The following is a 57,671-nucleotide window of genomic DNA, read 5'->3' as shown; positions in this document are numbered from 1 at the left end:
GCAACGTTATTCCGGCTTCGGCCTGCTCAAACACTCGCTCAGCCATAACGAAAACTGGCAGCGTATGTGGCGTAACCCCACGCCGAAACCGGTGTATGACGTGGTCATCGTCGGCGGTGGCGGCCATGGCCTGGCCACTGCTTACTATCTGGCCAAGGTCCACGGCATCAAGAATGTCGCGGTGGTCGAGAAGGGCTGGCTGGGCGGCGGTAACACCGCGCGCAACACCACTATCGTCCGTTCCAACTACCTGTGGGACGAGTCGGCGCGGATCTACGAGCACGCCATGAAACTGTGGGAAGGGCTGGCGCAAGACATCAACTACAACGTCATGTACTCGCCGCGCGGGGTGTTCAACCTCGGCCACTCGCTGCAGGACATGCGTGACATCGAGCGGCGGGTCAGCGCCAACCGCCTGAATGGCATCGACGGCGAAGTGCTCAACGCCAAAGAAGTCGAGTCGATGATCCCCTACCTGGATTGCTCGAAGAACACCCGTTATCCGGTGATGGGCGCCTCCCTGCAACGTCGCGGCGGCGTCGCCCGTCACGATGCCGTGGCCTGGGGTTTTGCCCGCGCCGCCGACGCCCTGGGTGTCGATCTGATTCAACAGACCGAGGTGACCGGCTTCCGCAAGGAGAATGGCGCGGTGATCGGCGTCGAAACCAACCGTGGTTTTATCGGCGGCAAGCGCGTTGGCGTGGTCACTGCCGGTAACTCTGGGCATATGGCCAAGCTCGCCGGCTTCCGCCTGCCGATCGAGTCGCACCCGCTGCAGGCGCTGGTGTCCGAGCCGATCAAGCCGATTATCGACAGCGTGATCATGTCCAACGCCGTGCATGGCTATATCAGCCAGTCGGACAAGGGCGACCTGGTGATCGGTGCCGGCATCGACGGTTATGTCGGTTACGGCCAGCGCGGTTCCTACCCGACCATCGAGCACACCCTGCAAGCCATAGTCGAGATGTTCCCGGTGCTCTCGCGCGTGCGCATGAACCGTCAGTGGGGCGGCATCGTCGACACCACGCCGGACGCCTGCCCGATCATCAGCAAGACCCCGGTGCCGAACCTGTTCTTCAACTGCGGTTGGGGCACCGGTGGCTTCAAGGCCACCCCGGGTTCCGGCCATGTGTTTGCCGCCAGCCTGGCCAAAGGCGAGATGCACGAAATAGCTAAACCCTTCGCCATGGACCGTTTCTATAACGGCGCCTTGATCGACGAGCACGGCGCCGCCGGCGTCGCCCACTAACAGGAGAAATCCGACATGCTGAACATCTTCTGTCCCCATTGTGGCGAGCTGCGCTCCGAAGAGGAATTTCACTCGGCCGGCCAGGCGCACATCCCGCGCCCGCTCGATCCGAATGCCTGCACCGATGAGGAGTGGGGCGATTACCTGTTCTTCCGCGACAACCCGCGCGGCGTGCACCACGAGCTGTGGATTCACGCGGCCGGCTGCCGGCAGTACTTCAACGCCACCCGTGACACGATCAGCTACGAAATTTTCGAAACCTACAAAATTGGCGAAAAGCCGAGCGTGACCGCTAAAGCCAAGAGCGCTCCGCTGACCAGCCGCGCGGCAGGAGGAAAGGCATGAGCCAGATCAATCGCCTGAGCAAAGGTGGGCGGATCAACCGCAACCAGCCTCTGACCTTCAGCTTCAACGGCGCGACCTACCAGGGCTATGCCGGTGACACCCTGGCCGCCGCGTTGCTGGCCAACGGCGTCGACATCATCGGCCGCAGCTTCAAATACTCGCGCCCACGCGGCATCTTCGCCGCCGGCGCCGAAGAGCCGAACGCGGTGCTGCAGATCGGCTCGCGCGAAGCCACCCAGATCCCCAACGTGCGCGCCACCCAGCAGGCGCTGTACAGCGGCCTGGTGGCCAACAGCTGCAACGGCTGGCCGAGCGTCAACAACGACCTGATGGGCATTCTCGGCAAGGTCGGCGGCGACATGATGGCGCCCGGTTTCTACTACAAGACCTTCATGTATCCGCAGTCGATGTGGATGACCTACGAGAAGTACATCCGCAAGGCCGCAGGCTTGGGCCGCGCGCCGAAAGAAAACGACCCGGATCGCTACGACTACCTGAATCAGCACTGCGATGTGCTGGTGGTCGGTGGCGGTGCTGCCGGCCTGGCCGCCGCCTTGGCCGCCGGTCGCGCCGGTTCGCGGGTGATTTTGGCGGACGAACAGGAAGAATTCGGCGGCCACCTGCTGGACAGCCGCGAGAGCCTCGACGGCAAGCCGGCCGCCGATTGGGTGGCCAAAGCCATCGCCGAACTCAAGGCCATGCCCGAGGTCGTGCTGTTGCCGCGCGCCACGGTGCACGGCTACCACGACCACAATTTCCTGACCATTCACGAGCGGCGCTTCGACCACCTCGGTGAAACCGCGCCGCTGGGCGCCTTCGGTCAACCAGAAGCGCGTCAACGCCTGCACCGCGTGCGGGCCAAGCGGGTGGTGCTGGCTGCCGGCGCCCACGAGCGGCCGTTGGTCTACGGCAACAACGATGTGCCCGGCAACATGCTGGCCGGCGCGGTATCGGCTTATGTGCGCCGTTATGGCGTGGCGCCGGGCAAGCAACTGCTGCTGTCGACCACCAACGATTACGCCTACCGCGTCGCCTTGGACTGGCTGGAAGCCGGCCTGAAAGTGGTCGCCATCGCCGATGCCCGCCCCAACCCGCGCGGTGCCTGGGTCGAGGAAGCGCGCGCCAAAGGCCTGCGGGTTCTCACTGGCAGCGCGGTCATCGAAACCCGTGGCAGCAAGCGCGTTAGCGCGGCGCGAGTGGCGGCGATCGATCCGCTGGCGCATAAAGTCACCAGCCCCGGCGAATGGCTGGAGTGCGACCTGGTCGCCACCTCCGGCGGCTACAGCCCGGTGGTGCACCTGGCTTCGCACCTCGGCGGCAAACCGACCTGGCGCGAAGACATCCTCGCCTTTGTGCCCGGTGAAGGCTTCCAGCAGCGCGTGTGCGCCGGTGCGATGAACGGTGTATTCGCCCTCGGTGACGTGCTCGCCGATGGTTTCGAGGCGGGCGTCAAAGCCGCCAGTGATGCTGGGTTCAGCCCGGTCAGCGCCGAGCTGCCGAAAGTCTTCGGCCGCCATGAGGAGGCCGGCCTGGCGCTGTTCCAGGTGCCGCACGAAAAACCGACGGCTCGCGGGCCGAAGCAATTCGTCGACCTGCAGAACGACGTCACCGCCGCCGGTATCGAACTGGCGACCCGCGAGGGCTTCGAGTCGGTTGAGCACGTCAAGCGCTACACCGCCCTGGGCTTCGGTACCGATCAGGGCAAGCTGGGCAACATCAACGGGCTGGCCATCGCCGCGCGTTCGATGGGCATCAGCATCCCGCAGATGGGCACCACCATGTTCCGCCCGAACTACACCCCGGTGACCTTCGGTGCGGTGGCCGGACGCAACTGCGACGCGCTGTTCGATCCGGTGCGCTACACCGCGCTGCACAACTGGCACCTGAAGAACGGCGCCGAGTTCGAAGATGTCGGGCAGTGGAAGCGGCCTTGGTACTTCCCGAAAAACGGTGAAGACCTGCACGCCGCGGTCGGCCGCGAATGCAAGGCAGTGCGCGACAGCGTCGGCATTCTCGATGCCTCGACCCTCGGCAAGATCGACATCCAGGGCGCGGATGCCCGTGAATTTCTCAACCGCGTGTACAGCAACGCCTGGACCAAGCTCGATGTGGGCAAGGCCCGCTACGGCCTGATGTGCAAGGAAGACGGCATGGTCTTCGACGACGGCGTGACCGCCTGCCTCGCCGACAACCACTTCCTGATGACCACCACCACCGGCGGTGCCGCGCGCGTCATGTCGTGGCTGGAGCTCTACCACCAGACCGAGTGGCCGGACCTCAAGGTGTATTTCACCTCGGTCACCGACCACTGGGCGACCATGACCCTGTCCGGGCCGAACAGCCGCAAACTGCTGGCCGAAGTGACGGACATCGATCTGGATAAGGATGGCTTCCCCTTCATGACCTGGAAGGAAGGTCTGGTCGGTGGCGTGCCGGCGCGGGTGTTCCGTATCTCCTTTACCGGTGAGCTGTCTTACGAAGTCAACGTGCAGGCCGACTACGCCATGGGCGTGCTGGAAAAGATCGTCGCCGCCGGCAAGCAGTACAACCTGACCCCGTACGGCACCGAGACCATGCACGTGCTGCGGGCCGAGAAGGGCTTCATCATCGTCGGCCAGGACACCGACGGCTCGGTGACCCCGGACGACCTGAACATGGGCTGGTGTGTCGGTCGCACTAAGCCGTTCTCCTGGATCGGCTGGCGCGGGATGAACCGCGAAGACTGCGTGAAGGACAATCGCAAGCAGCTGGTCGGCCTCAAGCCGGTCGATACCAACGCGGTGCTGCCGGAAGGCGCGCAGCTGGTGTTCGACAGCAAACAGCAGATCCCGATGACCATGGTCGGTCACGTCACTTCCAGCTACTACAGCACCAGCATGGGCTACAGCTTCGCCCTGGCCTTGGTCAAAGGCGGGCTGAAGCGCATGGGCGAGAAGGTCTTCGCCCCACTGGCGGATGGCCGCATGATCGAGGCCGAGATCGTTAGCTCGGTGTTCTTCGACCCGAAAGGGGATCAGCAGAATGTCTAACCGGCTGCCGATAGCACTCAGCTCCGAGCGGTGCGTGACCCACCCAGAACGCGCGATGCACAAGCAAGCGAGGCCTCTATGACTTCCGTAAACGTCTACAAACAGCGCCCGGATGCGGCTCACGCCGAGTCGCCGTTGTTCCACGCCGGTCTCCATGAGCTGGCGGGCAAGGGCAAGGCTAACGCCGGTATCCGCCTGCGCGAGAAGAAGTTGCTCGGGCACCTGACCATTCGTGGCGATGGCCATGACCCGGCGTTCGCCGGTGGCGTGCACAAGGCCACCGGGCTGGAACTGCCCGGCGCGCTGACCTTGGTCAGCCAGGGCGAAACCTCGTTGCAGTGGATGGGCCCGGATGAGTGGCTGCTGATCGTCCCGAGTGGCCAAGAGCTGGCCGCCGAGCAACGCCTGCGGGAAGCGCTGGCCGAGCAGCATCATCAGGTGGTCAACGTCAGTGGCGGGCAGACGATTCTCGAGCTGAGCGGGCCGAAGGTCCGCGAACTGCTGATGAAGTCCAGCAGCTATGACGTACACCCCCGCAATTTCCCGGTCGGTAAAGCGGTCGGCACGGTGTTTGCCAAGTCGCAACTGGTGATTCGCCGCACCGGCGAAGAGACCTGGGAACTGCTGGTACGCCGCAGCTTCTCCGACTACTACTGGCTGTGGCTGCAGGATGCCAGCGCCGAGTATGGGTTGGCGATCCAGGCGTAAGTCGCACATGCCCTCGCCCTTTAGGGAGAGGGTTAGGGAGAGGGGGCTGTGCCCAATCCCTCTCCCCCGGCCCCTCTCCCACAAGTGGGAGAGGGGAGACAACCATCGGAGTACGCATATGAGCCGCACACCCGATACCTGGATTCTCACCGCCGACTGCCCGAGCCTGTTGGGCACCGTGGATGCGGTGACGCGCTACCTGTTCGAACAGGGCTGCTATGTCACCGAGCACCATAGCTTCGATGATCGGCTGTCGAGTCGCTTCTTCATTCGCATCGAATTCCGCCAGCCGGATACCTTCGCCGAGCAGACATTCCGCGACGGCTTGGCCGAGCGCGTCGCGGCGTTCGATATGAACTTCGAGCTGTGCCCGCCGAACTACCGCAGCAAGGTGGTGATCATGGTCTCCAAGGCCGATCACTGTCTGAATGACCTGCTCTACCGCCAACGCATCGGCCAACTGCCGATGGACGTGGTGGCGGTGGTCTCCAATCACCCGGATCTTGAGCCGCTGGCGCGCTGGCATGGGATTGCCTATCACCACTTCGCCCTCGACCCGCACGACAAGGCCGGGCAGGAGCGCAAGGTCTGGCAGGTGATCGAGGAGTCCGGCGCCGAGCTGGTGATTCTCGCCCGCTATATGCAGGTGCTGTCGCCTGAGCTGTGCCGCAAGCTGGATGGCTGGGCGATCAATATCCACCACTCGTTGCTACCCGGTTTCAAGGGCGCCAAGCCCTATCACCAGGCTTATCAGAAGGGCGTCAAGCTGGTCGGCGCGACGGCGCACTACATCAATAACGACCTGGATGAAGGCCCGATCATCGCCCAGGGCGTCGAGCCGGTAGACCACACCGACTACCCCGAAGACCTGATCGCCAAGGGCCGCGACATCGAGTGCCTGACCCTGGCCAAGGCCATCGGCTTCCATATCGAGCGGCGGGTGTTCCTCAACGCCAATCGCACCGTGGTGTTGTAACCGCGCCCAACAGAGGCTCGCCGGGCGAATGAATTCGTCCCTACACAACCCTTGAGTGGTCGTCCTGCCAATCGGCGATCCTCAAGGCGCAAGACCTATACCGCTGCACTGTAAGGCCGCGCGACCCTTCGCAGTCCCAAGGGCCGTGCTCTCACAACAACAAAAGCGAGGTGAAAGCATGTCTGGTAATCGTGGTGTCGTGTATCTCGGCGCAGGCAAGGTCGAGGTGCAGACCATTCCCTATCCGAAAATGGAAGACCCGCGCGGCAAGCGCATCGACCACGGCGTGATCCTGCGCGTGGTTTCGACCAATATCTGCGGCTCCGATCAGCACATGGTGCGTGGTCGGACCACGGCCCAGGTCGGGCTGGTGCTCGGTCACGAGATCACCGGTGAGGTGATCGAGAAGGGCCGTGACGTGGAGAACCTGAAGATCGGTGACCTGGTCTCGGTGCCGTTCAACGTCGCCTGCGGCCGTTGCCGCAGCTGTAAGGAACAGAACACCGGCGTCTGCCTGACGGTTAACCCGGCGCGCCCCGGCGGTGCCTATGGCTACGTCGACATGGGCGACTGGGTCGGCGGCCAGGCCGAATACGTGCTGGTGCCCTATGCCGACTTCAACCTGCTGAAGCTGCCGGACCGCGACAAGGCGATGGAGAAGATCCGCGACTTGACCTGCCTCTCCGACATCCTGCCGACCGGCTACCACGGCGCGGTGACCGCCGGTGTCGGCCCTGGCAGCACGGTGTATATCGCCGGTGCTGGCCCGGTCGGCCTGGCCGCTGCCGCCTCCGCCCGCCTGCTGGGCGCGGCGGTGGTGATAGTCGGCGACGTCAACCCGCTGCGTCTGGCGCATGCCAAGGCCCAGGGCTTCGAGATCGCCGACCTGACCCAGGACACCCCGCTGCACGAGCAAATCGCCAACCTGCTCGGTGAGCCGGAAGTCGATTGCGCGGTCGATGCGGTGGGCTTCGAAGCCCGCGGCCACGGCCATGACGGCGCGCAGCATGAGGCCCCGGCCGACGTGCTCAACGCGCTGATGGGCGTGGTGCGGGTGGCCGGCAATATCGGCATCCCCGGCCTGTATGTCACCGAAGACCCGGGTGCGGTGAATAAAGCCGCCAAGCATGGCAGCCTGAACATCCGCTTCGGCCTCGGCTGGGCCAAGTCCCACAGCTTCCACACCGGCCAGACCCCGACGATGAAGTACAACCGCCAGCTGATGCAGGCGATCATGTGGGACCGGATCAACATTGCCGAGGTCGTCGGCGTGCAGGTGATCAGCCTGGACGACGCGCCGCGTGGTTACCACGAGTTCGATGCCGGGGTGCCGAAGAAATTCGTCATGGATCCGCACAAGCTGTTTAGTGCGGCCTGATGTGGCTTAAGTAACAGGTTGGGAAAAAGGGCAGCGTTGAGCTGCCCTTTTTTATGGGCGCGAGACGTATAGGGATTAGTCGTAGGGTGGATAGCGTTCTTTTATCCACCAATCAAGCAGCCTGGATACCCCATGGTTCAAAACCGCTTTGCGGATTTTCCACCCTACGCCGCTTCCCACCCGTCGCCTGCCGCGGTCGGGCAACGGATAATCTTGCGCCAGACGGGAACATCGTCTGCACCGGCCCAGTCAAACCGGTGGCTCATTTACCTGCCGGCGGCATCGCCTTGGCAGGACTTTCCCCGAAGAGGTTTTACCGATGAATGCTCCACGTAGCCTTGCCCTGGTTGCAGTTCTTACCCTGGCGGCTTGCCCGGCCTTTGCTTTCAGCTTGAGCGACGCCGCCAATGTGCTGTCGGCCGCCACAGGCGACAACGGCAACGACAGCGGCAGTGACACGGCAAGCCTGCTGGGCAACCCGCAGAACCTTGAGCTGCTACAGACGCTAAGCAGCCTCAAGTTGACGCCGCAACAGGCGGTGGGTGGTACGGGGGCTTTGCTCGGGCTGGCGAAAAATCAGCTGCCTGGCGCCGAGTACAGCCAACTGACCCAGACCGTTCCAGGTCTGGAAAAACTCGAGGGTAACAATGGCCTGAGCCAGTTGAGCGCCCTCAGTGGCCTGCTCGGCCAGTCGGCGGGAACCCCGGTGAGCGGCGAGGCCAATGCCGCGCTGGCGAATGTAAGCAGCCTGCAGGATCTGAATCAGGCGTTCAGCGCCCTGGGCATGGACAGCGGGATGATCGGCCAGTTTGCCCCGCTGCTGCTGCAGTACCTCGGCCAGCAGGGCGTTGCGGGTTCGCTGCTGGGCAATCTGGGCAGTCTCTGGGGTGTCGGCGGCGCCTGAGTCCGGCGCCGTGGCGGGCCGCCGTGCTCGGGCTCGTCTCGCTGGCGGAACGAATTTTTCACCGGCGCTGGGTTAAAAAGCCCGATCAGCGACCTACACTCCCATCCCCGTCGTCGAGGAAGCCTACGCGTGAGAGCCGTTTTTGCCCTGTTGACCCTGGTCGCGCTGCCGACCCTGGCCGCCGAGCCGACCATTTATGGTCGCTACGAATACATCAAGCTGCCGGAAATCAGGCAGACCTTCAAAGCCAAGATGGACACCGGCGCGCTGACCGCCTCGCTGTCGGCCAAGGATATCGAGCGTTTCCAGCGCGATGGCGAAGAGTGGGTGCGCTTCCGCCTGGCGACCAAGGGCGCGGACGACACCGTCTACGAGCATCGCCTGGCGCGCATCAGCAAGATCAAAAGCCGCGCCGATGAGGAGGATGGCGAGGAAGAGCCCGAGGCGGTGAAGCGCCCGGTGGTCGATCTGCAGATGTGCCTGGCTGGCGTGACACGCACCATCGAGGTCAACCTGACCGACCGCAGCAGCTTCAACTATCCGCTGTTGATCGGCGCCAAGGCCTTGCGCGAGTTCGACGCGGCGGTCAACCCGGCGCGCCGCTTCACCGCCGGCAAGCCCAAGTGCTGAGTGCAGCGGGCATGCGCCTGGCCTAGCGGTTGACCCTCGGCGCCGGTTTCGGCACCGTGCGGCTATCGTGTTGCTGCCGGATTGCTTGCTTATGCCACTGATTCTGATCGTTGAAGATGAAGCCGCGATCGCCGACACCCTGATCTATGCCCTGCACAGTGAGGGGTTTAGTACCCACTGGGTGACGCTGGCCGGCGCGGCGCTGGCGTTTCAGCAGGCGACGCCGGCGGATCTGCTGATTTTCGATGTCGGCCTGCCGGACATGAGCGGCTTCGAGGCGTGCAAGGCGCTGCGGCGTTTCTCCGAGGTGCCGGTGCTGTTCCTCACCGCGCGCAATGCCGAAATCGACCGGGTGGTGGGCCTGGAGATCGGCGCCGACGATTACGTGACCAAACCGTTCAGCCCGCGCGAGGTGGCAGCCCGGGTCAAGGCCATCCTCAAGCGTGTGCAACCACGCCCGGCGGAGCCTGCTCCGTTGAGCCAGGCCGGGCCGTTCCGCCTCGACCTGGCGCGCTACCAGATCCACTACCACGGCCAACTGCTCGGCCTGACCCGCCACGAGTTCTGTCTGTTGCAGGCCCTGTTCGGTCAGCCGGAGCGGGTGTTTTCCCGCGAGCAACTGCTGGATGCCACCGGCGTGGCCAGCGACGTCGGCTACGAGCGCAGCGTGGACAGCCATATCAAGAGCCTGCGCGCCAAGCTGCGCCAGGTGGCGCCGGACGCCGAGCCGATCCAGACCCATCGTGGCCTGGGTTACAGCCTGAGGCTCGTCTGAGAAGCCACCCTCAAAGTTGTTGCGCTCGGTGATGCTGCGTTGGAAACCTGCTAAAAATGCTCATTTACCCAACGTAAACTCCGCTTTTTCACAGGTTTCCGCCTTGCCTGACCTTCGCTCACGACACTTCGAGGATGGCTTCTGATGCCGCTGGGTATCCGCATCTTCCTGGTCTACTTTCTGTTCGTCGGGCTGTCCGGCTGGTTTGTGTTGAGCACGGTGATGGACGAGATTCGTCCGGGCGTGCGCCAGACCACCGAGGAAACCCTGGTGGACACCGCCAATCTCTTGGCCGAGTTGCTGCGCGATGACCTGCGTGCCGGGCGCCTGACCCAGAGCCGCTGGCAGGAGCTGTTCCAGGCCTATGGTTTACGCCAGCCGCAGGCGCAGATCTGGGACGTGACCAAGACGGCGGTGAGCCACCGCATCTACGTCACCGACGCGCAGGGCGTGGTCCTGCTGGACTCCAGCAGCCAGGCGGTGGGCCAGGATTACTCGCGCTGGAACGATGTCTACCTGACCCTGCGCGGTCAGTACGGGGCCCGCTCGACCCGCGAGACCGCGGACGACCCCGACTCCTCGGTGATGTACGTGGCGGCGCCGATCAATGACCACGGGCGGATCATCGGCGTGGTCTCGGTGAGCAAGCCGAGCCGCACCCTGCAGCCCTATATCGAACGCTCGCAGCGGCGCCTGGCCTGGTTCGGCGCAGGGCTGATCGCCCTCGGCCTGCTGGTCGGCGGCCTGCTGTCCTGGTGGCTGAGCGGCTCGCTGCGGCGCCTGACCCGCTATGCCCAGGCGGTCTCGGCCGGTGAGCGCGGGGAATTACCCAAACTGCGTGGCGGCGAGCTGGCGCAACTGGCCGAGGCGCTTGAGCACATGCGCCGCGAGCTGGAGGGCAAGGCCTATGTCGAGCGCTATGTGCACACCCTGACCCACGAATTGAAGAGCCCGCTGGCGGCCATCCGCGGTGCCGCCGAACTGCTCGAAGGCGAGATGCCGGCCGCGCAGCGCCAGCGCTTCGTCGGCAATATCCAGAACGAGAGCGCGCGCCTGCAGCAACTGATCGAGCGGCTGCTGAACCTGGCCCTGGTGGAGCAGCGCCAGGGCCTGGAGGAGCGCATCGCGCTGCCGCTGCGGGCGCTGCTGGACGAGCAGCTACAGGCCCAGGCCGCGCGTATCGAGGGCGCGCAACTGCGCGTCGAGAATCGGGTGGCGGAGGGCGTGCAGCTACTGGGCGAGCGCTTCCTGCTCCAGCAGGCACTGGCCAATCTGCTCGACAACGCGCTGGACTTCACCCCAACCGGCGGGCTGCTGCGCTTCAGCGCTGAGCCGCGTGCGGGCTATGTTGAGCTGAGCCTGTTCAATCAAGGCGAACCTATCCCCGATTACGCCTTGCCGCGCCTGACCGAACGCTTCTACTCCCTGCCGCGCCCGCTCAGTGGCTGCAAGAGCACCGGGCTGGGGTTGAATTTCGTGCAGGAAGTGGCCAGCCTGCATGGCGGTGCTATAACAGTGGGCAACGTGTCGGGCGGGGTCGCGGTGCGGTTGACGCTGCCGCGGCTTGAATAGGCAGGGTCGCCAGCGGGATAACCCACAGTGGATGCTCAGACATTGTTGGGTTCCCCGCCCGAGAGTTTGGTTGGCGTTGGCAGAAGTCGTGCTGGTCGCAAAGCTCTGCTACAAGAAATACAAGCCCCCCAGGAGTAGCTGCATGAAAACAGTTGCCGAAATCCTCAAGTCCAAGTCGCATTCAACGATCTTCAGCGTCAGCCCCACGACCTCGGTTCTAGATGCCGTCACCCTGATGGCCGAGAAGGGCATCGGGGCACTGGTGGTGCTGGAGGGCGAGCAACTGGTTGGGATCGTCAGTGAGCGTGACTATGCACGCAAGGTCGCTCTGCTGGAGCGCTCGTCGTTTACTGCGCAAGTCAGCGAAATCATGACGGCGAAGGTCATCACGGTGAGTCCGAAACAGGGTAACCGGCACTGCATGGAGATAATGACCGAAGGTCACCTGCGCCATCTGCCGGTGATGGACGACGGCAAGCTGATCGGCCTGCTGTCCATCGGCGATCTGGTCAAGGACATCATCTCCGAGCAGGAAAGCCTGATTCATCATCTGGAGCAGTACATCCGCGGCGAGTAGCGTCCCGCGACCCGGTTCCGATGCGGGAGGATGTAGGGTGGGTTAGCCGCAAAGCGGCGTAACCCACCGGAGCTTATAGGTCGGTGGCGGCCTCTGGCCTAACCCACCCTACGGTTGCGCACATTCGCCACACAGTCTCCATCCGCCCTGCACACAGCCTCCACTCGGCCTACCCAGACTCTCCCCATCGGCCATCCGGCCACCCACAGGGAGAGATGACGATGAACCGAAACCTGGGCCTCAAGCTGGGCGTGATAGCCCTGCTGATTGTGCTGCTGATGATTCCACTGTTGCTGATTGGCGGGCTGGTCAGTGAGCGGCAGACGCTGCGTGATGGAGTGTTGGCGGACATTGCGCGCAGCTCCAGCGCGCAGCAGCAAGTCACCGGGCCGATTCTGGTGGTGCCCTACCGCAAGACGCTGCGGGAATGGAAAACCCATCAGAAGAGCGGCGCGCGCTACCTCGAAGAGCGCGAATACCGTGGGCGCCTGTACTTCCTGCCAGAGCGTTTCGAACTCAACGGCACGGTCGCCACCGAGGAGCGCAGCCGCGGCATCTACCAGGCTCGCCTGTACCACAGCGACAACCAGATCAGCGGCCACTTCAGGTTGCCGGCGCAGTACGGCATTCGCGAGGACTATGCCGATTACCGCTTCGAGCCCGCCTTCCTCAGTGTCGGCATCAGTGACATCCGCGGCATCGAGAACGACCTCAAGTTGCGCCTCAATGGCGCGGAGTTACCCTTTGCCGCCGGCAGTGCCGACCGCCTGCTGGCCAACGGCGTGCATGCGCCACTGCCGGCGCTGGACAGCGTCAACGGCCAGCGCCTGGACTTCGCCTTCAGTCTCAAACTGCAAGGCACCGCGCAGTTGGCGGTGACCCCGGTCGGCCGCGACACCCAGGTGCAGTTGCGGTCCGATTGGCCACACCCGAGCTTCGTCGGCGAATTTCTGCCGGTGCAGCGGGAAGTGGCGGCCAGCGGTTTTACCGCGCACTGGCAGACCAGCTTCTTCGCCACCAATTTCGAGGAAGTGCTGGATGACTGCGTCAGCGACCGCGACTGCCAGGCCTTCAACAACCGCAACTTCGGCGTGAGTTTCGTCGACCCGGTGGACCAGTACCTGAAGACCGACCGTGCGATCAAATACGCGTTGCTGTTCCTCGCCCTGACCTTCGCCGGTTTCTTCCTCTTCGAGGTGCTCAAGCGCCTGGCGGTGCACCCGGTGCAGTACGGCCTGGTCGGCCTGGCCTTGGCGCTGTTCTACCTGCTACTGCTGTCGCTGTCCGAGCACCTGCCCTTCGCTACGGCCTACGGGGTGGCCGCCACGGCCTGCGTGCTGCTGCTCGGCCTGTACCTCTCTGCGGTGCTGCAGAGCGTGCTGCGCGGAGCCGGTTTCGGCGCTGCCCTGGCCGCGCTCTACGGGCTGCTCTACGGCTTGCTCAGCGCCGAGGACTACGCACTGCTGATGGGCTCGCTGCTGGTCTTCGGCCTGCTGGCCGGCGTGATGGTGCTGACCCGCAAGCTGGACTGGTATGGCCTGGGCAAGGCGCAAGCTTCTGCCGGCAACCACTCGGCCTGATTGAGCATGGCGCGGCCTGTTGCGCCGCGCCTTCAGGGAGGATTCGACGATGAGAATGGTGCTGCAATTTTCCGCCTGCTTGGCGCTCGGCGTGTTTATCGCGCTGTTGATTCTGCTCGGCCTGATGTTTAGCAAAGCGTTCGGTGCGATCGACGGGCTGCTGCTGACCGGCAAGCCGTTGGCCAGCCTGGGCCTGACGCTGTTGCCGGATAGCTTTTGGAACGCTCTGACTGGTGTGCGAGGCGCTGCGCAGAACGGCGCCGTGCAGTCCTTCCTGCAGTTCTGTGCGGCGCTGGGGCAGCTCGCCCTGTTGCTGGGGGCGGGGCTGTTTCGCTGGTGTTGCTGGCGATGAGCGGGTATCTGGGGTTGCGCGAGGATGCGCAAGTGCGCGCGGTCTTGGCCGCGCGCATTGCCAAGCTATTCCCCGCCTACCGGAGCGGTTTGACAAGCGCAGACGGAGTCGAGTCGCAGGCGCGGGTTGATCCGCGCTGCGTCGTTCAGGCCGGCGGCTGGGTGGCCAGCAACGACGGCCGCTGACTGACCTCGGCATACCAGCCGGCCAGTTTCGGATAGCGGCTGCGCCAGTCCAGCTCGGGTTGGCGGAAGTCCAGGTAGCCCAGAGCGCAGGCGACACCGATGGCGGCGACATCGAAATGACTGGCCAGCTCGGCGATGGCTTGCTCTTCGAACTGGCTGAGGGCGCGGCTGATCTTGTCCTGTTGTGCGGCCAGCCAAAGGTCCCAGTGCTTTTCCGCCGGGCGCAGAAAGGTCTCGTAGCGGATCAGCACGGCGGCATCGAGAATCGCATCGGCCAGCGAGGCCAGGGTCAGGCGCCGCCAGCGTGCAGGGCCTTCGCGGGGGATCAGCGGTTCGCCGACATGTTGCTGGTCGAGGTACTCGAAGATCACCCGGCTGTCGTGCAACAGGTTGCCATCGGCCAGGCGCAGGGCGGGAATCTTGCCGGCCGGGTTGCCGGCATTCACTTCCGGGCTCGGGCTGACCGGGCTCAGCGTCACGTTGTGCAAGGCCACGCGCTCAAGTTGGCCGGTCTCATGCAGTAGCACCATCACCTTGCGCACGAAGGGGGAGGCGGGGCTGTGGAGCAGGGTCATCGACGTCATGCGTGTCACTCCGTAGGAAAACGCGGATGCAGGGTTGGCAAGTCTCTTAGTGTCTCGGTAAAACCTGCACTGCTGTCAAATGGCTATGGGCCAAGAGCTGGTAGCAAGGAGGCGTGATGTGGATATTCAATCGCTACAGCCGATGCCGGCCCGCTGAGTCCCGGTTCGACCGTGAAAGCCCGCCGCCGGCGGGCTTTTTTCTACCGGTTCAGTAACGGATCACCACCAGGCGGTCGGTGCCGGACTCGGCGCCCCAGACTTCGCCGACGCGGCCCAGCAGTTGGCGCACGTTGGCGTTCGGTCGGTCACTGGGGAAGGCCTCGAAACTTTGCCGGTCGGGATCGAAGAGCAATATGGCGTTGGCGCCGAAGTCGCTCACCCAGACGCGGTCCTGTTCATCCACGTAGACCGCATAGGCGTGGGGGGCTTCCCCCGGCAAGCGCCAAGCCTGCCATTGCCCTTTGCTGGGGTCGTACTGGCTGAGCTGGCCGCTGTGCCACTCGCTGACCCACAGCTTGCCCTGGGCATCGCTCCAGATGCGCCGCGCGCCCTGGTTCGGGGTGGGGGGCTGGATGACGGTGGCGGCCCCGGAAAGCGGGTCGATCCGGGCGATATGGTTGCCGGCCAGGCTGGCGTACCAGACCTCGCCGTCGGGCGTGACGGTGATGCCGTAGGGGCCTCTGCCGTGCGGCGCCGGCCAGACCTCGACCTTGCGGCTGGACGGGTCGAGGCGGCCGTAAATGCCGTTCTGCCCGGTGAACCAGAGGCGGCCGTCGTCATCGAACGCGGCGGTGTTGAGGTTGGCCTTGGCGCCTGCCTTGGGCAGCGGGAACAATTGCACGCCGAGGCGCTCGGGATCGATCCGGACGATGGCGTTGAGGCCGCTGTCGGTGACCCAGGCGGCGCCGTCCGGGCCAATTATCACCCCATGCGGGGCGGAGCCGGCGCCCAGTGGCACCTGCTCGGTGTGCCCGCTCTTGGGGTCGAGCCGGCCCAATGCCCCCTGGCGCTGGGCGGTGTACCAGATGCGGCCGTCCGGCGCGGGAGCCACGTCATGCGGGCCGCTGCCGCGGGGCAACGGGTAGTACTGCACTTGAGCGGCGAACAGGGGCGTGCTGAGCAACAGGCCGAGCACGGCGGCCAAGGCTGAACGAGGCATGGGCGATCTCCGGTCAGTGGACACTCAGTATGGACTGCCGGAAACTGGCGAGGGTTCGGTGGCAGCTGGTCGTATGCCGAGCCGTGCCCTCAGCCAAAACCAAGGAGAAGCTGCATGAGCGCGCCCCTACTGATCGTTGGTTCCTATCTGTCTCCCTATGTGCGCAAGGTGCTGGTCTGCCTGGAGAGCAAGGGCGTGGCCTATGAAGTCGACCCGATAGTGCCGTTCTTCGGCAACGACGACTTCGGCCGCCTCAGCCCGCTGCGCCAGGTGCCGGTGCTGGTGGACGGCGAGCTGGTGCTGAACGACTCCACGGTGATCTGCCAGTACCTGGAGGAGCGTTACCCCACGCCTGCGCTTTATCCGGCGGATATCGCCCAACGCGCGCGGGCCCGCTGGCTGGAGGAGTACGCCGACACGCGGATGGGCCAGGTGATCATCTGGCAGCTGTTCAACCAGTTGGTGATCCGTCGTGCGGTGTGGGGCAAGGAGCCGGATCAGGCGCTGCTGGAGCGCACCTATAACGAGGACCTGCCGGCCATCTTCGACTACCTCGAGGGTCAGTTGCCGGCACAGGGTTGGTTGTTCGGCACGCCGTCGATCGGCGAGATCAGCCTCGCCTGCTTCATGCGCAACGCCCAATTCGCCCGCTATCAACTGGATGCCGCACGCTGGCCGCGGCTGGCGGCCTGCATGGACACGACCCTGAAGCTGCCGGCGTTCAGCAAGTTGGCGGCCTTCGAGGCGATCTGCGCGCGCACGCCGATTGCCCAGCAACGTGAGGCCCTGCGCACGGCCGGCGCACCCATCAGTGCGCAGACCCATGGCCGCACCGAGCCGGTTCGCGGGGTGATGAGCCGCGGCTAAAGCGCCGGGGCCTGCTGTCGGCGGCGCCAGCGGGCACCGGCGTCGGCCAGTCCGGCGGGGCTGTCGAGGCCCTGCTGGCGCGCGCGGCTGAACAGGATCAAGGCCAGTTCGGCGGTGACCAGCGCATCGGCGCTGGCGTGGTGGCGTTGTTGCACCTGCAGGCCGAAGTGCTGGGTCCAGTCGTCCAGCCCGCCGTGGCGGATGGCGGCGTGCGGGCAGAGCAGCGGCGCCAGCTCGGCGACGTCGAAGAAGGGGTGCTGCAGCCGATAGCCGAGCGTCTCTTTCAGTGCCTGGCCGAGCATGCGTTGGTCGAAGCTGGCATGGAACGCCAGCAGCGGACTGTCACCGAGAAACTCCATAAAGCTCAGTAGCGCCTCGGCTGGTTCGCTCCCCGCGGCAATGGCACTGGGTGCCAGGCCGTGGATCAGCACGCTGGCGCTGAGCTTGTGCGTGGCCCGTCGCAAGGTGCATTCGAACTGCTGGCCGAGGTCGATGGCGCCGTCCTCGATCACCACCGCGCCGATCGACAGCACCTGATCGCGGCTCATGTTCAGCCCACTGGTTTCCAGGTCAAGTACGACGAAGCGCTGTTCGCGCAGCGGTCGCTGGTTCAGCGCGGCGGCGGCCGGCAGGCGCTCGCGGCGTTGCAGTTGGTGTGGGCATAACGCCGGGTCCGGCCGGCGCAGCCAGGGAAAGCCATTCATAGCTGGTAGCGCAGCGCCAGGCTGCTCTGCAGGCGCTGGGCCTGCCGGAAGGATTCGCGCAGGATGCGCCGATCCAGATGGTTGAGGCTGTCCGGGTCCAGGCGATTGGAATACGGCAGTTGCTGCCGCGCCTGGTGCTGGTGCTGTTGCATGCGGGTTTGCTGGATGAAGTGGTAGGCCTCTGCATAGGCGGCGCCATCCAGCGGATCGATCAGCGCTTGGGCGGTCAGCTCGCGCAGGCGCTGCAAGGTGTTGCCGGCGGCGATGCCGTGGGCCAGGGCGAGCAGCCGGGCGCCATCGACGAAGGGGCTCAGGCCCTGCACCTTGAGGTCCAGGGTGTGTTTCTCGGCGCCTTTGCGGCTCACCACGAAGTCGTGAAAACGCCCGACCGGCGGCCGTTGGCGCAGGGCGTTAGCGGCCAGCAGGCGTTGGAAGATCCGGTTGTCGGCGACGTCGATCAGCAACTGCTGGCGCAACTGTTCACAGCCGTCTTCCGGCCCCCAGACGGCCCGCAGGTCGAAGTAGATGCTGGAACTCAGCAGGTTCTCCGGCGTGGCCTCGCGAATAAAACCGCTGAACCGCCGTGACCATTCGGCCCGCGATAGGCACAGCTCGGGGTTGCCGGCCATGATGTTGCCTCGGCACAGGCTAAAGCCGCAGCGCGCCAGACTCTGGTTGATCCGCGCCGCCAGCGGCAGCAAACGCCCGCGAATCTGCGCGGCCTCCGGCGCATCCGCGGCGTCGAACAATATGCCGTTGTCCTGATCGGTATGCAGCGTCTGCTCGCGCCGGCCCTCGCTGCCGAAGCACAGCCAGGTGAAGGGCACGCCGGGGTCGCCGAGTTCTTCCAGGCTCAGCTCGATCACCCGGCAGACGCAGTGGTCGTTGAGCAGGGTGATGATCTGGGTGATCTGCGTCGAGGAGGCGCCGTGGGCGAGCATGCGGTCGACCAGTTGGCGGATGTCGCTGCGCAGTGCCATCAGGGTGTCGAGCTTGCCGGCGTGGCGAATGGTGCGCGCCAGATGCACCAGGTCGACCCGTTGCAGGGAGAACAGATCGCGTTCGGAAACCACCCCACAGAGTTGGCCGTCCTGCACCAGGCAGACGTGGGCGATATGCCGCTCGGTCATGGCGATGGCGGCGTCGAAGGCGCTGGCTTCTGGCGCCAGATGGAAGGGCGCCGGAGTCATCAGTCGCTCGATCGCTTGGCCGAGGTCGCCGCTGCCGGCGGCCACCACGCGGCGCAAATCGCGCAGGGTGAAAATCCCCAGCGGCCGCCGCCGTGGATCGACGATGACGATGCTGCCGACCTGCTGCTCGTGCATCAGCCTGACCGCCTCGCACAGTGGCGTGCCCGGTACGCAGACCACCGGCTGGCGCATGGCCAGCTCGCCCAGGCGGGTGTCCAGCGAATACTGCGCGCCGAGGGTCTCCACCGCACGCAGCTGCACCTGCTGGTTGACCTGATCGAGCAGGCTGCTGACCCCGCGCAGGGCGAAGTCGCGGAACGCGTTGGAGAGGGCGAACAGCTTGATAAAGGCCGGCTTGCTCAGCAGTAGGCAGAAGCTGTCTTCGGCGGCCAGGTGCTCGGTGCGGGTGGCGCGTTCGCCGAGTAGCGCCGCCAGCGGAAAGCACTCGCCAGTGCTGATCTCGAAGGTCGTCTCGCTGCCGCGCTTGGCCGAGTGCGGCCGTTCGCCGACTACCCGGCCCTGCTTGACGATATAGAAGTGCTCTACCGGCCCGGCGCTGGGTTTCAGGATGCTCTCGCCGGCGGCATAGAAGCGCAACTGACAGTGCTCCAGCAGATAGGCCAGGTGGGCGCCTTCCATCAGGTTGAACGGCGGGAATTTTTGCAGGAACTCCATCAAGCCATGGATGTTCTGCTGCACCGCAACCTTGCCCGCCTGGGCGAAGTCATCCGCTTTGCTCATGCCGCGCGTCCGGATTGATCGATAAGGCGCATGTTCGGCCGCATGGGCCTCGGCGCCCATTGGACCTAAGTCTAAAAGGCGGGTTTTGCCGTGCTCCTGACCTCAGAACCTGTTCATGATCTGCGTAGCTGTCAGCGAAGGCGGAACATGCCCCCGTGGAGTACGAATAAATCGACCCGAACACTCCATGTTTGCCGCTTTAGTTTCGACTCCGCGGGTGCGCTTGCGCTCGATAACGACTACTCAGGGCTCTCTTTAAACGGCTTTTCCTTGACGGTTGGTGGATACAACGGGGAGGTGCCGACGGCGCATCAAGCGGTAGGCCGCCGGAATGACGAACAGGGAAAGCAAGGGCGCGGTGACCATGCCACCGACCATGGGCGCGGCGATGCGGCTCATCACCTCGCTGCCGGTACCGGTGTCCAAGAGGATCGGCAGCAGGCCGGCGATGATCACCGCCACCGTCATCGCCTTGGGCCGCACGCGCTGCACGGCGCCTTCACGAATCGCGGCGACCAGCCCACGCTCACTGTTGTCACCGGTGTCTTCACGTTCGGCCCAGGCGTTCTTCAGGTAGAGCAGCATGATCACGCCGAACTCGGCCGCCACCCCGGCCAGGGCGATGAAACCGACGCCGGTGGCCACCGACAGGTTGAAGTCCAGCCAGTAGAGGAACCAGGCCCCGCCAGTGAGGGCGAAGGGCAGGGTGGCCATGATCAACAGCGCCTCGTCGAAGCGGGCGAAGGTCAGGTAGAGCAGCACGAAGATGATCAGCAGGGTGGCCGGCACCACCAGCTTGAGGCGGGCGTTGGCCCGTTCGAGAAACTCGAACTGCCCCGAGTAGCTCAGGCTCATCCCTGGCTGCAGCTTGACCTGCTCGCCGACGACCCGACGCAGGTCGGCGACCACCGAGGCGATATCCCGGCCACGCACGTCGATATACACCCAGCCGGAAGGCCGAGCGTTCTCGCTCTTCAACATCGGCGGCCCATCGCTGACCTTGATCTTCGCCACAGTGCCCAGGGTGATCTGGCCGCCCTGCGGGGTGTAGATCGGCAGTTGCTCCAGGCCACCGAGCGAGTCGCGCCACTCCCGCGGATAGCGCACGTTGATCGGGAAGCGCGCCAGCCCTTCGATGGTTTCTCCGACGTTCTCGCCACCGATGGCACTGGCCACGATCGACTGCACATCGGCGATATTCAGTCCGTAACGCGCGGCAGCCTGTCGGTCGATGTCCACATCGATATAGCGCCCGCCAGTCAGGCGCTCGGCCAGGGCCGAACTCACGCCCGGAACGGTCTTGGCCGCGCGCTCGACTGCCTGGGTGACTTGGTCGATCTCCGTCAGGTTGGTACCGGCGACCTTCACCCCGATCGGGCTCTTGATCCCGGTGGCGAGCATGTCGATGCGGTTGCGGATCGGTGGTATCCAGATATTGGTCAACCCTGGCACCCGCACCACCCGATCCAGCTCCTCCACCAGCTGCTCCTGGGTCAGGCCGGGGCGCCATTGCTCGCGCGGTTTGAACTGAATGGTGGTCTCGAACATCTCCAGCGGCGCCGGGTCTGTAGCGGTTTCGGCACGTCCGGCCTTGCCGAACACATGCTCGACTTCCGGTACCGTCTTGATCAGCCGGTCGCTCTGCTGCAACAGCTGCGCGGCCTTCTGCGCCGACAAACCCGGCAGGGCGGAGGGCATGTAGAGCAGGTCGCCCTCATCCAGAGGCGGCAGGAATTCGCCACCCAGCTGGGAGATTGGCCACAGCGCACTGAGAAAGACCAACATTGCCACCAGCAGGGTGACCTTGGGGCGACGCAGCACCGCATCGAGGGCCGGTTGGTAGAGCCTGATCAACCAACGGTTCAGCGGGTTCTGTTCTTCATTGGGAATCCGTCCGCGAATCCAGTAGCCCATCAGCACCGGCACCAGGGTCACCGACAGCCCGGCCGCCGCCGCCATGGCATAGGTCTTGGTGAAGGCCAGCGGCCCGAACAGCCGGCCCTCCTGGGCTTCCAGGGTGAACACCGGAATGAACGACAGGGTGATGATCAGCAGGCAGAAGAACAGCGCCGGACCAACCTCAGCCGCGGCTTCGGTCATCACATGCCAGTGGTGCTCGCCCTCCAACTCTTCCCCAGGGTGGACCGCGTGCCAGGCCTCGACCTTCTTGTGGGCGTTCTCGATCATCACCACCGCCGCATCGACCATGGCGCCGATGGCGATGGCGATTCCGCCGAGGGACATGATGTTGGCGTTGATCCCTTGATAGCGCATGACGATGAACGCGATGAGTATGCCAACCGGCAGCGAGATGATCGCCACCAGGGACGAACGCAAATGCCAGAGGAATACCGCGCAGACCAGGGCGACGACGATGAACTCCTCGAGCAGCTTGTGGCTGAGGTTTTCCACGGCGCGGTCGATCAGCTTGCTGCGGTCGTAGGTGGTGACGATTTCCACCCCGGCCGGCAGGCTGCTCTTCAGTTCGTCGAGCTTGGCCTTGACCGCGGCAATGGTTTCGCGGGCGTTCTTACCGCTGCGCAGAATCACCACGCCGCCGACCGTCTCGCCTTCGCCGTCGAGCTCGGTGATCCCGCGGCGCATCTCCGGTCCCCGCTGGATAGTCGCCACGTCGCCGAGGGTCACCGGCACGCCGCCGGCACCGAGCTTGAGGGGAATCGCGCGGAAGTCATTCAACGTCTTCAGGTAGCCGGAAGCGCGCACCATGAACTCGGCCTCGGCCATCTCCAGCACGGCACCACCGGTTTCCTGATTGGCCCGGCCTATGGCCTCGATCACCTCGGCCTGGGTGATGCCCAGGCTCGCCAGCCTGAGCGGATCGAGCAGCACCTGGTACTGCTTGACCATGCCGCCGACGGTCGCCACTTCCGCGACGTTCGCCAGGGTCTTCAACTCGAACTTGAGGAACCAGTCCTGCAGCGCGCGCAGCTGCGCCAAGTCGTGTCCGCCGCCGCGATCCACCAGGGCGTACTGGTAGATCCAGCCCACCCCGGTGGCGTCCGGCCCGAGGGCGGGCTTGGCGCTGGGCGGCAGGCGACTCTGGATCTGGCTCAGGTACTCCAGCACCCGCGAGCGGGCCCAGTACAGGTCGGTGCCATCCTCGAAGATGACGTAGACGAAGCTGTCGCCGAAGAAGGAGTAGCCGCGCACCGTCTTCGCCCCCGGCACCGAGAGCATGGTGGTGGCCAGCGGATAGGTGACCTGGTTCTCTACGATCTGCGGCGCCTGGCCGGGGTAGGGGGTGCGGATGATCACCTGCACGTCGGAGAGGTCCGGCAGCGCATCGATGGGGGTGCTCTGCACCGACCAGACGCCCCAGACCGTTACGAACAGCGTGGCCAGCAGCACCAGGAAGCGGTTGGCCACCGACCAGCGAATCAGGGCGGCGATCATGGCTGGCCCCCGAGTTTTTCCAGGTGCTCGACCAACAGCCCAGCGTCGGTTTGACGCACCGCCACACGGACCTTGTCACCCACCTTGAGCCCCAGCATCAGGGCGGGGTCGGCCAGTGGGAAGGTCATGGTCATGCCGGGCATGCCCAGGGTCTTGAACGGGCCATGGGCGAGGGTCACGCCCTGGTCATTGATCTCGACGATTTGCCCTTCGGCCTCATGCAAGGCGGGCGTTGCCTCAGGCATCGGTATGTCTAGGGTATTCGCGACTATGCCCTTGAGGCTGGCCTCGGAGTCGAGCAGGAATTGCCCGGAGGCGACCACCTGCTGGCCTTCCTCGAGCCCTTGCAGCACCACCGTCTTGCCTGCGGTTTCCCGGCCTAGCTGCACCTCGACCGGGCGGTAGCGCCCAGCGTCTTCGGCGAGCATCACCAGGGCACGGCGGCCGGTGCGGATGACCGCCTCGCTGGGTATCCACAGCAGGCTTTGCTCAGCCGAGCGGCTCAGGCGCACCTGCGCCGTCAATCCCGGCCTGAGGCGGCCGTCGGGGTTGGGCAGTTCGACCCGCACGCGTACCGTGCGGCTATCCAGATTCGCCTCGGGCAGAATGGCGCTGACCGTGCCGCCGAGCACTGCCCCTGGGAAGGCCGGCAGGCGTGCCTCGACCGCCTGGCCAACGGCAATGGTCCCAGCCTCGGCCTCGGGAACGGCCACCGCGAGCCAGACGCTACTCAAGCCGTTGACGCGGGCCAGGGTGTCGCCGGCCGCGACGGTCATGCCCGCACGCACATTCAGCTCCTGCAACACACCGCCAATCGGGCTGCTGAGGGTCAGCAGCGGCTGGATCTTGCCGCTGCGTTCCACCTGGGTAATCAGCGCCGCCGGCATACCCGTGAGGCGCAGGCGTTGGCGTGCCGCCGCCAGCAAGCCGGCGTCGCCATTGCGCTTGAGTGCGAGGAACTCCTCCTGGGCAGCGGCCCATTCCGGCACCAACAGGTCGGCCAGCGCTGCATTGGCCTTGAGCACATCGCCTGGCGCGCGGGCATAGACGCGCTCGACAAAGCCAGCGGTACGCGCCTGGACCACTGCGATATCCCGTTCGTTGAACGCCAATACGCCGACCACCTCCAGGTTGCTGGCGAGGGCTCCGCGAGTGACAGTCGCCAGGCGCAGGCCGAGGTTCTGGGTCAGGCTGGGGTCGATGCTGACAACTGCGCTGTCCGCCGCTGCATCGGCGTATTGAGGCACCAGTTGCATGTCCATGAAGGGCGATTTGCCCGGCTTGTCGAACTTCTGCTGCGGGTACATGGGGTCGTACCAATAGAGCACCGGGCGCTGGTCTTGTGTGGTGGCACCTTGTTCGGCGGCCGAGTTGGGCATTCCGTTCAGGCGCTGCTGAGCGAACCAGTAACCGCCGGCAACCCCCAGGGCTACCGACAGGCCTGCCAACAAAGCTCCCGTCCAGATTCGAGCAGTCATTGGCTGACCTCCCCGTAAGTGAAATACAGGCGGGCGCTGGTCAGGGCCCGCTGCTCTTCGAAGTCGATCTGTTTGAGGCGTGCCTCGATCAATTCGCGACGGGCGGCGATGACGGCCGCCAGGTCGCCGTTGTCGGCGCGGTAGCTGGCCATGCTCAGCTCCACCTTTTCCCGGGCCAGGGGCAGTAGGCTGTCCTGGCTGCGGCGCACGGCGCGGTTCAGGCGCTGGTATTCGGCCAGGTCATCTTCCAGTTGCTGGGCATGCTCGCGGGCGAGAACTTCGCGCTCGGCCTCCAGCTGGTTTAGCTCGGCATGCTTGGCGGCGATCTTGGGGTTTTGCCGGGAACCGGGGAATAGCGGTAGATCGAAGCTGAATTGCACGCTCATCATGTCGCCGAACTCACGGCCGCGGCGCTGGTAGTCGAGTTCCCAGCTCCAGTCGGAGGTCTTTTCCGCCACGGCCTCGCGCACCTTGGCCTGCGCCTCGCGGGTCATCGGCGCGAAGGCCAGCAGTGCGGGGTGATGTTGCAGCTTATGGGCATACCCTGAGGCATCGATGGGCCACTGCGGCAAGCTGCCGGCCAGCGGCTCATCGGCGGCCGGGCCGATCCAGCGCCTGAGTGCGGCGCGGGCCTGCGTGCGCAGCCTGATCAATTCGTCCTGTTGCTCATCCAGTAGGGCCGCCTCCTGTTTCGGCGTCACGGCATCGGCGGCCTGCGCACGGCCGCCGGCGATCTGCGCGCGCACGCTATCGGCCAGCAGACGATTCTCGCGGAAGAAATCCTCGAACAATGCCTGTTTACGCTCCACCGAGTAGCTGCTGATCCAGGCTAGAGCGGTGGCCTGACGGACGTTCAGACGCTCGACCCGGCTTTCGGCTGTGGCTCGGTCGACGGCCGCCTCGGCCACCTCGATGCGCGCCCGGCGCTTGTCGCGGTTGGGCACCTCCTGCATGACTCCGACCATCTGCATGGTCATGAAGTCCTGGTCGATACTCCAGCGATCGGGACCGCCAACGGGATAGTTCTGCACGCCCAGCAGTAACTTCGGGTCGGGTAGTTCGCCGGCCGGGATGGCGGCGCTGCTGGCGGCTTGCAGTTTGGCCGCCTGGGCGGTCAGCGAAGGGGCATGGTCTTCGCTCAAGCGCAAGGCTTCATCGAGTGTCAGGGGGGCGGCCAGGCTCGGCAATGCCAGCACGGTTACCGCCAGGGCAGCCGCGACGGGCCACCCGGTGCAATAGCGTTTGGAGTTCATGTTCTGGATTCCTGTGATCATTCGCTGCGCGCAACGCGGACGCGCGCGCAGGCCAGCCCTCCCGCCGAGGCGCGAAGGACATCAGTGTCGAACAGGAATCAAACGCGGGGAGGTCGCCATACCCCGGACGGGGCCTGGGCAGGCAGGAAGTCGCTGGAGAGGGACAGCACGATGGGGCTGGCGAGCCTGACAGGATGCTTCACGATCGACACTTGCAGCAGGCTGCCGGTCTTGCATTCCTGGCCGGGCTTGCAGGGTTTGCCGTGATCGGAGGAACTGCCCATACCCTGGCAACAGTCCTGGCCCGCATCCGTACTGGTTTCAGGCGCCATCTTAGCCATACCCGCAGATTTCATCGGGCAAGGTTCGGTCGCTGCTGCGAGGCCCGCCATCCCGCTCAGGGGCAGCGCCAGGCTAATCAGGGCGATGAGGCAAAACCGCAGGTAGCGTTTCATGCTCGCCAGTCTAGCCGGGGATGCAGCGCCCAACAATGTAATGAGTCGGATGATTTGGAAAAGCTTTCGAGCGCAACTGCGACGCCAACTTTTTGTATTACCAGCCTGGAGGGATTGCATGCTGGTGCCGTCCTCCTGCAATCACACGCGGATGAGGCTCAACGTGCCTCCGGCCGAATCGCAAACCCACCCTTGTTCTCACTGACGATTCGGAAATGCTGGCTCTCGCCTTCCTTCAGCTGAACGGCCAGTTCGCGGCGCAGGCGGCCCTTGCCGCAGAGTGTGTCGTCCTGTTCATCGATGCCGATGCCGACGATGCGGGCGCCCGCTGGCACGTGGAAGTTGGCCGCCTCACCGATGCCGATACGCGCGGCCACCTGGCGGTCGATCAGGAAGGCCACGTAGCAACCACCGCCGAGCATGCCGAGGTCGCGGTTCACCACGATCTGACCACCGCCTTCGATAGGCTGCTGATAGGCCAGCAGGCGGTCATCGGGGACCTGGGTCACTTGCTCGGGGGCGGCGTGAAAGGATGAACAACCGGCCAGCGCCAGTAGGGGTAGTGCTGCACAGATCAGTCGCATTGGGGCCCTCCTTGGGCGGATGAGCGCTGGGGATGCTGCAGGAACTGTAGCTGAATCGCCCCTAGTGTCGTCGGCACTTCCGACTGGCAGCCTTTGGCCGGATCCGGGGGTTCCTGAACTTCGCTGTTTTCAAACCTTCAAGCATGCTTTCAAGCCGAATGCGGCCAAGCGCTCGAGTCGAAGTCCAGGTCATTAGCGGGCGACCTAGATCGGGCCGAGGTTTTGCCAGCACCCATAAAAAACCGCCCCGAAGGGCGGTTCTTGAGTCGCAGTGCGAATTACAGGCCGTTCTTGGCCTTGAATTCGCGGCGGCGGCGGTGCAGCACCGGCTCGGTGTAACCGTTCGGTTGCTTAGTGCCTTCGATCACCAGTTCGACGGCCGCCTGGAAGGCGATGTTGTCGTCGAAGTTCGGTGCCAGCGGGCGGTACAGCGGGTCGTTGGCGTTCTGCCGGTCGACCACCGGCGCCATGCGCTTGAGGCTGGCCAGCACCTGCTCTGCGCTGACGATGCCGTGGCGCAGCCAGTTGCTCAGCAGCTGGCTGGAGATGCGCAGGGTGGCGCGGTCTTCCATCAGGCCGACGTCGTTGATGTCCGGCACCTTGGAGCAGCCGACGCCCTGGTCGATCCAGCGCACCACGTAACCGAGGATGCCCTGGGAGTTGTTGTCCAGTTCGTTCTGGATTTCCTCGGCCGACCAGTTGGTATTGGTCGCCAGCGGGATGCTGAGGATGTCGTCCAGCGACGCGCGTTCACGCTTGGCCAGCTCGGCCTGACGGGCGAACACGTCGACCTTGTGGTAGTGCAGGGCGTGCAGTGCAGCCGCGGTCGGCGACGGCACCCAGGCGGTGTTGGCGCCGGCCAACGGGTGGGCGATTTTCTGCTCGAGCATGGCGGCCATCAGGTCGGGCATGGCCCACATACCTTTGCCGATCTGCGCGCGACCTTGCAGGCCGGTAGCCAGGCCGATATCGACGTTCCAGTTTTCGTAGGCGGCGATCCACTTCTCGGACTTCATGGCGGCTTTACGCACCATGGCGCCGGCTTCCATGGAGGTGTGCAGCTCGTCGCCGGTACGGTCGAGGAAACCGGTGTTGATAAACACCACGCGCTCGCTGGCGGCCTTGATGCAGGCCTTGAGGTTGACGGTGGTGCGCCGCTCCTCGTCCATGATGCCGACTTTCAGGGTGTTGCGCGGCAGGTTCAGGACGTCTTCGATGCGGCCGAACAGCTCGTTGGTGAACGCGGCTTCTTCCGGACCATGCATCTTCGGCTTGACGATGTACATCGAGCCGGTACGGCTGTTCTTGCGGCTGCTGCTGCCGTTCAGGTTGTGCACGGCGATCAGCGCGGTGACCAGGCCGTCCATGATGCCTTCCGGCACTTCGTGGCCTTTGCCGTCGACGATGGCGTCGATGGTCATCAGGTGGCCGACGTTGCGCACGAACAGCAGGGAGCGGCCGTGCAGGCTCAGCTCGCCGCCGTTGGCCGCGCTGTAGACGCGGTCCGGGTTCATGGTGCGGGTGAAGGAGCTGCCGCCTTTCGCCACTTCCTCGGCCAAGTCGCCTTTCATCAGGCCTAGCCAGTTGCGGTAGACCACCACTTTGTCGTCGGCATCGACTGCGGCGACCGAGTCTTCGCAGTCCATGATGGTGGTCAGCGCCGCTTCCATCAGCAGGTCTTTGACACCGGCTGCATCGGTCTGGCCGATCGGGCTGCTGGCGTCGATCTGGATTTCGAAGTGCAGGCCGTTGTTTTTCAGCAGCACGGCTGTCGGTGCCGCGGCGTCGCCTTGGAAGCCGATGAACTGGGCGGCGTTTTTCAGGCCGCTGCTGCTGCCGTCTTTCAGGCTGACGGCCAGCGTGCCGCTCTTCACTACATAGGCCGTGGCGTCGACGTGGGAGCCGTTTTCCAGCGCCGCGGAGTCATCCAGGAAGGCACGGGCGAAGGCGATCACCTGGTCGCCGCGAACCTTGTTGTAACCCTTGCCTTTCTCGGCGCCGCCTTCTTCGCTGATCACATCGGTGCCGTACAGGGCATCGTACAGCGAGCCCCAGCGGGCGTTGGAGGCGTTCAGGGCGAAGCGCGCGTTCATCACCGGGACGACCAGCTGCGGGCCGGCCATGCGGGCGATTTCTTCATCGACGTTCTGGGTGGTGGCTTGGAAATCTGCGACTTCTGGCAGCAGGTAACCAATCTCTTGCAGGAAGGCTTTGTAAGCCACGGCGTCATGCGCCTGGCCAGCACGCGACTGGTGCCAGGCATCGATCTTGGCCTGGAAGTCGTCGCGCTTGGCGAGCAGGGCTTGGTTCTTCGGCGCCAGGTCATTAATGACGCTTTCGGCACCGGCCCAGAACTGCTCGGCAGAAATCCCGGTACCGGGGATGGCTTCGTTATTTACGAAGTCGAACAGGACTTTGGCGACCTGCAGGCCACCGACTTGAACGCGCTCAGTCATCACTTGCCTCACTCTGCTCAGCTCTTCAGCTCTACTCAATAGCCCACAACGGACCCGACGTTGACCGTCTTGTAGTCCGAGGCGCGGCATACTACATCAAGATGTTGTGAAAATCAGTGGGCACGCGTCGCTCTGCGACCGGAGCGTGCCTTGCAGTCACAGCGGGGGCGCGGATGTTCTCAAAAATGCTACAGATTGTTCCAGATAAATCTTCAAACAGTACACGATTAGTTCGTTAGTGCACCTGCGACAGGCAGTCGCGGCGGCCATGAACAGCGCTCAATAAGTTCTGCCTATACTCGGGCAACCCCCGTTGGAGCCTAGCGAATGCCTATCCATGCTGCCGCCCCCGAAGACCTCGACGACCTGGTGCGGCTGTTTGCCGGCTACCTCGAGTTCTACCAAGTACCCAAGCCGCTAGCGGTCATCCGCAGCTTTCTTGCGGCACGTATGGAGCGAGGCGATTCAACGCTGCTGCTCGCCCGGGATGTTGCCGGTGCGGCGCTGGGTTTCGTCCAGCTTTACCCGTTTTTCTCCTCCTTGGCGCTCGAGCCCGCGTGGTTGCTGAGCGATCTGTATGTGTCGGCGCAGGCCCGCCGTCAGGGCGTTGGCGAGGCGCTGATGAATGCGGCGCGCGCGCATGCACAGGCGAGCGGCGCTTGTGGCCTGCAACTGGAAACGGCGAAGACTAATTTGGCCGGGCAGGCGCTGTATGAGCGCCTAGGCTATGTAAGAGATGAGGTTTTTTATACCTATTGGCTGAGCCTGGTGCGTAGCTGAATCGGGTTCGCCTGGCTTTAGAAAAGGAGTCGCGTGTGAATCATCTGGTACTAACTATCATCGCCCAGGACAAGCCTGGCCTGGTGGAACACATTGCCGAGTGCATCGCCGAGCACGGTGGCAACTGGCTGGAAAGTCGCATGTCGCGGATGGCCGGGCAGTTCGCCGGCATCCTCCGGGTCGGGGTGCCGGCGGAGGCCTACGATGAGCTGGTCGACGCCCTGCAAGGGTTGAACAGCCAGGGCATTCGCGTGTTGTTGGCGGAAAGCGGCATCGAGCCGTCCTGCACCTGGAAGCCGATCCTGCTCGATCTGGTGGGCAACGACCGGCCGGGCATCGTCCGCGATATCACGCGGTTGCTGACCGAGCACGGGATCAACGTGGAGAGTCTGACCACCGAGGTGATGCCGGCGCCGATGAGCAGCGAGCCGTTGTTCCATGCCAAGGCGGTGCTGGCGGTGCCGCTGACGCTGTCGCTGGAGCTGCTGCAGACCCGCCTGGAAGCCCTGGCCGATGAAATGATGGTGGAACTCAACCTGCGCAGCGAGGCGTAGGTTGGCCGGGCCGCGCCTCGAAGCCCGTTGAACCGCGTAGGGCGGACTTCGGAGCGCAGCGAACAGTCCTCCGTGTGTCTGGCGTACTGCTTCGCGAGTATGCCCTACGCTGCGCGGCGCAGATTGAACCAGGTATCGATGCTGTACAGCAGCAACCCTGCCCAGATAAAACCGAAGGCCGCCAGCGTGCTGGGCGCCAGGTGCTCGTCGAACAGGAACAGCGCCTGCAGCAGCACCAAGGTCGGTGCCAGGTACTGCAGAAAACCCAGGGTGGTGTAGGGCAGGTGGCGGGCGGCGGCATTGAAGCAAACCAGCGGCACCAGGGTGATCGGCCCCGCCGCGGCGAGCCAGAGCGCCTGCGAGGTGGTCCAGAAGTTCGCCTGACTGCTCGCCGCGGTGGGGTTCAGCAGCAGCCAGCCGAGGGCCAGCGGTACCAGCATCCAGGTCTCCACGACCAAGCCCGGCAGTGCCGCGACCGGCGCCTGTTTGCGAATCAGCCCGTAGAACCCGAAAGAAAAGGCCAGCACCAGCGAGACCCAGGGCAGGCTGCCGACCTGCCAGACCTGCTGCGCCACCCCGATCACGGCGAGGGCGACGGCCAGCCACTGCAGCGGGCGCAGGCGCTCGCGCAGCAGCACCAGGCCCAGCAGTACGTTGATCAATGGGTTGATGTAGTAGCCGAGGCTGGCTTCCAGCATGCGGCCGTTATTCACCGCCCAGACATAGGTCAACCAGTTCACGGCGATCAGCGTGCCACTGGCGGCCAGCACGGCGAAGCGCCGCGGGTGGTTGCGCAACTCGGCGAGCCAGCCTGGATGCTTCCAGACCAGCAACAGCAAAGCTCCGCAGAGCGCCGACCAGAGCACGCGATGGACGATGATCTCGAGCGCCGGCACCTGGTCGATGGCTTTGAAATAGAGCGGGAATAGGCCCCAGATGCTATAGGCGCTGAGGCCGAGGATGTACCCGCGGCGCGGGTTGGCGGCGTGCATGCTGAATCCTTGCTTAGGCAGCTAACGAGTTCGTTGGCCATTCTAAGGGCCGCGTGGCCGGCCTGTCTGTCAGTTCAGGGTTTTCTACGTTGGCTAAAACACGCCAAGCGTAAGATTTGCTTTACGGCGGAGGTTGGCTGTGCGGCGAGCAGTTCTTTTTATGGTTCTTCAAGGGGTGCTGGGAGCATGGAGGGTTAACGGTGGATAGGCCATCCGGCGTTGGCCTCTATGGCACCCCCCGCTCGACCTGATGTATCCAATCCGCCAGGCGGCAGAGGCTTGTAGGAGCGAATTTATTCGCGATGGGATAGCACCGAGTCGCCCTTGTTCGCGGATAAATCCGCTCCTACACAAACGTATGTGGCCACAAAGGTTTCGACTACCGTTCAGAACAGTCGCAGCGGCTCTTCGTCGAGGGCCGACAACTGTTCGCGCAGCACCAGCACCTGCTCGCCCCAATAGCGCTCGCTGCCGAACCAGGGGAAGCTGTGGGGGAAGGCCGGGTCGTCCCAGCGCCGCGCCAGCCAGGCGCTGTAGTGCATCAGCCGGAGGGCGCGCAGGCCTTCGATCAGCGGCAGCTCGCGGGGATTGAAATCGTGGAATTCCTGGTAGCCATCCATCAGCTCGGAGAGTTGGCTCAGGCGTTCCTGGCGCTCACCGGCGAGCATCATCCACAGATCCTGTACCGCCGGCCCCATGCGACAGTCGTCGAGGTCGACGATATGGAAGACCTCGTCGCGGCACATCATGTTGCCGGGGTGGCAGTCGCCGTGCATGCGGATCGTCTGATAGGGCGTCGCGGCATATAACTCTTCGACGCGCTTGAGCAGGTCGCGGGCGACCGACTCATAGGCCGGCAACAGGCTGCGCGGGACGAAGTTGCCTTCCAGTAGTGTGGTCAGCGAGTCATGGCCAAAGTTCTGCACCGCCAGTTCTTCGCGGTGTTCGAATGGCTTGGTCGCGCCGACCGCATGCAGGCGGCCGAGTAGCTGACCGAGGCGGTAGAGTTGATCGAGATTGCCCGGCTCCGGCGCGCGGCCGCCGCGGCGGGGGAACAGGGTGAAGCGAAAACCGGCGTGCTCGAACAGTGTCTGGTCATTGTGCTTGAGCGGCGCCACCACCGGCACGTCGCACTCGGCCAGTTCGAAGGTGAAGCTGTGCTCTTCGAGGATCGCCGCATCGCTCCAGCGCGCCGGCCGGTAGAACTTGGCGATCAGCGGTTCGCCGTCCTCGATACCCACCTGATACACGCGGTTCTCGTAGCTGTTCAGCGCCAGCACGCGGGCGTCGCTGATAAAGCCAATGCTCTCGACGGCATCGAGCACGAGGTCGGGAGTGAGCGCGGCGAAAGGGTGGGTCATGGGGCAATCCAAACGGCGGGGCGTATCAGTGTACGCCCACAAGCCAAGTGGGCGCCGATTGTGGGTGCAGTCACGGCTAGAAAACCGGAGCACTAAATTGGGTAAAGCCGTTTTGGGGTGAAATCCGCTCTACCCATCGCCGGGTTTTGGCGTGCGCGCCAGGCAATACACGTCGACTCGCGCGGCCCCGGCTTTTTTCAACAGGCGGGCGAGGCTTTCGGCGGTGGCGCCGGTAGTCAGCACATCGTCGACCAGCGCCAGATGGCGACCTTCGATCGTGGCGTGATCGGCCAGGGCAAAGGCGTGGCGCAGATTGCGTTTGCGCGCGGCGGCGTCGAGCTGCTGCTGGGCCGGGGTATCGTGCGGGCGCAGCAGCCAGCCTTCCGCCAGGGGCAGTTGCAGGCTCTGGCTGAGCCAGCGGGCCAGCAGCGCCGCCTGATTGAAGCCGCGCTGGCGCAAGCGCCGATTGGCCAGCGGCACCGGCAGCAGGGCGTCCGGCCGAGGTAGGCCGTGATCGAACGAGTCGAGCAGATGCTGTGACAACAGCTCGGCCAGCAGGCGTCCCAATGGCCACTTGGCCTGATGTTTGAAGCGCGTGATCAGGGTGTCGACCGGGAACGCATAGCGCCAGGGCACTTCGACGCGGCTAAAGGTCGGCGGGCGCTTCAGGCACGCGCCGCAAACCAGGCCGGAGGTCGGCAACGGCAGCGCGCAGACCAGGCAGTGCCCGCCGAGCCAGGGCAGTTCCGTCTCGCAACTGCTGCACAGCGGCACTGAGGCGTCCGCGGGCTCGTCACACAGTAGGCAGGATTGTTTGTTTTTTAACCAGATGTAAACCGGTTTGTTGCTACCTGGTTGACAGCGCATATCGCTTCCTTAACTATGCCGAGCATCCGTGTCGCGCCTGTGGACTTTAGAGCCTGTTCAAGGTCGTCGCGAGCGCAGGTCAGGCAAGGCGACAACAGGCGAGGATGCGGAGTTTACGAGCTGTAAATGAGCAGTCCGAGCCGGTTTTCAACGCCGCATGGCCAAGCGCAGCAGACATTGAACAGGCTCTTAGCAGGTGCAAGCTATTAAATAAGGAACACCGAATGAGCGCCACCACTACCCCTAACCTGCGTCACGACTGGTCCCTCGCCGAGGTTAAGGCGCTCTTCGAGCAGCCGTTCAACGACCTGTTATTCCAAGCACAGACCGTGCACCGCGCGCATTTCGATGCCAATCGCGTGCAAGTCTCCACCTTGCTGTCGATCAAAACCGGCGCCTGCCCGGAAGACTGCAAGTACTGCCCGCAGTCCGGCCACTACAACACCGGGCTGGAAAAAGAAAAACTGCTGGAAGTGCAGAAGGTCCTGCAAGCTGCCGCCGAGGCCAAGGCCATCGGCTCGACGCGCTTCTGCATGGGCGCCGCCTGGAAGCATCCCTCGGCGAAAGACATGCCCTACGTGCTGCAGATGGTCAAAGGCGTGAAGGCCCTGGGCCTGGAGACCTGCATGACCCTCGGTCGCCTGGATCAGGAGCAGACCGCGGCCCTGGCCAGCGCCGGCCTCGACTACTACAACCACAACCTGGACACCTCGCCGGAGTTCTACGGCAGCATCATCACCACCCGCACCTACGGCGAGCGCCTGCAAACCCTGGCCTACGTGCGCGATGCGGGGATGAAGATCTGTTCCGGCGGCATCCTCGGCATGGGCGAGTCGCTGGACGACCGCGCCGGCCTGCTGATTCAGCTGGCTAACCTGCCGGAGCATCCGGAGTCGGTGCCGATCAACATGCTGGTGAAGGTCCAGGGCACGCCGCTGGAGAATGCCGAGGAGGTCGATCCGTTCGACTTCATTCGCATGCTCGCCGTGGCCCGCATCCTCATGCCTCTGTCGCACGTGCGCCTGTCCGCCGGCCGTGAGGCGATGAACGAGCAGATGCAGGCCCTGGCCTTCTTCGCCGGCGCCAACTCGATTTTCTACGGCGAGAAACTGCTGACCACCGCCAACCCGCAGGCGGACAAGGACATGCTGCTGTTCAGCCGTCTGGGGATCAAACCGGAAGCGCGCGAAGAGCATTCCGACGAGGTGCACCAGGCCGCGATCGAACAGGCCCTGGTCGAGCAGAAGAGCAGCGAGCTGTTCTACGACGCCGCGTCGGCCTGAGTCTGGTTTGGTGGATAGATAAAGCGCTATCCACCCTACGCTGGCCTCGACCTTTTCGTAGGGTGGATAAACCGCAGCGCGGTTATCCACCTTTTCTCAATACCGCATCCGAGCTGCCATGAGCTTCGATCTTGCCGCCCGCCTCGCCGCCCGCCAGGCAGATAATCTGTATCGCCAGCGGCCACTGCTGGAAAGCCCGCAAGGCCCGGAAGTTATTGTCGATGGCCGGCCCATGCTGGCGTTCTGCAGCAACGATTACCTGGGCTTGGCCAATCACCCCGAGGTGATCGCCGCCTGGCGGGCCGGTGCCGAGCGCTGGGGCGTCGGTGGCGGCGCTTCGCACCTGGTGATCGGCCACAGCAGGCCGCACCACGAGCTGGAGGAAGCCTTGGCCGAGTTCAGCGGGCGGCCCAAGGCACTGCTGTTTTCCACCGGCTATATGGCCAACCTCGGCGCCGTTACGGCGCTGGTCGGGCAGGGCGATACGGTGCTGGAAGACCGCCTCAATCACGCCTCGTTATTGGATGCCGGTCTGCTCAGCGGCGCGCGTTTCTCGCGCTATCTGCACAACGATGCGGCGAGCCTCGCCAGCCGGTTGGAGAAAGCCAGCGGCAACACCCTGGTGGTGACCGACGGCGTGTTTAGCATGGACGGCGATCTGGCCGATCTGCCGGCGCTGGCTGCCGCGGCAAAAGCTCGAGGCGCCTGGTTGCTGGTCGATGATGCCCACGGCTTTGGCCCGCTGGGCGCCAACGGCGGCGGCATCGTCGAGCACTTCGGCCTCGGGCTGGAGGATGTGCAGGTGCTGGTCGGCACCCTCGGCAAGGCCTTCGGCACTGCGGGCGCGTTCGTCACCGGTAGCGAGGAGTTGATCGAAACCCTGATCCAGTTCGCTCGGCCCTACATCTACACCACCAGCCAGCCGCCGGCGCTGGCCTGTGCCACGCTGAAAAGCCTCGAGCTGCTGCGCAGCGAAAGTTGGCGGCGGGTGCATCTGGCCACGCTGATCCAGCGCTTTCGCGCCGGCGCGCAGAGCATCGGCCTGCAACTGATGGACAGCTTCACGCCGATCCAGCCGATCCTGATCGGCGACAGCGGCCGTGCGCTGCGCCTGTCGCAGATGCTCCGCGAGCGGGGTTTGCTGGTCACCGCAATCCGCCCGCCAACGGTGCCGGCCGGCAGCGCGCGCCTGCGGGTAACCCTTTCCGCCGCCCATAGCGAGGCGCAGCTGCAGCTATTGTTAGAGGCACTGGCCGAATGCTGGCCGCGCTTAGAGCCTGCGGAGGCTGCCAATGCGTAATCGTCTGATTCTCTTACCCGGCTGGGGCCTGGGTAGCGCACCGCTGGAGCCCTTGGCGGCGGCCCTGCAAGGCTTGGATGAGCGCTTGCGGGTGCAGATCGAACCGCTGCCGACGCCAAATTCCAGTGATCCGGCCGACTGGCTGGATGAGCTGGATGCCAACCTGCCGGAGGACGTTTGGCTCGGCGGCTGGTCATTCGGCGGCATGCTCGCCGCCGAATTGGCCGCGCGCCGCGCCGAGCGCTGCTGTGGCCTGCTGACCCTGGCGAGCAACGCCTGTTTCGTCGCCCGCGGCGATTGGCCGAGCGCCATGTCCAAGGCCAACTTCGGCGCCTTCCGCGAGGGCTGTGCGGTCGATGCGGACACCACGCTGAAACGCTTCAGCCTGCTCAGCGCCCAGGGCGCGGCAGAGGCTCGCAGCCTGGCGCGGCTACTCGCCGGTGGGGCTCCGCACACGGCTGCCGCGGCCCTGCTGCAGGGCTTGGACGTGCTCGCCGCACTGGATACCCGTGCCGCCTTGCAAGCCTTCCGTGGCCCGCAGCTGCACCTGTTTGCCGGCGCCGATGCGCTGGTACCGGCCGAGGCGGCCGGCGCGTTACTGGCGTTGCTACCGGATATCGAAATCGGCTTGATCGAGCAGGCCAGCCACGCGTTTGTCGTCGAACGCCCGCATGAAGTGGCGGCGGCCATCCAGGCGTTTCTGCACGAGTCGGGCGATGACTGATCTCGCCCATTCCTCCGTGCTTGGCGGGCTACCGGACAAACGCCAGGTCGCGGCCTCCTTCTCCCGCGCAGCGGAGAGCTACGACAGTGTGGCGGAGTTGCAGCGCGCGGTCGGCGCGCAGCTGTTGGCGCGTCTGCCGCTTGAACTGCCGGCGCACGCCTGGCTGGATCTGGGCTGCGGGACCGGGCATTTCAGCCGGGCGTTGGCGCAGCGGTTTCCGTATGCGCATGGCGCGGCGTTGGATATCGCCGAGGGGATGCTCCGGCATGCGCGGCCCTTGGGGGGCGCCCAGCAGTTCATCGTCGGCGATGCCGAGCGCTTGCCGCTCCAGGCGCAGAGCCGCGACCTGCTGTTCTCCAGCCTGGCGGTGCAATGGTGCGCGGATTTCGCCGCGGTATTAGCCGAAGCCGAGCGGGTGTTACAGCCGGGCGGCCTGTTTGCCTTCAGCAGCCTATGCGTCGGCACGCTGCAGGAATTGCGCGCTAGCTGGCAGGCGGTGGATGGCCTGGTCCACGTCAATCGCTTCCGCCAGTTCGCCGATTACCAGCGCTTGTGTGCCGCCAGCGGTCTGCGCGTGCTGAGCCTGGAGACCCGGCCGGAAGTTCTGCATTACCCGGATGTGCGCAGCCTGACCCATGAGCTGAAAGCCTTGGGCGCGCACAACCTGAACCCCGGTCGCCCCGGTGGCCTGACGGGGCGTGCACGGATTCTCGCGCTGGTCGACGCCTATGAAGGTTTTCGTCAGCCCCGGGGCCTGCCGGCCACCTACCAAGTGGTCTATGCCGTCTTGCAGAAGAAGCACTGAGATGACAGCGGCTTTTTTCATTGCCGGCACCGATACCGAAGTCGGCAAGACCACCATCGCCGCCGGTTTGTTGCACGCGGCGCGGCTGGCCGGGCTGAGTACGGCGGCGGCCAAGCCGGTGGCGTCCGGCTGTAGCGCCAGCAGCGAGGGCCTGCGCAACGAGGATGCGCTGGCGCTGCTCGGCGAATGTTCGCTGCCGTTGAGTTACGCCGAGGTCAATCCTTGGGCCTTCGCTCCCGCTATCGCCCCGCATCTGGCGGCGCGCGAGGCAGGGGTGACGTTGAGCGTCGAGGCGTTGCGCGGACCGGTGCAGCATATTCTCGCCAAAGGTGCGGATTTCACCTTGGTGGAAGGCGCGGGTGGCTGGCGAGTGCCCTTGGCCGGGCAGGCATCGCTGTCGGATCTGCCGATTGCCCTCGAGTTGCCGGTGATTCTGGTGGTCGGTGTCCGCCTGGGCTGTATCAATCATGCGCTGTTGACCGTGGAAGCCATACTGCGGGACGGCCTGCGCCTGGCCGGTTGGGTGGCGAATATCGTCGATCCGGCCACCTCGCGCCTGGAAGAGAATCTCGCGACACTCAGCGAGCGCCTGCCGGCGCCGTGCCTGGGGCGGGTGCCACGTCTGGCCAGCGCCACGCCGGCGGCGGTGGCCGAGCACCTGAATCTGGCGTTATTGGGGTTGGCGCTATAAACCCTTGGCTATAGTCTTTTGTGGGTACTTTTTCTGCGCGTTACCGGCTGCAATTACCTCCAGTGAATCATTCCCCGCCGTCCGCACTGCCGGCCCGCTTCGGCTGATCTGAGGTTTTCCCCGACCCTGTTCGCGCCTGCCAGGCGTCGCTGCCGCGTGCCTGGCCAGCACGCCGGGTCGCGGACACCTAAACTGAATCTATAGCGGTTGCTGCTGAGAGGCCGTGCCCGCTGGGTGAGTTGCTTGCGCGACCGGCGACCGGCGACCGGAGCTTGACAAGGGTTGGGCGTAAACGTATGTTTCAAACGCCTGTTTGATTGCTGGGCCGCATCCTAGCGGCGGGCAATCGGGAGCGATCCCGTAAGCGACCGAAAATCCGGTCACCCAATCTCGGAACCCATCGTAGAGGTTTACCGCTATGCCTGATTACAAGGCCCCCTTGCGTGATATCCGTTTCGTACGTGACGAGCTGCTCGGCTACGAAGCGCATTATCAGAGCCTGCCGGCTTGCCAAGACGCTACCCCGGACATGGTCAACGCCATTCTCGAGGAAGGCGCCAAGTTTTGTGAGCAGGTACTGGCCCCGCTGAACCGTGTGGGTGACATCGAAGGTTGCACCTGGAGCGAGTCCGGCGTTAAGACCCCGACTGGCTTCAAGGAAGCCTACCAACAGTACGTCGAAGGCGGCTGGCCGAGCCTGGCGCACGACGTCGCTCACGGCGGCCAAGGCCTGCCGGAATCCCTCGGCCTGGTGCTGAGCGAAATGGTCGGCGAGTCCAACTGGTCCTGGGGCATGTACCCGGGCCTGTCCCACGGTGCGATGAACACTATCGCCGAGCACGGCACCGCGGATCAGCAGCACACCTACCTGACCAAGCTGGTTTCCGGCGAGTGGACCGGCACCATGTGCCTGACCGAGCCGCATTGCGGCACCGACCTGGGCATGCTGCGCACCAAGGCCGAGCCTCAGGCCGACGGTTCCTACAAGGTCTCCGGCACCAAGATCTTCATCTCCGCCGGTGAGCACGACATGGCCGATAACATCGTGCACATCGTCCTGGCTCGCCTGCCCGATGCGCCGCAAGGCACCAAAGGCATCTCGCTGTTCATCGTGCCGAAGTTCCTGCCGAACGCCGATGGCAGCGCCGGTGCGCACAACGCCGTGTCCTGTGGTTCGATCGAGCACAAGATGGGCATCCACGGTAACGCCACCTGCGTGATGAACTTCGACGGCGCCACCGGCTACCTGATCGGCCCGGCGAACAAAGGCCTGAACTGCATGTTCACCTTTATGAATACCGCGCGTCTGGGTACCGCACTGCAGGGTCTGGCCCACGCCGAGATCGGCTTCCAGGGCGGCCTGAAATACGCTCGCGAGCGTCTGCAGATGCGTTCGCTGACTGGCCCGAAAGCGCCGGACAAAGCGGCTGACCCGATCATCGTGCATCCGGACGTGCGCCGTATGCTGCTGACCATGAAGGCCTTCGCCGAAGGCAACCGGGCGATGGTGTACTTCACCGCCAAGCAGGTCGACATCGTCAAGTACAGCCAGGACGAAGAGCAGAAGAAGCAAGCCGACGCCCTGCTGGCGTTCCTGACGCCGATCGCCAAGGCGTTCATGACCGAAGTCGGCTTCGAAGCCGCCAACCACGGCGTACAGATCTATGGCGGCCACGGCTTCATCGCCGAGTGGGGCATGGAGCAGAACGTGCGCGACAGCCGTATCTCCATGCTGTACGAGGGCACTACCGGCATCCAGGCCCTCGACCTGCTCGGTCGCAAGGTGCTGCAGACTCAAGGCGAAGCGCTGAAAGGCTTCACCAAGATCGTCCACAAGTTCTGCCAGAACAACGAAGCCAACGCGGCGGTCGCCGAGTTCGTGGCACCCTTGGCCAAGCTGAACAAGGAGTGGGGCGAGCTGACCATGAAGGTCGGTATGGCGGCGATGAAAGACCGCGAAGAAGTCGGTGCCGCTTCGGTGGATTACCTGATGTATTCCGGTTACACCTGCCTGGCCTACTTCTGGGCGGACATGGCCCGTCTGGCGGCCGAGAAACTGGCCGCGGGCACTGCGGAAGAGGCCTTCTACAAGGCTAAGCTGCAGACCGCGCGCTTCTACTTCCAGCGCATTCTGCCGCGTACCCGTGCGCACGTAGAGGCGATGCTGTCCGGCGCCAACAACCTGATGGCCATGGACGAAGAGCACTTCGACCTGGGTTACTAAGTTCTAGCCTGACCTGCGCGTTGGAAAAAACCGCTCACCTTCACCGGTGAGCGGTTTTTTTTGCGCGGTGCTGACACGGGGAGGGCGGAGAGTGGACTCAGGAGTGAGGCGAACAGCCCGCCGTTCGAGACCCCAGGCGTACTGCTTCGCGAGTACGCCCTACCTCGCGGAGTCGCAACCTGTGCGGTCGCGTTATTGATGAATGTGCGACCTGATCCCGTGCCGAATCCGGCGCAAGCAGGCAAAATGCCAGCTACGATCTGTCCAGTCCGTCAGCCTCTGGAATTTCGTCGTGTCTCGGTTCAAAGCGCTGCGTCTCAGTCATTTTTTGCCGTCGTCGCTGCTGCTGTGCGCGGGCATAGCGGCGGCCAGCCTGAATACGCTGAACGAGTTTTTCACTTCGTTGTTCAACGTGTTGCCGACCCTGTTGCTGACCCTGGGCGGGGCTTTCTGCCTGATCTATGCGCGCCAGCGGGAGTTGTTCCTGCTGCTGGTGGTGTACCTCGCGTACTGCTTGCTCGATACCCAGACCGATTACTACCGGGCACAGGGCCGGGCCCGGTCTGACGCGGCGCTGGTCTTCCAGCTCTGCAGCCTGCTGCTGCCCTTGCTCTATGGCCTGTATGCGGCGTGGCTGGAGCGGACTCACCTGCTGCGCGGCCTGGTTGCCCGCGCGGCCGTGCTGTTGGCGGTCGGCGGTGTCGCGCTGGCGCTGGCGCGGCGTTATCCCGATGGTGTGCTGGCGTGGCTGGCGCAAATCCGCTGGCCGGCCCTGCAGGCCGACTGGATGAGCATGATTCAGCCGGCCTATCCGCTCTTCCTGTTCGCCTTCGCGGTGCTGCTGGTGCAGTACCTGCGCCAGCCGCGGCCGCTGCATGCGGCGCAACTGGTGGGGTTGCTCGGGCTGTGCTGGATGCTGCCGAAAACCTTCCTCCTGGCGCATGGGCTGAACCTGATGAGCAGCCAGGTGATGCTGATCCTGGTCGCGGCGGTGGCCCACGAGGCCTATCAGATGGCCTTTCGCGATGAGCTGACCGGCCTGCCTGGGCGTCGCGCGCTGAACGAGCGCCTGCCACGGCTGGGGCGCAACTACGTGATCGCCATGGCGGACATCGATCATTTCAAGCAATTCAACGACACCCACGGCCACGATGTCGGCGACCAGGTGCTGCGCGTGGTCGCCAGCCAACTGCGCAAGGTTGGCGGGGGCGGCACGGCGTTCCGTTTCGGTGGCGAGGAGTTCACCCTGGTCTTCTCGGGCAAGAGCCTGGAGGAGTGCCGGCCACACCTGGAGACGGTGCGCCAGGCGATTGAAGCCTACAGCGTGCAGCTGCGCGACCAAGGCCGCCGGCCGCAGGATGATCGGCGCGGCCGGCAAAGGCGCGCTGGCGTCGCGGTGAGCCGTGTCTCGGTGACTGTGAGTATCGGGGTGGCGGAGAAAGAGAGCGCTCGGTGCAGCCCGGAAGAGGTGATCAAGGCCGCCGACCAGGCGCTCTATACGGCCAAGGGCGCTGGCCGTAACTGCGTGAGGGTGCACGGGCAGAACTGCCGTGGGGCGGTGCGTGTCGCGACCACCAGCGACTGAGCCGCCGGGCGCTTATGGCGGCGCATTCAGCGCCTGCACGGTGATTGTTCTCGGCTAGCGGTCGGCAGTAGCGTGATCGACTCGATTACGCCTCCTGCGTACCTGCTGACGGAGAACTGCCATGCCCGACTACAAGGCTCCCCTGCGCGACATGCGCTTTCTGCTCGACGAAGTCTTCGATTTTCACGCTAGTTACGCCGCGCTGGGTGCGAGCGACGCGACCCCGGATATGGTCAGCGCCATCCTCGAAGAGGGCGCCAAGTTCTGCGAGCAGGTGCTGGCGCCGCTGAATCGCTCCGGCGATGAGGAAGAATGCCAATTCAACCACGGCGTGGTGACCACCCCGAAAGGCTTCAAAGAGGCCTTCGCCCAGTATGCCGAAGGCGGCTGGATGAGCCTGGCTGCCGACCCGAACTACGGCGGCCAAGGCTTGCCGCATTCGCTGGGTCTGCTGATCAGCGAAATGGTCGGCGCCAGCAACACCTCCTGGGGCATGTACCCGGGGCTGACGCAGGGCGCGATGGCGGCGATCCATGCCCACGGCACGGAGGAGCAGAAACAGGCCTACCTGACGCGCATGACCGCCGGCCGCTGGACCGGCACCATGTGCCTGACCGAAGCGCATTGCGGTACCGATCTGGGCATCATCAAGACCCGTGCCGTGCCCCAGGCGGACGGCAGCTATGCCATCTCCGGCAGCAAGATCTTCATCTCTGCCGGCGAGCACGACATGAGCGCGAACATCGTCCATCTGGTGCTGGCCAAGTTGCCCGACGCGCCGGCCGGCACCAAGGGTATTTCGCTGTTTATCGTGCCGAAGTTCTTGCCCGATGCCCAGGGCGAGGCGGGCGTACGCAATGCCGTGTCCTGCGGCTCGATCGAGCACAAGATGGGCATCAAGGCCTCGGCCACCTGCGTGATCAACTTCGATAACGCCAAGGGCTTCCTGATCGGCGAGGCCAATAAAGGCCTCAACTGCATGTTCACCATGATGAACCACGCGCGCCTGGGCACCGGTATGCAGGGGCTTTGCCTGGGTGAGGCGAGCTTCCAGGGCGCGATCAAGTACGCCAACGAACGCCTGCAGATGCGCGCGCTGACCGGGCCGAAGGCGCCGGACAAAGCGGCCGACCCGATCATCGTGCATCCCGATGTCCGGCGCATGCTGCTGACCATGAAGGCCTTCAACGAAGGCAACCGGGCGCTGGCCTACTTCACCGCGCAGTTGCTGGATATCGCCCACGGCGGTGACAACGCCGAACAACGCCAGGAGGCCGAGGACCTGCTGGCCTTCCTCACGCCGATCTGCAAGGCCTTTATGACCGAGACCGGCCTGGAGGTGACCAACCTTGGCATGCAGGTGTTCGGTGGCCATGGGTTTATCCGCGAATGGGGCATGGAGCAGCTGGTGCGCGACTGCCGTATCGCGCCGATCTACGAGGGCACCAATGGCATCCAGGCCCTCGACTTGCTCGGCCGCAAGGTGCTCGGTAGCCAAGGCAAGCTGCTGCGCGGCTTTACCAAGCGGGTGCATCAGTTCTGCGCGGCGAATGCCGAACACCCGCAGTTGCAGGCCTATTTCGCCCAGTTGGCCAAGCTCAACCAGGAGTGGGGCGAGCTGACCCAGAGGGTCGGGATGGCGGCAATGAAAAACCCGGACGAAGTCGGCGCCGCCGCCCTGGATTACCTGATGTACTCCGGCTACATCATCCTCGGCTATTTCTGGCTGCGGATGGCCGTGGTCGCCCAGGGCCGGCTCAGCGCTGGCGGCGGCGAAGCGGCGTATTACCAAGCCAAGCTGGCGACCTGCGAGTTCTACTTCAAACGCCTGCTGCCGCGGACTGCCGCGCATCAGGCTGCGGTAGAGGCGGGTAGTGATTGCCTGATGCAGTTGCCGGCCGAGCAGTTCGCCCTCTGACCGACGGTCGCCAGGCGTAAGAGGCCCGCTAAAGAGCGGGCCTTTTTGCCAGCGCGGCACTGCGAGCCGTAAGTGACTTTTTGGTCACAACGCGACCCTATGTGTCTGAAAAGTTGTTCGGGTAAACTCTTAAGCCTGCGTCATAACGGCCATCAGGCCGCTCCGTTGGATCGTTCGAGGATCGCCACATGGCTGACTACAAAGCACCCCTGCGCGATATGCGCTTCGTCCTCAATGAAGTATTCGAGGTCGCCAAGCTCTGGGCCGAATTGCCGGCCCTGGCGGAAATCGTCGATGCCGATACCGCCGAGGCGATCCTCGAAGAGGCCGGCAAGGTCACCGCGAAAACCATCGCCCCGCTGAATCGCAGCGGCGACGAAGAAGGTTGCCGCTGGAACAACACCGCAGTCAGCACCCCGACCGGTTTCCCCGCGGCTTACACAATCTACGGCGAAGGTGGCTGGGTCGGGGTGGGCGGTGACCCGAACTACGGTGGCATGGGCATGCCGAAAGCCCTCGGCGCGCAAGTGGAAGAAATGCTCAACTCGGCCAACCTGTCGTTTGGCCTGTACCCGATGCTGACCGCCGGCGCCTGCCTGTCGATCAACGCGCACGCCAGCGAAGAGCTCAAGCAAGCCTATCTGCCGAACATGTATGCCGGGGTCTGGGCCGGCTCCATGTGTCTGACCGAGCCGCATTCCGGCACCGATCTGGGCATCATCCGCACCAAGGCCGAGCCGCAGGCGGACGGTTCCTACAAGGTCAGCGGCACCAAGATCTTCATCACCGGTGGCGAGCACGACCTGACCGAGAACATCATCCACCTGGTGCTGGCCAAGCTGCCGGATGCACCGGCTGGCTCGAAAGGCATCTCGCTGTTCCTGGTGCCGAAATTCATGGTCAATGCCGATGGCAGCCTGGGCGAGCGCAATACCGTTACCTGCGGCTCGATCGAACACAAGATGGGCATCCAGGGCTCCGCGACCTGCGTGATGAACTTCGACGGCGCCACCGGTTACATCATCGATGGGCCGAACAAGGGCCTGGCGGCGATGTTCACCATGATGAACTACGAGCGTCTGGGCGTCGGTATCCAAGGTTTGGCGGCGGGTGAGCGTTCCTACCAGAACGCCATCGAATACGCCCGCGATCGCCTGCAAAGTCGCGCGCCGACCGGCCCGGTGGCGAAAGACAAGGTCGCCGACCCGATCATCGTGCATCCGGACGTGCGCCGCATGCTGCTGACCATGAAGGCCTGCAACGAAGGCGGCCGTGCCTTCTCCACTTACGTCGCCATGCAGCTGGACACCGCCAAGTTCAGCGAAGACCCGACGACCCGCAAGCGTGCGGAAGAACTGGTGGCGCTGCTGACGCCGATTGCCAAGGCCTTCCTCACCGACCTCGGCCTGGAAACCACCGTGCACGGCCAGCAAGTATTCGGCGGTCACGGCTTTATCCGCGAGTGGGGCCAGGAGCAACTGGTGCGCGACGTGCGCATCACCCAGATCTACGAAGGCACCAACGGTATTCAGGCGCTCGATCTGGTCGGTCGCAAGATCGTCGGCAGCGGTGGCGCGTTCTACAAGCACTTCGCGGACGAGATCAGGGCTTTCGCCGCTAGCGCCGGCGCTGAACTGGCCGAGTTCGTCGAGCCGCTGCAAGCCGCCGTGGCGAACCTCGACGATTTGACCGCTTGGCTGCTGCACAGCGCCAAAGGCAATCCGAACGAGATCGGCGCGGCCTCGGTCGAGTACCTGCACGTGTTCGGCTACACCGCTTACGCCTATATGTGGGCACTGATGGCCAAGGCGGCGCTGGGCAAGGAAACTCAGGACGAGTTCTACGCCAGCAAGCTCGGTACTGCACGTTTCTACTTCGCCCGCTTGCTGCCGCGTATTCACTCGTTGACCGCCTCGGTCAAGGCCGGTAGCGAGTCGCTGTATCTGTTGGATGCCGCGCAGTTCTAAGCCTGTCGTGATAGAAAAGCCCCGCAATTGCGGGGCTTTTTGCTTTCAGTCCCCTGCCCTTTTAGAGATAGGGTTGGGGAGGGCGCAGGCTGCTAGTAACACTCAGCTCCGTCTGTTTTCTCCCCCGCCCAGGCTTCACTTCTGAGTCAACTGGTCGGCGGCAGCCGGGTCGTCGATAAAGCGGTTGCGGGTGCCTTGAAGCGTCTCGATCTGCGCATTCCGGGCTTGCTCTTGCGCATCCGGCGGGTCCATCCGATTCCAGCGCTGGTACATCTGCAGTTGGCCGACAATCGGCAGGTCATATTCGCTGTGCATATAGAAGATGGCCCGCGCCACGTTGCCCTTGGCCTCATCACGAGGTTCGACCAGTTGGAAGCTGGCCTTCAGGTCGCAGCCAATGTCGCTGAACTTGCTCGGTACGCTGTCGTCGAGTTCACCGAACAGCGCATTGCGCCGCGCCAGTTCGACCCGGCTCATCTCTGGGTAAAGGTTATGCAGGTCGGCGAGCATATAGGGGTATTGCGGGGTCGAGACCGTGCACTGGTTGTCGGTGAGGCAACGCAGTGCCGATTTGATCTGTTTGCTGCTGTACACCAGGCTGGCGGTGACTTGACCGCGCTCGGCGCCGAAGGGGCTGCCGCAATAGAGCGAGCTACCGCCGTCCGCGTAGAGCTGTTTCCAGAACAATTGCTCGACGGCAACTTTGGGGTCGGAGAGTTGGTTTTGTCCGCCGGCAGCGAAGGCCGGAGAAGCGGCACCCGCCGCTAGACATGAGAGGGCAATCACAATTGCGCGCATGGTCTTGGCCCTTGGACCGCCGTGTCGGGGTCTGTTGTTTTTATAGGACGGAATGAGTCTAACAAGACCTACGTCACGAAAGAAAGCCAAGCGGACGCTTGGTTGGTTGTGTAAGCCTAGGCTTACATGAGGTGTTGCCGATCGCCGCTATCGCCCCCTACCGTGCGCGGGTACTCTGCACCCATGGACGTCGCGCAGGAAGCGCCGAGGAAATAACAGGGATACGCTGGATTTCCGCCAGGATGGTGGAACGATTACGGATGTCAGGATTCAGTCTGCAAAGCCCCGCCTCGGTGGGGTTTTCTTTTTTCGGCGTTTAGCCGATGCCTCTCGCAACAGATCTCTCTCGCAACACGCCAAACGCTGGATAAGCCGTGGCCGACTTATTCACCTGACTTGAACGCAGCCTGCAAATCCTCAATAAATGCCCGCTGCGCCTCGCTCGGCTGACGGCCGCGATGGCTGGCCAGGTGGAATTGCACGGTGAAGCCAAGCTGCTCCGGCAATAGCGCGCGCAATAGCCCGCGCGCTTCCCAGGGGCCGGCGATATGCCGGGGCAGGTGGCCGATATGGGCGCCGGAGAGGATAAACGCCAGGCTGCCTTCGACCTGTTCGGTGCGGGCGCTGCTGAGGTTGGACTGGCCGGGTTCGTCGGCATTGATGAAACGATAGGGGTGATGCACGCGGTCGCAGCTGTCGAGGTCGGCTTTGACGATCTGCTGTTGGCTGAATAACGGATGCCCGCGGCCGCAGTAGAGCAACTGCTCCTCGCTGAACAGCGGTTGGAAAGCCAAGGCAGTTTGCTTGCCGGAGAAGTAGCCGATGGCCAGGTGCAGTTGATCCTGCAGCAGGCGTCGTTCCAGTTCGGCGGGCATGGCGCTGATCAGCTCGATCTGCACCGCCTGGTTGCGTTGGCGAAAGTGCCGGATGGCGGCGCCAACCCGTTCCAGCACCTGCGCAGCGAGGGCTTCGGAGAGGCCGATGCTGAGCTCGCCGAGCAGTTTGTCGGCCATGCCCTGGGCCTCGCCCTTGAAGGTTTCGATGGCGGCGAACAGCTTGCGCGTGGCCAGCAACACCTCGTCGCCCTTGGGGGTCAGGCGAAAGCCGGCCTTGCCGCGTTCGCACAGGCGGAAACCCAGCCGCGTCTCCAGCTTGGCCATCTGCGTGCTGATGGTTGACTGGCCAATCCCCAGTTCGCCTTGCGCCGCGCTGAAGCCGCCGCATTCCACCACGCTGACGAACAGCCGCAACAGTTGCAGGTCGAGGTCGCGGACTTGGCTGAGCATGGCGGCTCCTAACATTGATAAAGATCGATGCCAAAGTAGCACACTTCATATTTATCCGAAGCAATGTACGCCGCAGGATGACGCCTACGAAAAAGCTCTGACTAGCCAATCCGAATGAGGTCGTCACCATGCGCCTAGCCACATGTTTTCTGCTGCTCTGCGTCAGCCTACCGTCGCTCGCCGAGGAGCAGGCCCTGAACCTCTACAGCTGGTCCGCCTATATCCCGGAGCAGGCGCTCAAGGGTTTTCAGCAGGAGACCGGCATTCGTGTCAAATACGACATCTTCGACAGCGCCGAGGCGCTGGACAGCAAGCTGCTCACCGGCGGCAGCGGCTACGACGTGGTATTCCCGGCCTCCAGCGGGCTGGCGCGGGCAATCAAGGCCAAGGCCGTGCAGCCGGTCGAGCGGGCGCAACTGAAGCATTACGCCAACCTCGATCCCGAGCTGTTGGCCAAGCTCGCCAGCGCCGATCCGGGCAACCGCTACGGCGTGCCCTATACCTGGGGCACGGTCGGTCTGGGCCTCAATAAGGAGGCGGTGACGAAGCGCATTCCCGACGCGCCGCTGAACAGCCTCGATCTGCTGTTCAAGCCGGAATATGCGAGCAAGCTCAAGGACTGCGGCATCGCCGTGCTGGATTCGCCGCAGGAGGTGATCAGCATCGCCCTCAACTACCTCGGCCACGACCCCTACAGTACCGCCGCCGCCGAGCTGAAACAGGTGCAGCAACTGCTCGCCGAGCTGCAGCCGAACCTGCGCTATGTCGGCACCGGCCGGCATATCGACGACCTGGCCAAGGGCGAGATCTGCCTGGCGCTGACCTATAACGGTGACGCCGCCATGGCCGCCGCCCGTGCCAGCGAGGCGAAGCAGCCGTTCGAGGTGCTCTATCGCATTCCGCGCGAAGGCACGCTGATCTGGTTCGACAGCATGGCGATCCCGGTGGACGCACCGCACCCCCAGGCCGCGCTCGCCTTCATCGATTACATGCTGCGCCCGGAGGCCATCGCCGAGCTGACCAACAGCGTGTACTTCGCCAACGCCAACAGCGCCGCCACTCCGCTGGTCGACCCGGCCGTGAGCGGCGATCCCGACATCTACCCGCCCCAGGAAGTGCGTGCGCGGCTGTTCAGCGAGCAGCTGCTGTCGCTGCGCACGCAGCGCGAGCGCACCCGCATCTGGACCAGTTTCCGCAGCCAGTACTGAGGAGTTCATCGTGGAAGAGTTTCAGGGTAACGATCTAGCCATCACCCGCGACAGCCTGTATGGCACCTTTTCCGAGCCGACCTACGCCGGCGTCACCAGCTTTATGCGCCGGCGCTACACGCGGGACCTGCGCGGCGTCGACCTGGTGGTCAGCGGCGTGCCGTTCGACACCGCCACCACCAACAGGCCGGGTACCCGCTTCGGGCCACGGGCGATCCGCGCCGCCTCGGTGACCAGTGCCTGGGAGCGCCACTATCCCTGGGAGTTCGATCCCTTCGACCATCTGGCGGTGATCGATTACGGCGATTGCAACTTCGACCACGCCCAGCCGCAACAGACGCCGGCGGCCATCGAGGCGCATGCCGAGCAGATCCTCGAGGCCGGCTGCGGCATGCTGACCCTGGGCGGTGATCACTTCATCAGCTACCCATTGCTCAAGGCCCATGCGAAGAAACACGGCGCCCTGTCCCTGGTGCACTTCGACGCCCACAGCGACACCTGGCCGGATGCCGACGACGGCGTGCAGGGCATTAGTCACGGCACCATGTTCTACCACGCCGCTCGCCAGGGCCTGGTGGATCCGGCGCGCTCGGTGCAGATCGGCCTGCGCACCACCAACGACGATGTGCTGGGCTTCCAGGTGCTCGACGCCCGGCAGGTGCATCGCAACTCGCCGGAGGCCATCGCCGAGCTGATTCGCGCGCGGGTCGGGGATAACCCGGTGTACCTGACCTTCGACATCGACTGCCTCGATCCGGCCTTCGCGCCCGGCACCGGCACGCCGGTCTGCGGTGGCTTGAGCACCCATCAGGCGCTGGAGATCCTCCGTGCGTTGCGCGGCATCAACCTGGTCGGGATGGATGTGGTGGAAGTCTCGCCGCCTTACGACAACGCCGAAGTGACTGCGCTGGCGGGGGCGACCATCGCCATGGAGATGGTTTGCCTGTATGCCGCGCGGCATAAGGTCGATGCCTGATTCGGGGCGCAAGCCGCCAGTCGAATCGGTAAAACAAAAGCGAGTCAGAACGCTGCTTAGCTGGCGTGCGGCACTTCACCCCTGGCCGCCATGCTGTTCGCCCTGCCGAGTCAGGGGGTGACGCTGTCGTTGAACGACGTGCTGAAGTTGGCCGGGGCCGAGTTCATGGTCAGGGCCTCAGAGCGGCTACATCGCCGCTTTGAGGTGCCGATCAGGCGATAAAGTCAGCGCCGCTGAGGGTCGTCACGCCAAGCAGGGAAATCTCAAACTCAGCCGCCGAGTCTGCGTCGGTGCTGCCGTACAGTACGCCGTTGGCGAAACGCAGTTGACCGGCCGCATTGGTGCCGCTGAACGCGGCTGAGCCGATAAAGCTAAAGGCGTCATTGGCCAGGGCGGTGATTTCGGGGGCATCCTGCTCGCCAGGTGGTGTTGGCCAGGGTTTCTCGCCCCACCTTGGCGCCGCTAGCGCTATAGCGCGGAGCGAAGATGTTGTAAGTGTCTAAAGTGCCGAAGTCACTTCAGGTCACCACATAGCCGCCGTCGGCCAGGGCCGTGACGGCAGGCTCATATTGATAGCCATTGGTGCTGGTGTTGATGCGGGTTTCGCCGTAGACGAGGGCTGGCATAGCAAGTTCCATTTGCAGAATGAGGGGGGAACCGGTAGGGGGGATTCTACTGGTTGAGATTTATGGTGCCAAAGTGCCACTATTGGACCCGGGGTAAAGGCAAGACAGTTGCGGGACCGCCATTGGCGCTGCTGAAGCTCTTCTATTTGGCGCTAGGCCGCATTAGCAAGAAGTGGCTGGATATCGACCGATAGGGCCATGTTAAGCTTCGCCGCCGCAAATCTTTCGCCAGCTATCTATTAACTCTTGGATCCTATGCGACTCATTCTTGACCCCAGGCGGGATATCGATGCCGCGCTGCTGTGCTATCGCCGCCTATTCGGGGTGTTGGCCCTGTTCAGCGGCGTGATCAACCTGCTGATGCTGGTGCCCTCGATCTACATGATGCAGGTGTTCGACCGGGTCCTGACCAGCCGCAACGAAACCACGCTGTTGATGCTGACCCTGATTCTGCTCGGGCTCTATCTGCTGAGCAGTCTGCTGGAATGGGTCCGTGGCCAGGTGATGATCAAGATGAGCGCGGGCATCGACTCCCAGCTCGGCGAGCGGGTGTTCGGCGCGGCTTTCGAACTCAGCCTGAAGGAGCACAGCGCCAACCCGGCGCAGGTGTTGAGCGATCTGACCGCCATTCGCCAGTTCGTCACCGGCCAGGGCCTGATCGCGCTGTTCGACGCGCCCTGGCTGCCGATCTATCTGATCGTCGCCTTCTTGTTTCACCCCTGGCTGGGCCTGTTCACTGTGCTGGGTGCCGCCATCCTGGTGGTCTTGGCGATCTGGAACGAGCTGGCCACGCGCAAGAGTCTGGCGGAAGCCAACCAGTTGTCCGTCACCTCCGCCAACTATGTGAACAGCACCTTGCAGAACGCCGAAGTCATCCAGGCGATGGGCATGCTGAATGTCTTGCGCCGCCGCTGGTTCTCCTTGCAGCAGCGCATCATCACGGCCCAGGCCGAGGCCAGCGAGCGCAGCGCGCGGATTTCCTCGATGACCCGCTTCGTGCGAGTGACGTGGCAATCCCTGTCGTTGGGGCTGGGCGCCGTGTTGGTGCTGGAGAACCAGATCTCCGCCGGGGTGATGATCGCCGTGTCGGTGCTGTTGGGCCGAGCCATGGCGCCGGTGGAGCAAGTCATCGGCTCGTGGCGGCAGATGGGCAGCGCCAAGAGCAGCTACCAGCGCCTTAGCCGCCTCCTCGAAGAGTTCCCCAAACCGCAGCCGCGCATGGCCCTGCCGGCGCCGACCGGCGCGCTGCGCATCGATCAACTGGTGGTCATCCCGCCCGGTGCCCAGCAGCCGGCGGTGAATGGGGTGACGGTGGCGCTGGCCAAGGGCGAGGTGCTGGCGGTGATCGGCCCCAGCGCCTCCGGCAAATCCTCTTTGGCGCGGGCCATGGTCGGCATCTGGCCGGCAATCCGTGGTTCGGTGCGGCTGGACGGCGCGGAAGTGGGCCAATGGTCGCGTGAGGCGATCGGCCCGTACCTGGGCTACTTACCCCAGGATATCGAGCTGTTCGACGGCACCATCGCGGAGAATATCGCGCGTTTTGGCGAGGTGGATTCGCTCAAGGTGATCGAGGCGGCGCGTCTGGCCGGCATTCACGAGATGGTGCTGAATTTCCCCAAGGGCTACGACACGCCGCTGGGCATCGGTGGGCTGGGGCTGTCCGGCGGGCAGAAGCAGCGCATCGGCCTGGCCCGCGCGCTCTATGGTCAGCCGGCACTGCTGGTGCTGGATGAGCCCAACTCCAATCTGGACGAGGCCGGCGAGGCGGCGCTGGTGCGGGCCGTCAGCACGCTGAAGGCGGCCGGCTCCACGGTGGTGCTGGTCACCCATAGGCCGAGCATTCTCGGGGTGGTCGATAAACTGTTGCTCCTCAAAGACGGGGCGCAGCAACTGTTCGGGCCTCGGGATCAGGTGCTCAAGGCCCTCATGCCGCCGACCGCGGTGGTCAATACAACCGCCGAATCCGCCAGCCAAGGAGCCTGAGGCGCCGATGAAGCCTATTCAGAACGACCTGCAGACCGACTCGCAAGCGCCTGCCCCCGACACCGATGCGGCGGGTATCGCCCGTTTTGGCTTGTGGCTACTGGCCCTGGGCTTTGGCGGTTTTTTGCTCTGGGCCGGTCTGGCTCCCCTCGATCAGGGGGTGGTCGGCAGCGGCACCGTGGTGGTGTCCGGCGAGCGCAAAACCGTGCAGTCGCTACTGGGCGGCGCCATCGAGCGCATCCTGGTGCGCGAGGGTGAGCAGGTGCGCCAGGGTCAGGTGGTGGTGCAACTCAACACCATCCAGGCGCAGTCCCAACTCGACGTCGCGCTGGGGCAGTGGCTGAGTGCGCGCAGCGTCGAGGCGCGCTTGATTGCCGAGCGCCTGGATCGCGATAGCATTGACTGGCCGCAGAATCTGCTGGCCATGGCGGCCGACCCGCGGGCACAGGCGGCCATGGAGTTGCAGGGCAACCTCTTCGCCACCCGCCGCGACGAACTGGCCAGCCGGCTGAAAATCCTCCAGCACGAGGAGGAGTCGTTGGCCGAGCAACTGGCCGGTTTCGAAGAGATCAAGCGCAACCACGACGCCCAGCTGAAATACCAACGGCAAGAACTCGAGGGTCTGCGCGAGTTGGCGCAGGAGGGCTATGTGCCGCGCAACCGCCTGTTCGAGGCGGAGCGCAATGCGGCGCAACTCGGCGCCCAGCAGGCGGCAGCGATTTCCGATATCGGGCGGACGCGGCAGGCGATCAACGAGAGCAAACTGAAGACGCTGCAGCAGGCGCAGGCTTTTCGCAGCGAGGCGGAGTCGCAGCTGACCCAGGTGGCCGCAGAAGCCTCGAGCCTGGCCGACCGGATCAAGGCACTCGACTTCGAGGTGCGCAACGGTTCTGTTCTCGCGTCCGTCGCCGGGCAGGTGATGGGGTTGGCCGTGCATACGGTGGGGGGCGTGGTGCCGGCGGGCCAGCGGCTGATGGACCTGGTGCCGCAAGGTTCGAGCTGGGTGGTCAAGGCGCAGTTTCCGCCGATGATGGCCGACCGGCTCAAGCCTGGGTTGCCGGTCGATGTGCGCTTCGCCTCGCTGCAGCGGGTCAATACGCCGGTCATGAGCGGTAAGGTGACCACCGTATCGGCCGATCAGCTGATCGACGAGCATTCACGGCTGCCTTACTTCTCGGTAGAGGTCGAGGTCAGCCCCGAGGTGGTGAGCGAGCTTAGACGTGCCGGTCTCGACGTCAAGCCGGGTATGCAGGTCGAAGTCATTATCAAGACGGGCGAGCGCACCTTGATGAACTACCTGATGAAACCGGTCACCGAGCGTTTAGTGGGTGCCTTTAAGGAAGAGTAAGAGTGCGAAGCAGGACTGCCGTTATCGCCCTGATCTGGGCCTGTCCAATCTGGGCGAGCGACCCTGAGTTGTCGCTGAGCGAGCTCTATGATGCCTCCCGACAGAACGATGCCACCTATCAGGTGGCGGGTTACGACTACCAGGCTTCCCAGCAGGAGGAAGCCATCGGCAGAGGGGGCCTGTTGCCCCAGGTCGGGATCAGCTCCCGCTTTGGCCGCGGTGGAGAGCTTGGCGGTGAGTCCCAAGTCGCTAACCAGAGCGATCAGTTCAGCGCCGACACCGCCACCCTGGCGCTGCGTCAGCCGCTCTTCGACAAGGGGCGTTGGGCCTTCTACGAGCAGTCCAAGGCGCGTGGCCAGCTGGGCGAGGTGCAGTACGAGGGTGCCGGCCAGGGCCTCTTCGATCGCGTGGCCGAGGCCTATTTCGACGTGGCGCGAGTGGAAAACGAGCTGAAATTGGCGACCCAGCAGAAATCCGCGATCGAAGGGCTGGCCAAGCAGACGAAACGGCTGTTCGAGGCCGGCGAAGGGGCGATCACCGATACCGAGGAAGCCCAGGCCCGGCTGGACCTGATCCGCGCCCAGGAAATCGAATTGCAGGCCCAGCGGCAAGCGGCGCTGCGCAAACTGTCGGGGCGCGCCGGCATTGCGGTGATGCGGATCGCCGATATGCAGGAACAGCTGCCGGCCAATAACCTGCTGCCGACCGATGAGGATCTAGGCTATTGGCTGCTCAAGGCCAACCAGGCCAGCCCGCTGCTGGAGGCCAGGCGCGCCTCGGTTCAGCTGGCCGAGGCCGATCTCAAACTGCAGCAAGCCGGGCACTACCCGACAGTAGCGCTGACCGGCCAGTTGTCGCACACCGACAAGAGCGATCTCAATGAATTCTCCCAGCGCCAGTCCACTTACTATGTGGGCCTGCTGGTTGATATTCCCCTCTACCAGGGCGGCGCCGTCAGCGCCTCGGCCAAGCGTGCCCACTCGGCCCTCTACGGCGCCCGCTCGGAATATGACGCCGAGCAACAGCAGTTAACCGAGGATATCGAGCGCGATTATCTCGGAGTAGTGGCTGGTTTCGAGAAGAGCAAGGCGATGCTGACGGCGGTGCGTTCCAACCAGCGGGCGCTGACCTCTGCGGAAAAAGGCTACCAGGCCGGCGTGCGTTCGACCGTGGAGATTCTCGATGCGCAGCAGCGCCTGTTTGCCGCGAAGCGCGACCTGCTCAACACCAAGCTGGTGATGCTGCAAAGCTACGTTAACTTGCATACCCGCACCGGCCAGATGACCCATGCCGTGTTGCAAGAGGTTCAGGGATTGTTTTAGCGAGCCTCTGCCGCTAGGCGAAGCGGACAGAGGCTGCATCGCAAGGCCGATCAGGCAAGCAGATCGGTGTTGCTCAGTGAGGTCACGCCCAGCAACTGGATTTCAAATTCAGCGGCCGCATCGGTATCGGTGCTGCCGTACAGCACGCTGCCAGCGAAGCGCAGTTGGCCGGCCGCGTTGGTACTGCTGAATGTGGATGTACCGATAAAGGCGAAGACATCATTGGCCGCGGTTGCCGTGTTGGCATCCAGGGTCGACAGGTCAATCTTGTCGCCTTCACTGCTTTTGAAATCACCCAGCACATCGCGCAGCGACCCCAGGCCCATTTCGGTTAAGGCATTGAAGTCGAAGCGATCTGCTCCGGTGCCACCATTGAGCCTGTCTACGCCTGCACCGCCCACCAGAAGGTCGTTGCCAGCGCCTCCCGATAGGGTGTCATTTCCTGTACCGCCAATTAAAACGTTGGCGACAGTGCTACCCGTCAGTGTGTCGTTGTACTGACTGCCGGTGAGGTTTTCGAAGTTCGACAAAGTATCGGAGCCAGAGCCGCCGGTGGCTTGTGCTGCGGTGCTGGCCAGGTTAACGCTAACGGCCGTGGTGGCAAGGTCGTAATTGAGCAGATCGACCCCGGCCCCGCCGTCCAGCGCATTGTTGCCGGCGCTGGCATAGAGGGTGTTGTTGAGGTTATTGCCGGTGCCGTTGATGGCTGCAGAGCCGATCAGCACCAAGCTCTCGAAGTTGGCGCCCAAGGTCCAGTTTACCGACGACCACACCGAGTCGATTTCACTGGTCAATACGCTGGTTTCGCTGATGACGTCGACGCTGCTGTCGACTATGTAGGTGTCGTTACCGAGGCCGCCGACCAGTGTGTCGTTGCCGCTGCCGCCATTCAGGATGTTGGCGGCGGTATTGCCGGTCAGGGAGTTGTTCAAGGCGTTGCCGTTGCCATTGATGGCCGCGCTGCCGTTCAGTACTAGCTTCTCGAGATTGGCGCCCAGGGTCCAGGACACCGAGGAGTGCACCGTATCGATTTCGGTGGCCAGGGTGCTGGTTTCGCTGATGACATCAGACGCGCTGTCGACCACATAGGTGTCGTTGCCGAGGCCGCCGATCAGTGTGTCGTTGCCCGCGCCGCCATTCAGCACATTGGTAATGGCGCTGCCGGTCAGGGTGTCGTTGTATTTGCTGCCGATCAGGTTCTCGAAGTTCAGCAGGGTATCGCTGGCGGAACCACCGGTCGCCTGCGCTGTGGTGCTGGCTAGGCTGACGGTGACGCCGGCAGCAGCATAGGCATAGCTGAGGCTATCGAGACCCGCCCCGCCATCGAGTAGATTGTTGCCCGCATTGGCATAGATGACATTGTTCAGGCTGTTGCCGGTGCCATTGATGGCTAAGGAGCCGGTCAACAGCAAATTCTCAAGATTGGCGCCCAGGGTCCAGGACACCGAGGAGTGCACCGTATCGATTTCGCTGGCCAGGGTGCTGGTTTCGCTGATGACATCAGACGCGCTGTCGACCACATAGGTGTCGTTACCGAGGTCGCCGATCAGTGTGTCGTTGCCCGCGCCGCCGTTCAGCATATTGGCCAGCGTATTGCCGATCAGGGTATCGGCATATGCCGAGCCCACTGCATTCTCGATCTGCGCCCCATAGGCGATGGCCAACCCATTATTGATATAGGCGGAGCCGCTCCAGAAGGTGGCGCCGATACTGCTGAAGGTGCCGGGGTTGAGGTTGAGGGTCACCGCTTGGCTCTGGTTGCTGGCACTCAGGGTGTCGATGCCGCCCGCATCCCAAATGGTTTCGAAAACGAGCTTGCCGGCGCTCCACTGGTAGGTGTCGTTCCCGGTATGCCACTGCATATTCGCGCCATACAGGTACTGAATGGCCGCTATGTCCAACAACATGGGCGTCGTCGGCTCGTAGGA

General features: G+C 64.2%; 46 protein-coding genes (2 of these 46 only partly in view). 30 read left to right on the top strand and 16 right to left on the bottom strand.

The features are described 5' to 3' along the window. The 13 genes from FFS12_RS18590 to FFS12_RS18530 all read left to right on the top strand — a co-directional run. Positions 1-1,249, top strand: partial view of a sarcosine oxidase subunit beta family protein gene (locus tag FFS12_RS18590; protein WP_137889053.1) — the 3' portion only. The gene continues 2 nt to the left of window position 1, outside the view; only the last 1,249 of its 1,251 coding nucleotides appear in the window; the start codon is cut by the window's left edge — 1 of its three bases falls inside, at position 1; the stop codon is at positions 1,247-1,249. Between the two features lie 15 nt (positions 1,250-1,264). Next, the gene (locus FFS12_RS18585) at positions 1,265-1,594 is read left to right on the top strand and encodes a sarcosine oxidase subunit delta (RefSeq protein WP_137889051.1); all 330 of its coding nucleotides are present in this window, start codon (positions 1,265-1,267) and stop codon (positions 1,592-1,594) included. Then, positions 1,591-4,623, top strand: a complete 3,033-nt coding sequence (locus FFS12_RS18580) for a sarcosine oxidase subunit alpha (RefSeq protein ID WP_137889048.1) — start codon at positions 1,591-1,593, stop codon at positions 4,621-4,623. The genes FFS12_RS18585 and FFS12_RS18580 overlap by 4 nt, the downstream gene beginning before the upstream one ends. A gap of 78 nt (positions 4,624-4,701) precedes the next feature. Continuing rightward, positions 4,702-5,331: a sarcosine oxidase subunit gamma gene (locus FFS12_RS18575; protein WP_137889046.1), complete on the top strand. Its 630-nt coding sequence runs from the start codon at positions 4,702-4,704 to the stop codon at positions 5,329-5,331. A 118-nt stretch (positions 5,332-5,449) separates the two neighbouring features. After that, positions 5,450-6,307 (top strand): formyltetrahydrofolate deformylase, encoded by an 858-nt coding sequence (purU, locus tag FFS12_RS18570; RefSeq protein WP_137889044.1) that lies wholly within the window; start codon positions 5,450-5,452, stop codon positions 6,305-6,307. Positions 6,308-6,485: 178 nt separating this feature from the next. Beyond that, positions 6,486-7,685 (top strand): formaldehyde dehydrogenase, glutathione-independent, encoded by a 1,200-nt coding sequence (gene fdhA / locus FFS12_RS18565; protein WP_137889042.1) that lies wholly within the window; start codon positions 6,486-6,488, stop codon positions 7,683-7,685. 319 nt (positions 7,686-8,004) lie between these two features. Beyond that, a complete protein-coding gene (locus tag FFS12_RS18560; RefSeq protein ID WP_137889040.1) occupies positions 8,005-8,589 on the top strand; it encodes a DUF2780 domain-containing protein in 585 nt (194 codons plus the stop codon). Between the two features lie 129 nt (positions 8,590-8,718). Then, on the top strand, positions 8,719-9,219 hold the full coding sequence (locus FFS12_RS18555) for an ATP-dependent zinc protease (protein WP_137889038.1): 501 nt from the start codon (positions 8,719-8,721) through the stop codon (positions 9,217-9,219). Between the two features lie 91 nt (positions 9,220-9,310). Next, positions 9,311-9,994, top strand: coding sequence for a two-component system response regulator CreB (creB, locus tag FFS12_RS18550; RefSeq protein ID WP_137889036.1), 684 nt, complete (start codon positions 9,311-9,313; stop codon positions 9,992-9,994). Between the two features lie 144 nt (positions 9,995-10,138). Beyond that, positions 10,139-11,566 carry a two-component system sensor histidine kinase CreC gene (gene creC, locus FFS12_RS18545; RefSeq protein ID WP_137889034.1) on the top strand — a complete coding sequence of 476 codons (1,428 nt, stop codon included), beginning with the start codon at positions 10,139-10,141 and terminating at the stop codon, positions 11,564-11,566. Between the two features lie 142 nt (positions 11,567-11,708). Further along, a complete protein-coding gene (locus FFS12_RS18540) occupies positions 11,709-12,143 on the top strand; it encodes a CBS domain-containing protein (protein ID WP_137889032.1) in 435 nt (144 codons plus the stop codon). Between the two features lie 221 nt (positions 12,144-12,364). Beyond that, positions 12,365-13,723 carry a cell envelope integrity protein CreD gene (creD, locus tag FFS12_RS18535; RefSeq protein WP_137889030.1) on the top strand — a complete coding sequence of 453 codons (1,359 nt, stop codon included), beginning with the start codon at positions 12,365-12,367 and terminating at the stop codon, positions 13,721-13,723. Between the two features lie 49 nt (positions 13,724-13,772). Then, positions 13,773-14,075 carry a hypothetical protein gene (locus FFS12_RS18530; protein ID WP_137889028.1) on the top strand — a complete coding sequence of 101 codons (303 nt, stop codon included), beginning with the start codon at positions 13,773-13,775 and terminating at the stop codon, positions 14,073-14,075. Between the two features lie 145 nt (positions 14,076-14,220). Here FFS12_RS18530 and FFS12_RS18525 read toward each other — a convergent pair whose 3' ends face one another. Continuing rightward, on the bottom strand, positions 14,221-14,844 hold the full coding sequence (locus FFS12_RS18525) for a glutathione S-transferase (RefSeq protein ID WP_171011918.1): 624 nt from the start codon (positions 14,842-14,844) through the stop codon (positions 14,221-14,223). 208 nt (positions 14,845-15,052) lie between these two features. Then, a complete protein-coding gene (locus FFS12_RS18520; protein WP_137889026.1) occupies positions 15,053-16,003 on the bottom strand; it encodes a lyase in 951 nt (316 codons plus the stop codon). A 114-nt stretch (positions 16,004-16,117) separates the two neighbouring features. Here FFS12_RS18520 and FFS12_RS18515 point away from each other — a divergent pair, with 114 nt between their 5' ends. Then, on the top strand, positions 16,118-16,870 hold the full coding sequence (locus FFS12_RS18515) for a glutathione S-transferase family protein (RefSeq protein ID WP_137889024.1): 753 nt from the start codon (positions 16,118-16,120) through the stop codon (positions 16,868-16,870). Here FFS12_RS18515 and FFS12_RS18510 read toward each other — a convergent pair. The 8 genes from FFS12_RS18510 to FFS12_RS18475 form a co-directional block, all read right to left on the bottom strand. Further along, the gene (locus tag FFS12_RS18510) at positions 16,867-17,574 is read right to left on the bottom strand and encodes a PolC-type DNA polymerase III (protein WP_137889022.1); all 708 of its coding nucleotides are present in this window, start codon (positions 17,572-17,574) and stop codon (positions 16,867-16,869) included. The two genes, FFS12_RS18515 and FFS12_RS18510, sit on opposite strands and share 4 nt — an antisense overlap. Next, entirely contained in the window at positions 17,571-19,505 is a 1,935-nt protein-coding gene (locus FFS12_RS18505; RefSeq protein WP_137889020.1) for a DUF294 nucleotidyltransferase-like domain-containing protein, read from the bottom strand. Before FFS12_RS18505 ends, FFS12_RS18510 begins: the two co-directional genes overlap by 4 nt. Positions 19,506-19,760: 255 nt before the next feature. Beyond that, a complete protein-coding gene (locus FFS12_RS18500) occupies positions 19,761-22,919 on the bottom strand; it encodes an efflux RND transporter permease subunit (protein ID WP_137889018.1) in 3,159 nt (1,052 codons plus the stop codon). Beyond that, the gene (locus FFS12_RS18495) at positions 22,916-24,397 is read right to left on the bottom strand and encodes an efflux RND transporter periplasmic adaptor subunit (RefSeq protein ID WP_137889017.1); all 1,482 of its coding nucleotides are present in this window, start codon (positions 24,395-24,397) and stop codon (positions 22,916-22,918) included. The genes FFS12_RS18500 and FFS12_RS18495 overlap by 4 nt, the downstream gene beginning before the upstream one ends. Next, on the bottom strand, positions 24,394-25,650 hold the full coding sequence (locus FFS12_RS18490; RefSeq protein ID WP_137889015.1) for a TolC family protein: 1,257 nt from the start codon (positions 25,648-25,650) through the stop codon (positions 24,394-24,396). The genes FFS12_RS18495 and FFS12_RS18490 overlap by 4 nt, the downstream gene beginning before the upstream one ends. Positions 25,651-25,748: 98 nt before the next feature. Then, positions 25,749-26,105 carry a hypothetical protein gene (locus FFS12_RS18485; RefSeq protein WP_137889013.1) on the bottom strand — a complete coding sequence of 119 codons (357 nt, stop codon included), beginning with the start codon at positions 26,103-26,105 and terminating at the stop codon, positions 25,749-25,751. A gap of 158 nt (positions 26,106-26,263) precedes the next feature. Beyond that, complete coding sequence (locus tag FFS12_RS18480; protein ID WP_137889012.1) at positions 26,264-26,689, bottom strand: 3-isopropylmalate dehydratase; 426 nt, start codon at positions 26,687-26,689, stop codon at positions 26,264-26,266. Between the two features lie 278 nt (positions 26,690-26,967). Beyond that, on the bottom strand, positions 26,968-29,145 hold the full coding sequence (locus tag FFS12_RS18475; RefSeq protein WP_137889010.1) for a malate synthase G: 2,178 nt from the start codon (positions 29,143-29,145) through the stop codon (positions 26,968-26,970). A gap of 327 nt (positions 29,146-29,472) precedes the next feature. Here FFS12_RS18475 and FFS12_RS18470 point away from each other — a divergent pair, with 327 nt between their 5' ends. Continuing rightward, positions 29,473-29,925: a GNAT family N-acetyltransferase gene (locus FFS12_RS18470; RefSeq protein ID WP_137889008.1), complete on the top strand. Its 453-nt coding sequence runs from the start codon at positions 29,473-29,475 to the stop codon at positions 29,923-29,925. Positions 29,926-29,960: 35 nt separating this feature from the next. Next, positions 29,961-30,479 carry a glycine cleavage system protein R gene (locus tag FFS12_RS18465; RefSeq protein ID WP_137819983.1) on the top strand — a complete coding sequence of 173 codons (519 nt, stop codon included), beginning with the start codon at positions 29,961-29,963 and terminating at the stop codon, positions 30,477-30,479. Positions 30,480-30,583: 104 nt separating this feature from the next. On the opposite strand, the gene rarD is transcribed toward FFS12_RS18465, so the two are convergent. The 3 genes from rarD to FFS12_RS18450 form a co-directional block, all read right to left on the bottom strand. Beyond that, positions 30,584-31,471 (bottom strand): EamA family transporter RarD, encoded by an 888-nt coding sequence (gene rarD, locus FFS12_RS18460; RefSeq protein ID WP_137889006.1) that lies wholly within the window; start codon positions 31,469-31,471, stop codon positions 30,584-30,586. Positions 31,472-31,857: 386 nt separating this feature from the next. Then, positions 31,858-32,832: a serine/threonine protein kinase gene (locus FFS12_RS18455; RefSeq protein WP_137819985.1), complete on the bottom strand. Its 975-nt coding sequence runs from the start codon at positions 32,830-32,832 to the stop codon at positions 31,858-31,860. A 129-nt stretch (positions 32,833-32,961) separates the two neighbouring features. After that, a complete protein-coding gene (locus tag FFS12_RS18450) occupies positions 32,962-33,699 on the bottom strand; it encodes a ComF family protein (RefSeq protein WP_137889004.1) in 738 nt (245 codons plus the stop codon). 224 nt (positions 33,700-33,923) lie between these two features. Between FFS12_RS18450 and bioB the strand changes: the two genes are divergently transcribed. The 9 genes from bioB (at position 33,924) to FFS12_RS18405 (ending at position 46,196) form a co-directional block, all read left to right on the top strand. After that, on the top strand, positions 33,924-34,982 hold the full coding sequence (gene bioB, locus FFS12_RS18445; RefSeq protein ID WP_137889001.1) for a biotin synthase BioB: 1,059 nt from the start codon (positions 33,924-33,926) through the stop codon (positions 34,980-34,982). A 118-nt stretch (positions 34,983-35,100) separates the two neighbouring features. Then, positions 35,101-36,282 (top strand): 8-amino-7-oxononanoate synthase, encoded by a 1,182-nt coding sequence (bioF, locus tag FFS12_RS18440; protein WP_137888999.1) that lies wholly within the window; start codon positions 35,101-35,103, stop codon positions 36,280-36,282. After that, positions 36,275-37,006, top strand: coding sequence for an alpha/beta fold hydrolase (locus tag FFS12_RS18435; RefSeq protein WP_137888997.1), 732 nt, complete (start codon positions 36,275-36,277; stop codon positions 37,004-37,006). Before bioF ends, FFS12_RS18435 begins: the two co-directional genes overlap by 8 nt. Next, positions 36,999-37,811 carry a malonyl-ACP O-methyltransferase BioC gene (bioC, locus tag FFS12_RS18430; protein WP_137888995.1) on the top strand — a complete coding sequence of 271 codons (813 nt, stop codon included), beginning with the start codon at positions 36,999-37,001 and terminating at the stop codon, positions 37,809-37,811. Before FFS12_RS18435 ends, bioC begins: the two co-directional genes overlap by 8 nt. Before the next feature lies 1 nt (position 37,812). Continuing rightward, positions 37,813-38,502: a dethiobiotin synthase gene (gene bioD, locus FFS12_RS18425; RefSeq protein ID WP_137819991.1), complete on the top strand. Its 690-nt coding sequence runs from the start codon at positions 37,813-37,815 to the stop codon at positions 38,500-38,502. Positions 38,503-38,920: 418 nt separating this feature from the next. Next, positions 38,921-40,726 (top strand): phenylacyl-CoA dehydrogenase, encoded by a 1,806-nt coding sequence (locus tag FFS12_RS18420; RefSeq protein WP_137888993.1) that lies wholly within the window; start codon positions 38,921-38,923, stop codon positions 40,724-40,726. Positions 40,727-41,018: 292 nt separating this feature from the next. After that, entirely contained in the window at positions 41,019-42,311 is a 1,293-nt protein-coding gene (locus tag FFS12_RS18415; protein ID WP_137888992.1) for a diguanylate cyclase, read from the top strand. Positions 42,312-42,432: 121 nt separating this feature from the next. Next, entirely contained in the window at positions 42,433-44,229 is a 1,797-nt protein-coding gene (locus FFS12_RS18410; RefSeq protein WP_137888990.1) for an acyl-CoA dehydrogenase C-terminal domain-containing protein, read from the top strand. A gap of 188 nt (positions 44,230-44,417) precedes the next feature. Further along, positions 44,418-46,196 (top strand): acyl-CoA dehydrogenase C-terminal domain-containing protein, encoded by a 1,779-nt coding sequence (locus FFS12_RS18405; RefSeq protein WP_137888988.1) that lies wholly within the window; start codon positions 44,418-44,420, stop codon positions 46,194-46,196. A 135-nt stretch (positions 46,197-46,331) separates the two neighbouring features. Here the strand turns inward: FFS12_RS18405 and FFS12_RS18400 are convergent, their stop codons facing one another. Together FFS12_RS18400 and FFS12_RS18395 are read right to left on the bottom strand one after the other, a co-directional pair. Further along, positions 46,332-46,994 (bottom strand): endonuclease, encoded by a 663-nt coding sequence (locus FFS12_RS18400; RefSeq protein ID WP_137888986.1) that lies wholly within the window; start codon positions 46,992-46,994, stop codon positions 46,332-46,334. A gap of 383 nt (positions 46,995-47,377) precedes the next feature. Next, positions 47,378-48,280, bottom strand: coding sequence for a LysR family transcriptional regulator (locus FFS12_RS18395; RefSeq protein ID WP_137888984.1), 903 nt, complete (start codon positions 48,278-48,280; stop codon positions 47,378-47,380). A 128-nt stretch (positions 48,281-48,408) separates the two neighbouring features. Between FFS12_RS18395 and FFS12_RS18390 the strand changes: the two genes are divergently transcribed. The 5 genes from FFS12_RS18390 to FFS12_RS18370 all read left to right on the top strand — a co-directional run bounded on the left by FFS12_RS18390 (position 48,409) and on the right by FFS12_RS18370 (position 55,743). Then, positions 48,409-49,488, top strand: a complete 1,080-nt coding sequence (locus FFS12_RS18390; RefSeq protein ID WP_137888982.1) for a polyamine ABC transporter substrate-binding protein — start codon at positions 48,409-48,411, stop codon at positions 49,486-49,488. Between the two features lie 10 nt (positions 49,489-49,498). Next, positions 49,499-50,464, top strand: a complete 966-nt coding sequence (speB, locus tag FFS12_RS18385) for an agmatinase (RefSeq protein ID WP_137888980.1) — start codon at positions 49,499-49,501, stop codon at positions 50,462-50,464. 881 nt (positions 50,465-51,345) lie between these two features. Beyond that, positions 51,346-53,073, top strand: a complete 1,728-nt coding sequence (locus FFS12_RS18380) for a type I secretion system permease/ATPase (RefSeq protein ID WP_137888978.1) — start codon at positions 51,346-51,348, stop codon at positions 53,071-53,073. A gap of 7 nt (positions 53,074-53,080) precedes the next feature. Further along, complete coding sequence (locus tag FFS12_RS18375) at positions 53,081-54,421, top strand: HlyD family type I secretion periplasmic adaptor subunit (protein ID WP_137888976.1); 1,341 nt, start codon at positions 53,081-53,083, stop codon at positions 54,419-54,421. A gap of 2 nt (positions 54,422-54,423) precedes the next feature. Beyond that, positions 54,424-55,743, top strand: coding sequence for a TolC family outer membrane protein (locus tag FFS12_RS18370; RefSeq protein ID WP_137888975.1), 1,320 nt, complete (start codon positions 54,424-54,426; stop codon positions 55,741-55,743). Positions 55,744-55,793: 50 nt separating this feature from the next. Here the strand turns inward: FFS12_RS18370 and FFS12_RS18365 are convergent, their stop codons facing one another. Beyond that, positions 55,794-57,671, bottom strand: the 3' portion of a protein-coding gene (locus FFS12_RS18365; RefSeq protein WP_137888973.1) for a M10 family metallopeptidase. It continues 582 nt past the right edge of the window; the window shows 1,878 of its 2,460 coding nt (coding positions 583-2,460); its start codon lies off the right edge, out of view — the gene reads right to left on this strand; the stop codon is at positions 55,794-55,796.

It is taken from the genome of Pseudomonas sp. 2FE, assembly GCF_005503735.1.
Taxonomy (GTDB): domain Bacteria; phylum Pseudomonadota; class Gammaproteobacteria; order Pseudomonadales; family Pseudomonadaceae; genus Aquipseudomonas.
Note: the sequence above shows the minus strand (reverse complement) of the source record. Positions and strands in the feature narration are given on the sequence as shown.

What these genes read in the sequence shown, in the direction of transcription:
- FFS12_RS18455 (WP_137819985.1), bottom strand. Translation starts at nt 32,832, where the DNA reads ATGACCCACCCTTTCGCCGCGCTCACTCCCGACCTCGTGCTCGATGCC.
- bioD (WP_137819991.1), top strand. Translation starts at nt 37,813, where the DNA reads ATGACAGCGGCTTTTTTCATTGCCGGCACCGATACCGAAGTCGGCAAG.
- FFS12_RS18490 (WP_137889015.1), bottom strand. Translation starts at nt 25,650, where the DNA reads ATGAACTCCAAACGCTATTGCACCGGGTGGCCCGTCGCGGCTGCCCTG.
- bioF (WP_137888999.1), top strand. Translation starts at nt 35,101, where the DNA reads ATGAGCTTCGATCTTGCCGCCCGCCTCGCCGCCCGCCAGGCAGATAAT.
- FFS12_RS18420 (WP_137888993.1), top strand. Translation starts at nt 38,921, where the DNA reads ATGCCTGATTACAAGGCCCCCTTGCGTGATATCCGTTTCGTACGTGAC.
- FFS12_RS18405 (WP_137888988.1), top strand. Translation starts at nt 44,418, where the DNA reads ATGGCTGACTACAAAGCACCCCTGCGCGATATGCGCTTCGTCCTCAAT.
- FFS12_RS18390 (WP_137888982.1), top strand. Translation starts at nt 48,409, where the DNA reads ATGCGCCTAGCCACATGTTTTCTGCTGCTCTGCGTCAGCCTACCGTCG.
- creD (WP_137889030.1), top strand. Translation starts at nt 12,365, where the DNA reads ATGAACCGAAACCTGGGCCTCAAGCTGGGCGTGATAGCCCTGCTGATT.
- FFS12_RS18525 (WP_171011918.1), bottom strand. Translation starts at nt 14,844, where the DNA reads ATGACGTCGATGACCCTGCTCCACAGCCCCGCCTCCCCCTTCGTGCGC.
- FFS12_RS18500 (WP_137889018.1), bottom strand. Translation starts at nt 22,919, where the DNA reads ATGATCGCCGCCCTGATTCGCTGGTCGGTGGCCAACCGCTTCCTGGTG.
- FFS12_RS18520 (WP_137889026.1), bottom strand. Translation starts at nt 16,003, where the DNA reads ATGCCTCGTTCAGCCTTGGCCGCCGTGCTCGGCCTGTTGCTCAGCACG.
- FFS12_RS18470 (WP_137889008.1), top strand. Translation starts at nt 29,473, where the DNA reads ATGCCTATCCATGCTGCCGCCCCCGAAGACCTCGACGACCTGGTGCGG.
- FFS12_RS18380 (WP_137888978.1), top strand. Translation starts at nt 51,346, where the DNA reads ATGCGACTCATTCTTGACCCCAGGCGGGATATCGATGCCGCGCTGCTG.
- purU (WP_137889044.1), top strand. Translation starts at nt 5,450, where the DNA reads ATGAGCCGCACACCCGATACCTGGATTCTCACCGCCGACTGCCCGAGC.
- FFS12_RS18410 (WP_137888990.1), top strand. Translation starts at nt 42,433, where the DNA reads ATGCCCGACTACAAGGCTCCCCTGCGCGACATGCGCTTTCTGCTCGAC.
- FFS12_RS18375 (WP_137888976.1), top strand. Translation starts at nt 53,081, where the DNA reads ATGAAGCCTATTCAGAACGACCTGCAGACCGACTCGCAAGCGCCTGCC.
- FFS12_RS18495 (WP_137889017.1), bottom strand. Translation starts at nt 24,397, where the DNA reads ATGACTGCTCGAATCTGGACGGGAGCTTTGTTGGCAGGCCTGTCGGTA.
- FFS12_RS18515 (WP_137889024.1), top strand. Translation starts at nt 16,118, where the DNA reads ATGAGCGCGCCCCTACTGATCGTTGGTTCCTATCTGTCTCCCTATGTG.
- creB (WP_137889036.1), top strand. Translation starts at nt 9,311, where the DNA reads ATGCCACTGATTCTGATCGTTGAAGATGAAGCCGCGATCGCCGACACC.
- bioC (WP_137888995.1), top strand. Translation starts at nt 36,999, where the DNA reads ATGACTGATCTCGCCCATTCCTCCGTGCTTGGCGGGCTACCGGACAAA.
- FFS12_RS18530 (WP_137889028.1), top strand. Translation starts at nt 13,773, where the DNA reads ATGAGAATGGTGCTGCAATTTTCCGCCTGCTTGGCGCTCGGCGTGTTT.
- FFS12_RS18450 (WP_137889004.1), bottom strand. Translation starts at nt 33,699, where the DNA reads ATGCGCTGTCAACCAGGTAGCAACAAACCGGTTTACATCTGGTTAAAA.
- FFS12_RS18580 (WP_137889048.1), top strand. Translation starts at nt 1,591, where the DNA reads ATGAGCCAGATCAATCGCCTGAGCAAAGGTGGGCGGATCAACCGCAAC.
- FFS12_RS18435 (WP_137888997.1), top strand. Translation starts at nt 36,275, where the DNA reads ATGCGTAATCGTCTGATTCTCTTACCCGGCTGGGGCCTGGGTAGCGCA.
- FFS12_RS18485 (WP_137889013.1), bottom strand. Translation starts at nt 26,105, where the DNA reads ATGAAACGCTACCTGCGGTTTTGCCTCATCGCCCTGATTAGCCTGGCG.
- creC (WP_137889034.1), top strand. Translation starts at nt 10,139, where the DNA reads ATGCCGCTGGGTATCCGCATCTTCCTGGTCTACTTTCTGTTCGTCGGG.
- FFS12_RS18400 (WP_137888986.1), bottom strand. Translation starts at nt 46,994, where the DNA reads ATGCGCGCAATTGTGATTGCCCTCTCATGTCTAGCGGCGGGTGCCGCT.
- fdhA (WP_137889042.1), top strand. Translation starts at nt 6,486, where the DNA reads ATGTCTGGTAATCGTGGTGTCGTGTATCTCGGCGCAGGCAAGGTCGAG.
- FFS12_RS18585 (WP_137889051.1), top strand. Translation starts at nt 1,265, where the DNA reads ATGCTGAACATCTTCTGTCCCCATTGTGGCGAGCTGCGCTCCGAAGAG.
- FFS12_RS18505 (WP_137889020.1), bottom strand. Translation starts at nt 19,505, where the DNA reads ATGAGCAAAGCGGATGACTTCGCCCAGGCGGGCAAGGTTGCGGTGCAG.
- FFS12_RS18480 (WP_137889012.1), bottom strand. Translation starts at nt 26,689, where the DNA reads ATGCGACTGATCTGTGCAGCACTACCCCTACTGGCGCTGGCCGGTTGT.
- FFS12_RS18395 (WP_137888984.1), bottom strand. Translation starts at nt 48,280, where the DNA reads ATGCTCAGCCAAGTCCGCGACCTCGACCTGCAACTGTTGCGGCTGTTC.
- FFS12_RS18510 (WP_137889022.1), bottom strand. Translation starts at nt 17,574, where the DNA reads ATGAATGGCTTTCCCTGGCTGCGCCGGCCGGACCCGGCGTTATGCCCA.
- rarD (WP_137889006.1), bottom strand. Translation starts at nt 31,471, where the DNA reads ATGCACGCCGCCAACCCGCGCCGCGGGTACATCCTCGGCCTCAGCGCC.
- FFS12_RS18540 (WP_137889032.1), top strand. Translation starts at nt 11,709, where the DNA reads ATGAAAACAGTTGCCGAAATCCTCAAGTCCAAGTCGCATTCAACGATC.
- bioB (WP_137889001.1), top strand. Translation starts at nt 33,924, where the DNA reads ATGAGCGCCACCACTACCCCTAACCTGCGTCACGACTGGTCCCTCGCC.
- FFS12_RS18475 (WP_137889010.1), bottom strand. Translation starts at nt 29,145, where the DNA reads ATGACTGAGCGCGTTCAAGTCGGTGGCCTGCAGGTCGCCAAAGTCCTG.
- FFS12_RS18575 (WP_137889046.1), top strand. Translation starts at nt 4,702, where the DNA reads ATGACTTCCGTAAACGTCTACAAACAGCGCCCGGATGCGGCTCACGCC.
- FFS12_RS18560 (WP_137889040.1), top strand. Translation starts at nt 8,005, where the DNA reads ATGAATGCTCCACGTAGCCTTGCCCTGGTTGCAGTTCTTACCCTGGCG.